Source organism: Variovorax sp. JS1663 (genome assembly GCF_002157355.1).
Classification (GTDB): Bacteria; Pseudomonadota; Gammaproteobacteria; order Burkholderiales; family Burkholderiaceae_C; genus Variovorax.
The window spans coordinates 1-56445 of the sequence record NZ_LYMK01000006.1; the positions used below are offsets into that span (position 1 = coordinate 1).

56 protein-coding genes (1 of these 56 only partly in view) are annotated in these 56445 nt (G+C 67.2%); 22 read left to right on the plus strand and 34 right to left on the minus strand.

From position 1 onward, the window contains the following. From A8M77_RS07120 to accD, 6 genes are all read left to right on the plus strand, one after another. On the plus strand, positions 1 to 1323 hold a 1323-nt coding region (locus A8M77_RS07120), incomplete at its 5' end, for a FimV/HubP family polar landmark protein (protein WP_337590009.1). Between the two features lie 25 nt (positions 1324 to 1348). Further along, positions 1349 to 2161, plus strand: coding sequence for a tRNA pseudouridine(38-40) synthase TruA (truA, locus tag A8M77_RS07125; protein WP_086920859.1), 813 nt, complete (start codon positions 1349 to 1351; stop codon positions 2159 to 2161). Next, positions 2158 to 2835, plus strand: coding sequence for a phosphoribosylanthranilate isomerase (locus tag A8M77_RS07130; RefSeq protein WP_086920860.1), 678 nt, complete (start codon positions 2158 to 2160; stop codon positions 2833 to 2835). The genes truA and A8M77_RS07130 overlap by 4 nt, the downstream gene beginning before the upstream one ends. A gap of 63 nt (positions 2836 to 2898) precedes the next feature. Beyond that, positions 2899 to 4176 (plus strand): tryptophan synthase subunit beta, encoded by a 1278-nt coding sequence (trpB, locus tag A8M77_RS07135; protein WP_086920861.1) that lies wholly within the window; start codon positions 2899 to 2901, stop codon positions 4174 to 4176. Then, positions 4173 to 5018 carry a tryptophan synthase subunit alpha gene (gene trpA / locus A8M77_RS07140; protein ID WP_086920862.1) on the plus strand — a complete coding sequence of 282 codons (846 nt, stop codon included), beginning with the start codon at positions 4173 to 4175 and terminating at the stop codon, positions 5016 to 5018. The genes trpB and trpA overlap by 4 nt, the downstream gene beginning before the upstream one ends. A 32-nt stretch (positions 5019 to 5050) precedes the next feature. Next, complete coding sequence (accD, locus tag A8M77_RS07145; RefSeq protein WP_086920863.1) at positions 5051 to 5923, plus strand: acetyl-CoA carboxylase, carboxyltransferase subunit beta; 873 nt, start codon at positions 5051 to 5053, stop codon at positions 5921 to 5923. A 9-nt stretch (positions 5924 to 5932) separates the two neighbouring features. On the opposite strand, the gene A8M77_RS07150 is transcribed toward accD, so the two are convergent. Beyond that, complete coding sequence (locus tag A8M77_RS07150; protein WP_086920864.1) at positions 5933 to 6493, minus strand: YggT family protein; 561 nt, start codon at positions 6491 to 6493, stop codon at positions 5933 to 5935. A 49-nt stretch (positions 6494 to 6542) separates the two neighbouring features. Between A8M77_RS07150 and A8M77_RS07155 the strand changes: the two genes are divergently transcribed. From A8M77_RS07155 to A8M77_RS07165, 3 genes are all read left to right on the plus strand, one after another. Further along, positions 6543 to 7190: an LON peptidase substrate-binding domain-containing protein gene (locus A8M77_RS07155; RefSeq protein WP_238136747.1), complete on the plus strand. Its 648-nt coding sequence runs from the start codon at positions 6543 to 6545 to the stop codon at positions 7188 to 7190. A gap of 77 nt (positions 7191 to 7267) precedes the next feature. Beyond that, positions 7268 to 8800, plus strand: a complete 1533-nt coding sequence (gene lysS, locus A8M77_RS07160; protein ID WP_086920866.1) for a lysine--tRNA ligase — start codon at positions 7268 to 7270, stop codon at positions 8798 to 8800. Then, positions 8794 to 10068 (plus strand): Hsp70 family protein, encoded by a 1275-nt coding sequence (locus tag A8M77_RS07165; RefSeq protein WP_443270598.1) that lies wholly within the window; start codon positions 8794 to 8796, stop codon positions 10066 to 10068. Before lysS ends, A8M77_RS07165 begins: the two co-directional genes overlap by 7 nt. Positions 10069 to 10094: 26 nt before the next feature. Here A8M77_RS07165 and nagZ read toward each other — a convergent pair whose 3' ends face one another. Genes nagZ through lepA form a run of 9 tightly spaced genes read right to left on the minus strand, consistent with a single transcriptional unit; the run spans position 10095 to position 17969 of the window. Continuing rightward, on the minus strand, positions 10095 to 11174 hold the full coding sequence (gene nagZ / locus A8M77_RS07170) for a beta-N-acetylhexosaminidase (protein WP_086920868.1): 1080 nt from the start codon (positions 11172 to 11174) through the stop codon (positions 10095 to 10097). After that, on the minus strand, positions 11171 to 11566 hold the full coding sequence (gene acpS, locus A8M77_RS07175) for a holo-ACP synthase (protein ID WP_086920869.1): 396 nt from the start codon (positions 11564 to 11566) through the stop codon (positions 11171 to 11173). The genes nagZ and acpS overlap by 4 nt, the downstream gene beginning before the upstream one ends. Then, on the minus strand, positions 11563 to 12312 hold the full coding sequence (locus A8M77_RS07180) for a pyridoxine 5'-phosphate synthase (protein ID WP_086920870.1): 750 nt from the start codon (positions 12310 to 12312) through the stop codon (positions 11563 to 11565). The genes acpS and A8M77_RS07180 overlap by 4 nt, the downstream gene beginning before the upstream one ends. Then, on the minus strand, positions 12309 to 13079 hold the full coding sequence (gene recO, locus A8M77_RS07185) for a DNA repair protein RecO (protein ID WP_086920871.1): 771 nt from the start codon (positions 13077 to 13079) through the stop codon (positions 12309 to 12311). Before recO ends, A8M77_RS07180 begins: the two co-directional genes overlap by 4 nt. Before the next feature lie 17 nt (positions 13080 to 13096). Further along, entirely contained in the window at positions 13097 to 14062 is a 966-nt protein-coding gene (gene era, locus A8M77_RS07190) for a GTPase Era (protein ID WP_086920872.1), read from the minus strand. Continuing rightward, positions 14059 to 14763 carry a ribonuclease III gene (rnc, locus tag A8M77_RS07195; RefSeq protein WP_086920873.1) on the minus strand — a complete coding sequence of 235 codons (705 nt, stop codon included), beginning with the start codon at positions 14761 to 14763 and terminating at the stop codon, positions 14059 to 14061. The genes era and rnc overlap by 4 nt, the downstream gene beginning before the upstream one ends. A 26-nt stretch (positions 14764 to 14789) precedes the next feature. Further along, on the minus strand, positions 14790 to 15146 hold the full coding sequence (locus tag A8M77_RS07200; RefSeq protein WP_086920874.1) for a DUF4845 domain-containing protein: 357 nt from the start codon (positions 15144 to 15146) through the stop codon (positions 14790 to 14792). Between the two features lie 25 nt (positions 15147 to 15171). Next, positions 15172 to 16143, minus strand: coding sequence for a signal peptidase I (gene lepB / locus A8M77_RS07205; protein ID WP_086920875.1), 972 nt, complete (start codon positions 16141 to 16143; stop codon positions 15172 to 15174). A 14-nt stretch (positions 16144 to 16157) separates the two neighbouring features. Continuing rightward, positions 16158 to 17969, minus strand: coding sequence for a translation elongation factor 4 (gene lepA, locus A8M77_RS07210; RefSeq protein ID WP_086920876.1), 1812 nt, complete (start codon positions 17967 to 17969; stop codon positions 16158 to 16160). Between the two features lie 180 nt (positions 17970 to 18149). On the opposite strand from lepA, the gene A8M77_RS35120 reads away from it, so the two are divergent. Continuing rightward, positions 18150 to 18437, plus strand: coding sequence for a hypothetical protein (locus A8M77_RS35120; RefSeq protein ID WP_143694561.1), 288 nt, complete (start codon positions 18150 to 18152; stop codon positions 18435 to 18437). Between the two features lie 54 nt (positions 18438 to 18491). Here the strand turns inward: A8M77_RS35120 and A8M77_RS07215 are convergent, their stop codons facing one another. The 13 genes from A8M77_RS07215 to A8M77_RS07275 all read right to left on the minus strand — a co-directional run bounded on the left by A8M77_RS07215 (position 18492) and on the right by A8M77_RS07275 (position 29432). After that, complete coding sequence (locus A8M77_RS07215) at positions 18492 to 19913, minus strand: DegQ family serine endoprotease (RefSeq protein ID WP_443270601.1); 1422 nt, start codon at positions 19911 to 19913, stop codon at positions 18492 to 18494. Positions 19914 to 20024: 111 nt separating this feature from the next. Next, entirely contained in the window at positions 20025 to 21092 is a 1068-nt protein-coding gene (locus A8M77_RS07220) for a MucB/RseB C-terminal domain-containing protein (protein ID WP_086920878.1), read from the minus strand. Between the two features lie 22 nt (positions 21093 to 21114). Then, on the minus strand, positions 21115 to 21768 hold the full coding sequence (locus A8M77_RS07225; RefSeq protein ID WP_086920879.1) for a sigma-E factor negative regulatory protein: 654 nt from the start codon (positions 21766 to 21768) through the stop codon (positions 21115 to 21117). 13 nt (positions 21769 to 21781) lie between these two features. Continuing rightward, entirely contained in the window at positions 21782 to 22456 is a 675-nt protein-coding gene (gene rpoE / locus A8M77_RS07230) for an RNA polymerase sigma factor RpoE (RefSeq protein ID WP_086920880.1), read from the minus strand. Beyond that, positions 22453 to 22941 (minus strand): hypothetical protein, encoded by a 489-nt coding sequence (locus tag A8M77_RS07235; RefSeq protein ID WP_192871563.1) that lies wholly within the window; start codon positions 22939 to 22941, stop codon positions 22453 to 22455. The genes rpoE and A8M77_RS07235 overlap by 4 nt, the downstream gene beginning before the upstream one ends. Positions 22942 to 22954: 13 nt before the next feature. Further along, complete coding sequence (gene fabF / locus A8M77_RS07240; RefSeq protein ID WP_086920881.1) at positions 22955 to 24199, minus strand: beta-ketoacyl-ACP synthase II; 1245 nt, start codon at positions 24197 to 24199, stop codon at positions 22955 to 22957. Positions 24200 to 24292: 93 nt separating this feature from the next. Further along, positions 24293 to 24532: an acyl carrier protein gene (acpP, locus tag A8M77_RS07245; RefSeq protein ID WP_007830471.1), complete on the minus strand. Its 240-nt coding sequence runs from the start codon at positions 24530 to 24532 to the stop codon at positions 24293 to 24295. Positions 24533 to 24631: 99 nt separating this feature from the next. Further along, positions 24632 to 25375 (minus strand): 3-oxoacyl-ACP reductase FabG, encoded by a 744-nt coding sequence (gene fabG / locus A8M77_RS07250; protein WP_086920882.1) that lies wholly within the window; start codon positions 25373 to 25375, stop codon positions 24632 to 24634. Between the two features lie 32 nt (positions 25376 to 25407). Then, positions 25408 to 26361, minus strand: a complete 954-nt coding sequence (gene fabD / locus A8M77_RS07255; protein ID WP_086920883.1) for an ACP S-malonyltransferase — start codon at positions 26359 to 26361, stop codon at positions 25408 to 25410. Positions 26362 to 26415: 54 nt separating this feature from the next. Then, complete coding sequence (locus A8M77_RS07260; RefSeq protein ID WP_086920884.1) at positions 26416 to 27393, minus strand: beta-ketoacyl-ACP synthase III; 978 nt, start codon at positions 27391 to 27393, stop codon at positions 26416 to 26418. Continuing rightward, on the minus strand, positions 27393 to 28481 hold the full coding sequence (gene plsX / locus A8M77_RS07265; RefSeq protein ID WP_086920885.1) for a phosphate acyltransferase PlsX: 1089 nt from the start codon (positions 28479 to 28481) through the stop codon (positions 27393 to 27395). The genes A8M77_RS07260 and plsX overlap by 1 nt, the downstream gene beginning before the upstream one ends. 61 nt (positions 28482 to 28542) lie before the next feature. After that, positions 28543 to 28725: a 50S ribosomal protein L32 gene (gene rpmF / locus A8M77_RS07270; protein ID WP_028248601.1), complete on the minus strand. Its 183-nt coding sequence runs from the start codon at positions 28723 to 28725 to the stop codon at positions 28543 to 28545. 158 nt (positions 28726 to 28883) lie between these two features. Next, positions 28884 to 29432: a YceD family protein gene (locus A8M77_RS07275; RefSeq protein WP_086920886.1), complete on the minus strand. Its 549-nt coding sequence runs from the start codon at positions 29430 to 29432 to the stop codon at positions 28884 to 28886. Positions 29433 to 29470: 38 nt separating this feature from the next. Between A8M77_RS07275 and A8M77_RS07280 the strand changes: the two genes are divergently transcribed. From A8M77_RS07280 to A8M77_RS07290, 3 genes are read left to right on the plus strand one after another with little or no spacing between them, the layout of a single operon-like run. Then, positions 29471 to 30052, plus strand: a complete 582-nt coding sequence (locus A8M77_RS07280; protein ID WP_086920887.1) for a Maf family protein — start codon at positions 29471 to 29473, stop codon at positions 30050 to 30052. Further along, positions 30049 to 30810 (plus strand): SAM-dependent methyltransferase, encoded by a 762-nt coding sequence (locus A8M77_RS07285; protein ID WP_086920888.1) that lies wholly within the window; start codon positions 30049 to 30051, stop codon positions 30808 to 30810. Before A8M77_RS07280 ends, A8M77_RS07285 begins: the two co-directional genes overlap by 4 nt. 2 nt (positions 30811 to 30812) lie before the next feature. Then, positions 30813 to 31964: an MFS transporter gene (locus A8M77_RS07290; protein WP_337590010.1), complete on the plus strand. Its 1152-nt coding sequence runs from the start codon at positions 30813 to 30815 to the stop codon at positions 31962 to 31964. Between the two features lie 8 nt (positions 31965 to 31972). Here the strand turns inward: A8M77_RS07290 and A8M77_RS07295 are convergent, their stop codons facing one another. The 4 genes from A8M77_RS07295 to A8M77_RS07310 are packed head-to-tail and all read right to left on the minus strand — an operon-like array spanning position 31973 to position 35080. Further along, positions 31973 to 32995, minus strand: coding sequence for a S49 family peptidase (locus A8M77_RS07295; protein WP_086920889.1), 1023 nt, complete (start codon positions 32993 to 32995; stop codon positions 31973 to 31975). A gap of 1 nt (position 32996) precedes the next feature. After that, entirely contained in the window at positions 32997 to 33362 is a 366-nt protein-coding gene (locus A8M77_RS07300; protein WP_086920890.1) for a Rieske (2Fe-2S) protein, read from the minus strand. Between the two features lie 10 nt (positions 33363 to 33372). Further along, positions 33373 to 34041: an HAD family hydrolase gene (locus tag A8M77_RS07305; RefSeq protein WP_086920891.1), complete on the minus strand. Its 669-nt coding sequence runs from the start codon at positions 34039 to 34041 to the stop codon at positions 33373 to 33375. Further along, the gene (locus tag A8M77_RS07310; protein WP_086920892.1) at positions 34034 to 35080 is read right to left on the minus strand and encodes an RluA family pseudouridine synthase; all 1047 of its coding nucleotides are present in this window, start codon (positions 35078 to 35080) and stop codon (positions 34034 to 34036) included. Before A8M77_RS07310 ends, A8M77_RS07305 begins: the two co-directional genes overlap by 8 nt. Positions 35081 to 35620: 540 nt before the next feature. Here A8M77_RS07310 and A8M77_RS07315 point away from each other — a divergent pair. From A8M77_RS07315 to A8M77_RS07355, 9 genes are all read left to right on the plus strand, one after another. Beyond that, positions 35621 to 38572 (plus strand): Rne/Rng family ribonuclease, encoded by a 2952-nt coding sequence (locus A8M77_RS07315; RefSeq protein ID WP_086920893.1) that lies wholly within the window; start codon positions 35621 to 35623, stop codon positions 38570 to 38572. A gap of 543 nt (positions 38573 to 39115) precedes the next feature. Next, positions 39116 to 39838 (plus strand): sugar transferase, encoded by a 723-nt coding sequence (locus A8M77_RS07320; RefSeq protein ID WP_086920894.1) that lies wholly within the window; start codon positions 39116 to 39118, stop codon positions 39836 to 39838. Beyond that, positions 39835 to 41274 carry a mannose-1-phosphate guanylyltransferase/mannose-6-phosphate isomerase gene (locus A8M77_RS07325; protein ID WP_086920895.1) on the plus strand — a complete coding sequence of 480 codons (1440 nt, stop codon included), beginning with the start codon at positions 39835 to 39837 and terminating at the stop codon, positions 41272 to 41274. The genes A8M77_RS07320 and A8M77_RS07325 overlap by 4 nt, the downstream gene beginning before the upstream one ends. Positions 41275 to 41333: 59 nt before the next feature. Next, complete coding sequence (gene fcl, locus A8M77_RS07330; RefSeq protein ID WP_086920896.1) at positions 41334 to 42302, plus strand: GDP-L-fucose synthase; 969 nt, start codon at positions 41334 to 41336, stop codon at positions 42300 to 42302. Positions 42303 to 42320: 18 nt separating this feature from the next. Then, on the plus strand, positions 42321 to 43295 hold the full coding sequence (locus A8M77_RS07335; protein WP_086920897.1) for a hypothetical protein: 975 nt from the start codon (positions 42321 to 42323) through the stop codon (positions 43293 to 43295). A 55-nt stretch (positions 43296 to 43350) separates the two neighbouring features. Further along, on the plus strand, positions 43351 to 44700 hold the full coding sequence (locus A8M77_RS07340; RefSeq protein WP_086920898.1) for a hypothetical protein: 1350 nt from the start codon (positions 43351 to 43353) through the stop codon (positions 44698 to 44700). After that, on the plus strand, positions 44697 to 45860 hold the full coding sequence (locus A8M77_RS07345) for a glycosyltransferase (protein ID WP_086920899.1): 1164 nt from the start codon (positions 44697 to 44699) through the stop codon (positions 45858 to 45860). Before A8M77_RS07340 ends, A8M77_RS07345 begins: the two co-directional genes overlap by 4 nt. A gap of 13 nt (positions 45861 to 45873) precedes the next feature. Continuing rightward, positions 45874 to 47121, plus strand: coding sequence for a glycosyltransferase WbuB (locus tag A8M77_RS07350; protein ID WP_086920900.1), 1248 nt, complete (start codon positions 45874 to 45876; stop codon positions 47119 to 47121). A gap of 58 nt (positions 47122 to 47179) precedes the next feature. Then, the gene (locus A8M77_RS07355; protein ID WP_086920901.1) at positions 47180 to 49003 is read left to right on the plus strand and encodes an AAA family ATPase; all 1824 of its coding nucleotides are present in this window, start codon (positions 47180 to 47182) and stop codon (positions 49001 to 49003) included. 121 nt (positions 49004 to 49124) lie between these two features. On the opposite strand, the gene A8M77_RS07360 is transcribed toward A8M77_RS07355, so the two are convergent. From A8M77_RS07360 to hemC, 7 genes are all read right to left on the minus strand, one after another. Further along, entirely contained in the window at positions 49125 to 51374 is a 2250-nt protein-coding gene (locus tag A8M77_RS07360; RefSeq protein ID WP_086920902.1) for a polysaccharide biosynthesis tyrosine autokinase, read from the minus strand. Continuing rightward, positions 51374 to 51811 carry a low molecular weight protein-tyrosine-phosphatase gene (locus A8M77_RS07365; RefSeq protein WP_086921043.1) on the minus strand — a complete coding sequence of 146 codons (438 nt, stop codon included), beginning with the start codon at positions 51809 to 51811 and terminating at the stop codon, positions 51374 to 51376. The genes A8M77_RS07360 and A8M77_RS07365 overlap by 1 nt, the downstream gene beginning before the upstream one ends. A gap of 5 nt (positions 51812 to 51816) precedes the next feature. Beyond that, the gene (locus A8M77_RS07370; protein ID WP_086920903.1) at positions 51817 to 52977 is read right to left on the minus strand and encodes a polysaccharide biosynthesis/export family protein; all 1161 of its coding nucleotides are present in this window, start codon (positions 52975 to 52977) and stop codon (positions 51817 to 51819) included. Positions 52978 to 53200: 223 nt separating this feature from the next. Beyond that, the gene (locus tag A8M77_RS07375) at positions 53201 to 54484 is read right to left on the minus strand and encodes a heme biosynthesis protein HemY (protein WP_086920904.1); all 1284 of its coding nucleotides are present in this window, start codon (positions 54482 to 54484) and stop codon (positions 53201 to 53203) included. A 19-nt stretch (positions 54485 to 54503) separates the two neighbouring features. Beyond that, entirely contained in the window at positions 54504 to 55580 is a 1077-nt protein-coding gene (locus tag A8M77_RS07380; RefSeq protein ID WP_086920905.1) for a uroporphyrinogen-III C-methyltransferase, read from the minus strand. Next, the gene (locus A8M77_RS07385) at positions 55577 to 56350 is read right to left on the minus strand and encodes a uroporphyrinogen-III synthase (protein ID WP_086921044.1); all 774 of its coding nucleotides are present in this window, start codon (positions 56348 to 56350) and stop codon (positions 55577 to 55579) included. Before A8M77_RS07385 ends, A8M77_RS07380 begins: the two co-directional genes overlap by 4 nt. A gap of 1 nt (position 56351) precedes the next feature. Then, positions 56352 to 56445: the 3' portion of a hydroxymethylbilane synthase gene (gene hemC, locus A8M77_RS07390; RefSeq protein WP_086920906.1), read on the minus strand. It continues 812 nt past the right edge of the window; the window shows 94 of its 906 coding nt (coding positions 813-906); its start codon lies beyond the right edge, outside the window; its stop codon occupies positions 56352 to 56354.

Sequence of the window (56445 nt, forward strand, 5' to 3'; positions counted from 1 at the left end):
GCTCCGGAGGCAGCCGCCCCCGCTGCAGCGCCGGCCCCCGCCGCAGCGGCCAAGCCGCCAGCTCCCGCGCCCACGCCTGCGCCGGCAGTTGCCGAGCGCGGCATGTTGGACGAACTGGCAGACAACCCGTTGGTCCTCGGTGCTGCCGCTCTGATCGCGTTGCTTATCGGCTTCCTGCTCTATCGCGTGCTGGGCCGCAAGCGCAACGAGGCGGGCGAGAGCGTCTTCCTCGAGAGCCGCATTCCCAAGGACTCCTTCTTCGGCGCCAGCGGCGGCGAATCGGTGGACACCAAGAACCGTGGCAACTCGGTCGTCTCTTCGCTGTCCTATTCGCCGAGCCAATTCGATGCCGGCGACGTCGACCCGGTCGCCGAGGCCGATGTCTACCTCGCCTATGGCCGTGACCTGCAGGCCGAGGAGATCCTGCGCGAGGCGCTGCGCGTCAATCCGGAGCGCACCGCCATCCATCTGAAGCTGCTCGAGATCCACGCCAAGCGGCGCGACCTGCGCGCCTACGAGGCGCTAGCCTCGGACGTCCACAAGCTGACCGGCGGAACTGGCGCCGATTGGACCCGCGTGATGGAAATGGGCAAAGAGCTCGATCCGGGCAACCCGCTGTACGAGTCGGGCAGCAAGGCCGGCGTCACGCCCGCGGAAGCCGCCGCCTTCGCCGGCACCCTGGCCGCTGCCACCGCGGCCCCGGCCGCCGCACCGCCGCCGTCGCCGCTTGCTCCCGAAGCCGCCGCGCCGCCGCCCGCCTTCGTGCCCTCCGTTGCGCCGCTGGATTTCGACCTGGACCTCGGCAAACCGCCCGCCCCTGCCGCCGTCAGCGCTACCCTGCCGCCGACACAGATCCAGTTGCCCCCCTTGTCGAGTAGCCCGCAGGCGCCGCGAGTGGCCCCCACCGCGAATGGCAGCCATGCCGGTCCCACGCAGGCGGCCAAGATCGATCTGCACAACGATTTCGATACCGCCCCTGGCGCTCTCGACGCGACCACCGTGCGCGCCCCGCTGTCCTCGAATGACGATATGACCCAGCCGGTCACCGTGCGCGCCGGCCTGCCGGGCGATTCCGGCTTCATCGAGTTCGACATGAGCTCGATGGCCGGCCTGCGGGCCCCCGCCGACACCGAGCGCGGCCGCCTGGAGCCCGTGCCGGAAGAGAGCGGCGAGAATCCGCATGCCATCAAGCTGTCGCTGGCGCGCGAGCTGAAGGCACTCGGCGACGTCGAAGGTGCCCGCTCGCTGGTCGAGGAAGTAGCCGCCGAAGGGTCGGGCGATGTGAAGGCGGAAGCCAAGCAACTGCTCGGCGAGTTGCGCTGAGCGACGCGTCGGCGCCGATGTCCCAGTGAGGCTGGCCCTCGGCGTCCGCTACAACGGCCAGGCTTATGACGGCTGGCAAAGCCAGCCCTCGGGCCGCACGGTCCAGGACAAGCTGGAGCATGCGCTCAGCCAGTTCGCCGCCCAGCCCATTTCCACTCTCTGTGCGGGCCGCACCGACGCCGGCGTCCACGCGCTGATGCAGGTGGTGCACTTCGACACCTCGGTCGACAGGGCGCCTTTCTCCTGGGTGCGCGGCACCAACCGCTTCCTGCCGGACGACATCGGGGTGCAGTGGGCGCAGCCCGTGCCCGTTGCGTTTCATTGCAGGGCCAGCGCTCTCACGCGCCGTTACCTCTACGTGCTGTCGCAGTCGCCGGTACGGCCCAGCCTGGACGCGGGCAGGGTGGGCTGGTCCATGCGCGAGCTCGACGGCGATGCCATGCGCGCGGCCGCGTCCCTGCTGCTCGGCCGGCACGATTTCAGCTCCTTCCGGGCCTCGGCCTGCCAGGCCCTGTCGCCGGTGAAGGAAGTGCGGCGCATCGAGATCACCCGCCGCGGCGAAACCGACCGCTGCCGCTGGCACTTCGAATTCGAGGCCGACGCCTTCCTGCACCACATGATCCGCAACATCATGGGCTGCCTGGTGCGCATCGGCCACGGCAAGGCGCCGCCCGAATGGATGGGCGAGGTGCTGGAAGCGCGCAGCCGCCTGGTCGCCGCGCCCACGTTCTCGCCCAACGGGCTTTATTTCCTGGGACCGCTCTACGACGCCTGCTGGGGTCTTCCGCCAGAGGCGACCATGCAGGCGGATGGCGCTGCGTATGATGGCCCGCCATGAGTTCCACCCCCCGCACACGCATCAAGATCTGCGGGCTCACGCGTGAGCAGGACGTGGACGCGGCCACCGAGGCCGGAGCCGATGCGGTGGGCTTCGTGCTCTATCCGCCCAGTCCGCGTGCCGTAAGCGCCGAACGCGCGCGCCAGCTGGCTGAGCGCCTCCCCCCCTTCGTCACACCCGTGCTGCTGTTCGTCAACGAGCCTGCGGCCGCCGTTCAGGCGGCCCTGAGCGGTGTGCCAGGCGCCATGGCCCAGTTCCACGGCGACGAATCACCCGACGATTGCTGGGAGGCCAGCGGACGCGGCGCTCACCGCTACGTGCGGGCCGCCCGCATTCCGCTGAACGCGACCGCAAGCCGCTTCGACCTCGTAAAATACGCCTCCGATTACTCCCGCGCCCAGGCCATCCTGCTCGACGCCCATGTCGAGGGCTATGGCGGTGGCGGCAAGGCATTCGATTGGTCACTTCTTCCAACCGCCGTCGACGCTCACCTCGTCTTGAGTGGTGGGCTCGCACCTGCAAACGTGGGCGATGGCATTCGCCGGTTGCGCACGGCCGCGAAGTCGCTGGCCGTTGACGTGAGCTCCGGCGTCGAGGCCTCCAGGGGCATCAAGGACGCCGTGAAGATCCGCGAATTCGTGGCCGCCGTGCGGGCGGCCGATGCACTGTCCTAGCGCCTTACCCGGCTCGATCGTCCGGTTCGATCGTCCGGCGTAACCCGCCCACCGATCGAGACCATGAATACCTACGACCAACCCGACGCCAGCGGCCATTTCGGCATCTACGGCGGCACCTTCGCCAGCGAGACGCTGACGCACGCGATCAACGAACTTCGCGAGGCCTACGCGAAATACAAGAACGACCCCGCGTTCCAGGCCGAATTCCGACATGAGCTCGCGCATTTCGTCGGCCGTCCCTCCCCGATCTACCATGCGGCCCGCATGAGCCGCGAGATGGGCGGCGCCCAGATCTACCTGAAGCGCGAAGACCTGAATCACACCGGCGCGCACAAGGTCAACAACACCATCGGCCAGGCCATGCTGGCCAAGCGCATGGGCAAGCCGCGCGTGATCGCCGAGACCGGTGCCGGCCAGCACGGCGTCGCAACGGCCACCATCTGCGCGCGCTATGGGCTCGAGTGCGTGGTCTACATGGGCAGCCAGGATGTGAAGCGCCAGAGCCCCAACGTCTATCGGATGAACCTGCTCGGCGCAACCGTGGTCCCCGTGGAGTCGGGCAGCAAGACCCTGAAGGACGCGCTCAACGAGGCCATGCGCGACTGGGTCACCAACGTCGAGAACACCTTCTACATCATCGGCACCGTGGCCGGCCCGCACCCGTATCCGACGATGGTGCGCGACTTCCAGAGCGTGATCGGCACCGAATGCATCGCTCAGATGCCCGCCATGCTGGCAGCGCAGGGCATCACCGGCGAGGCGGAAGGCCGACAGCCCGACGTGGTGGTGGCCTGCGTGGGCGGCGGCAGCAACGCGATCGGCATCTTCCATCCCTACATTCCGTTTGCGGGCACGCGCCTGGTGGGCGTCGAGGCGGCCGGCGAAGGGCTGGACAGCGGCAAACACGCGGCCTCGATCCTGCGCGGCAGCCCCGGCGTACTGCATGGCAACCGCACCTACCTGCTGCAGAACGATGACGGCCAGATTACCGAGACCCACAGCATCAGCGCCGGCCTCGACTACCCCGGCGTCGGTCCCGAGCACGCCTACCTGGCCGACATCGGCCGCGCCGAATACGTGGGCATCACCGACACGGAGGCGCTCGAAGCCTTCCACTACCTCTGCCGCACCGAAGGCATCATCCCCGCCCTCGAATCGAGCCACGCAGTGGCCTACGCCATGAAGCTCGCCAAGACCATGCGCCCCGACCAGTCGATTCTGGTGAACCTTTCAGGCCGCGGCGACAAGGACATCGGCACGGTGGCCGACCTGTCGGGCGTGGACTTCTATGACCGGCCGTCGATGCGCGGCCTGAGCGTGAAGGGAGGCCGGGCATGAGCCGCATCGCCGCCACCTTCGAGCGCCTGCGCGAGCATGGCCGCCGGGCGCTGATCCCCTACGTCACCGCTGGCTTCCCGTACGCCGACCTCACGCCCGAGCTGATGCACGGCATGGTCGAGGCCGGTGCCGACGTGATCGAGCTGGGCGTTCCCTTCTCCGATCCCATGGCCGACGGCCCGGTGATCCAGGCCGCCGGCGAGGCCGCGCTGGCACTGGGCATCGGCATGAAGCAGGTGCTGGCCATGGTGAGCACCTTCCGCCAGAAGGACGCCACCACGCCGGTGGTCCTGATGGGCTATGCCAACCCGGTCGAACGCTACGACGGCGTGCACGGCAAGGGCAGCTTCATCCGCGATGCGGCCGCGGCCGGCGTGGACGGCGTGCTGGTGGTCGACTACCCGCCCGAGGAATGCGAGGACTTCGCCGCCGCCCTGCAAGCGCACGGCATCGACCTGATCTTCCTGCTGGCGCCGACCAGCACCGCCGAGCGGATGGCGCAGGTGGGCCGCATCGCCGCAGGCTATGTCTACTACGTCTCGCTCAAGGGCGTGACCGGCGCCGGGCACCTCGATACCGAGGCCGTGGGCCGCATGATCCCCCGCATCCGCGAGCACGTGAAGCTGCCGGTGGGCGTGGGCTTCGGCATCCGCGACGCCCGCAGCGCGCAAGCCGTCGGCTCGACGACCGACGCGGTGGTGATCGGCACCCGCATCATCCAGTTGGTCGACAGCCAGCCGCGCGAACAGGTGGTGCCGCTGGTGCGCGAATTCCTGGCGGAGATCCGGCAGGCACTCGACGCGCTGCCCGCCGCCACGGCCAAGAACTTGGCCGGCCGGTAGAATCGATTGGTTTTGCCCCGGATGGAGAACCCATGAGCTGGCTTGAAAAACTGCTTCCGCCCAAGATTGCGCCCAGCGACCCCAGCGAGCGCCGCCAGATGCCCGAGGGCCTCTGGATCAAGTGCCCGAGCTGCGACACCGTGCTCTACAAGACGGACCTCGAACACAACCAGAACGTGTGCCCGAGCTGCGGCCACCACCACCGCATCGCCGCGCGCGCGCGACTCGACGCCTTCCTCGACGCCGAGGGCCGCTACGAAGTCGGCCAGGAAGTGCTGCCGGTCGACGCCCTCAAGTTCAAGGACAGCCGCAAGTACCCCGAGCGGCTCAAGGAAGCGCTTGAAAACACCGGCGAAACCGATGCGCTGGTGGTGATGGGCGGCTCGGTCCACAGTATCAACGTGGTGGTGGCCTGCTTCGAGTTCGACTTCATGGGCGGCAGCATGGGCAGCGTGGTCGGCGAGCGCTTCGTGCGCGGTGTCGAGACCGCGATCGAGCAGAAGGTGCCCTTCATCTGCTTTACCGCCACCGGCGGCGCGCGGATGCAGGAAGGCCTCCTGTCGCTGATGCAGATGGCCAAGACCAACGCGGCGCTCACGCGCCTGGCGAAGAAGGGCCTGCCCTACATCAGCGTGCTGACCGACCCCACCATGGGCGGCGTCAGCGCCGGCTTCGCCTTCGTGGGCGACGTGGTGATCGCCGAGCCCAAGGCGCTGATCGGCTTCGCCGGGCCGCGTGTGATCGAATCGACCGTGCGCGTGACCTTGCCCGAGGGCTTCCAGCGTGCCGAGTTCCTGCAGACCAAGGGCGCCATCGACTTCATCTGCGACCGCCGCGAGCTGCGCAAGACCGTCGCCAGCACGCTGGCGATGCTGCTGCGCCAACCGGCCGACGCGGTGATCTGAAAAGAGGCCCTATCGGCCCATGCCGAAGACCGTCGCCATCAGGCTGCCCAGCACGATGGCGCCGATCTGCAGCAGCACGATGGCGGCGAGCGGCGACAGGTCCACGCCGCCCACCAGGGGGATGAAGCGACGCAGCGGCCGCACCAGCGGCTCGGCCAGGCGCGCGATCAGGTCCTGCAGCATCGAGGACGCGCTCGGCACCCACGAGAGAACGGCGTAGACGATCAGCAACGCGGTCAGGCCCGAGACCGCCAGCTGCATCAGCCCGATCAGCGACACCAGCGGCAGGATCTCCCAGCGCTCGAGCGCACCCAGCAGCGACCACAGCAGCAGGAACTTGAGCATCACCAGCAACCAGGCCGCAACGGCGCTGGCCAGGTCCCAGCGCTTGACCGAGGGCACGATGCGCCGCAGCGGCAGCACGATCCAGTCGGTGATTGCGAACACGAAGCGCCCCAGCGGATTACCGAAAGGCACACGGTGATATTGCATGTACAGCCGCAGCAGGCAGGCGCCGCCGAGAAGGCCGACGATCACATCGAGAAGAAACGAGGGGATCTGGTAGAGCATGGCGCGCTGTCGTGAACGGAATGCGATGATAGCCACGCCAGGTTCCACGATGACGACTCAACCCCTCACGCAGCCGATGCCCTTGTTTCCGCTGGGCACGGTGCTCTTTCCCGGCGGATTCCTGCCCTTGCGCATCTTCGAGGTGCGCTACCTGGACCTGATCGGCAAGTGCCACAAGGTCGGAGCGCCTTTCGGCGTGGTCAGCCTCACCCAGGGCGAAGAGGTCCGTCGCGCGGGGGCGGACGCCGAGCGTTTCGCCTCGATCGGCACGATGGCCTCCATCCGCGCTTTCGACGCGCCGCAGGCCGGCCTGATACAGATCGAATGCGAGGGCACGCAGCGCTTCCGCATACACGGCAGCGAGGTGCAGAAGAACGGCCTGTGGATCGCAGACATCTCGCCACTGTCCGGCGACGTCGACCTCGCGGTGCCAGACGATCTGCGCTCCACGGCCGACGCGTTACGCCGCTTGGTCGAGACCCTCGAAGAGCGCCGGCTCCTGCCGGGCAACGAGCAGGTCCGCCTGCCCATCCAGGCTCCCTTCCGCTTCGACGACTGCGGCTGGGTCGCCAACCGCTGGTGCGAGCTACTGCCCGTGCCGGCCCCGCTCAAGCAGCGGCTGATGGAGCTCGACAGCCCCTTGATGCGCCTGGAACTGGTCAGCGACCTGCTGGCACGCACCGGCATCGCCCGGTAGCTCCGCCACCGGCCAGCCGAACGTGGCCGGCTAAAATGGCGGGTTGCGCGCGAGCGCCCGTGCTTCTTTTTCGCTCCATGTCCGACGCCCAGTCCTCCCCCACTCCCGCCACCGACGACAACCAGCTCATCGCCGAACGGCGCGACAAGCTGAAGGCGCTGCGCGCTGCGCAGGCCGAGGGCAAGGGCGTCGCCTTCCCGAACGATTTCAAGCCGGCCGACCGCGCGGCGGCGCTGCTCGCCGCGCACGGCGAAACGGGCGCCGAGGCGCTCGAAGCCTCGCCCATCGCAGTCGGCGTGGCCGGCCGCATGATGCTCAAGCGGGTAATGGGCAAGGCCAGCTTCGCCACCTTGCAGGACGCCACCGGCCGCATCCAGCTCTACGTTACGCGCGACGCCATCGGCGAGGAGGCCTACGCCGAATTCAAGCGCTGGGACCTGGGCGACATCCTCGGCGCCGAGGGCACGGCCTTCAAGACCAAGACCGGTGAGCTCTCGGTCAAGGTGACGAAGCTGCGCCTGCTCACCAAGAGCCTGCGTCCGCTGCCCGACAAGTTCCACGGGATGGCCGACCAGGAGCAGAAGTACCGTCAGCGCTACGTCGACCTGATCACCGACGAGACGGCGCGCGAGCGCTTCGTGGCGCGCAGCCGCGCCGTGAGCGCGCTGCGCGAGTTCATGGTGGGCAATGGCTTCCTCGAGGTCGAAACGCCCATGCTGCACCCGATCCCCGGCGGTGCCAACGCCAAGCCCTTCAAGACGCACCACAACGCGCTGGACCAGGAGATGTTCCTGCGCATCGCGCCCGAGCTTTACCTCAAGCGCCTGATCGTCGGCGGCTTCGAGCGTGTGTTCGAGATCAACCGGAGCTACCGTAACGAGGGCATCTCGGTACGGCACAACCCCGAGTTCACGATGATGGAGTTCTACGCGGCCTACTGGAACTACCGCGACCTGATGGACTTCACCGAGACGCTGATCCGCACCATCGCACAGAAGAGCGTGGGCAAGCTCCAGCTCGAGTACCAGGGTAAGCCGGTGGACCTGGGCCAGCCCTTCGAACGCCTCACCATCCGCGAGGCGATCGCCAGGCACACCGAGGCCGGCGCCAATGCAGACGATGCCGCCTGGCTGCGCGATGCCCTGCGCAAGCTCGGCCTGAACGAGGAGAAGGACAAGCTGTCGCAACGCAGCCTGGCCAGCCTGCAGGTCATGTACTTCGAGGAGACGGTGGAGGAAAAGCTCTGGCAGCCCACCTTCATCATGGAGCACCCGACCGAGATCTCGCCGCTGGCGCGCGCCAACGACGAACGCCCCGAGGTCACCGAGCGCTTCGAGCTCTACATCACCGGCCGCGAGTTCGGCAATGGCTTCAGCGAGCTCAACGATGCCGAGGACCAGGCCGCGCGCTTCAACGCGCAGGTCTCGGCCAAGGACAGCGGCGACGACGAGGCGATGTTCTTCGATCACGACTTCGTGCGCGCCCTCGAGTACGGCATGCCGCCCACCGGCGGCTGCGGTATCGGCATCGACCGGCTGATGATGCTGCTGACCGATTCGCCCAGCATCCGCGACGTGATCCTCTTCCCGGCCCTGCGGCGGGAATCTTGAGCGCACCCGCGCCCGTCATCGGCATCGACTTCGGCACCTCCAATTCCGCGGTCGCCAGCGTTGCGGGGCGCGAACTCGCGCAGATGGTGCCGCTGGAAGGCGCGGCGACGACGATCCCGACCGCGGTCTTCTTCGACACCGAGGACCACCGCACGCACTTCGGGCGCGAAGCGATCGCGCTGTACCTGGCAGGCACCGAGGGGCGGTTGATGCGCTCGCTCAAGAGCCTGCTTGGCAGCTCGCTCATGCAGGACCAGACGGAGATCGGGAACCAGCGGGTCAGCTTCGAGGACATCATCGCCCTCTTCCTGGCGGAGCTCGCGGCGCGCGTCGACCGGCAGCTGGGCGCGCGGCCTGCGCGAGTTGTCTTGGGACGGCCGGTGCATTTCGTCGACGACGATCCGGCGCGCGACCGCGAGGCCGAAGCCACGCTGCGCCGGGCCGCGCGGAGCGCCGGACTGGGCGAGGTCGGATTCCAGTACGAACCGATCGCCGCCGCCTTCGACTACGAACGCCGCATCACACGCGAATCGCTTGTACTCATCGTCGACATCGGCGGCGGCACCTCCGACTTCACGGTCGTGCGCCTCGGGCCCGAGCGCATGGCGAAGGCTGACCGCGCCGGCGACGTGCTGGCCACCACGGGCGTGCACATCGGCGGCACCGACTTCGACCAGCGCCTCAGCATCGAGTGCGTGATGCCGCACTTCGGCTTCCGGCACATCGGCCCCCAGGGGCGGGAAGTGCCGAGCAGGACCTTCTTCGACCTGTCCTCATGGCACCTGATCAACTGGCTCTATGCGCCCAGGGCGCTGCGGCAGGTGCAGGAGCTGCGCGTCAACTACCTGGACACGCGGCTGCACGACCGGCTGATGCGCGTGCTCGAAGACAGACAGGGGCATCGCATCGCCAGCGAGGTCGAGGACGCCAAGATCCGCACCTCGATGATGAAGGGCGACGAGGGGATCGACCTGTCGTTCGCGGAGCCGAGGCTGGACGCCCTGCTCACGGCCAGCGACATGGACAGGCACCTCGCGGCACCGCTCGACAGCGTGCTGGCCTGTGCCGGCGACTGCGTGTCGCGCGCTGGCCTGCGCGGCGACCAGCTGGATGCGATCTATCTGACGGGCGGCTCGTCGGCGCTGCGCCCCTTCCAGGGCGCACTGCGGCAGGCCTTTCCGGGCACGGACGTCATCGAAGGCGACCTCTTCGGGGGCGTGGCGGCCGGCTTGGCCTATACGGCCGCCGGCACATTGCCGCCAGGATGAAGTAGCTGGCCGCCCGCCGGGGCACGCTACGAGAGGTCCGGCAACAGCGCGGCCGCCTGGCAGTAGGCAGGCGAACGCTCGAGATCGTCCCAGGTCAGCGCTGGCGCGCGCGGGAGCAGGCTGCGCCGGCGTGCCTCGCTGCCGGCATCCGGCTTCCACCGCCCGTCGCGGCGCGCGGCTGCAAAACCGTCCAGCACGTCGTCGAGCACCGTGCTGTCACCAATGCTCTGGTTGCACAGCAGGGCCAGATCGCAGCCGGCGTCGAGGGCTGCGAGCGCGGCTTCGGTGTAGCTCAGTTGCTCGCCCTGGACGTGGCGCGCGGCTTCCATGCTCAGGTCGTCGCTGAACACCGCCCCCTCGAAGCCCAGCCGGCCGCGCAGGATCTCGTGGAGCCATTTGGCCGAGAAGCCGGCGGGGCGGGCATCGATCTTCGGGTAGATCACGTGCGCCGGCATGACCGCTGCCAGCGTGCCGCCCAGCCAGTCGTAGGGCCGCGCGTCGTCTGCCAGGATCGCCTTGAGGCTGCGGCGATCCACCGGAATCGCCACATGCGAATCGGCGCGCACGAAGCCATGCCCGGGGAAATGTTTGCCGCAGTTGGCCATGCCCGCCTGCAGCAGGCCATGCGCCAGGCTGCGCGCGAGCAACGCGACCACGCGCGGATCGCGATGGAAGCTGCGGTCACCGATCACGCTGCTTTCGCCGTAGTCCAGGTCCAGCACGGGGGTGAAGCTGAAGTCGACGCCGCAAGCCCGCAGTTCGGCGGCAAGCACGTGACCGCTGGCCACGGCGGCCTGGGTGGCGCGCATCGGGTCGCGCATCCAGAGCTCGCCAAGCGTCCGCATGGCGGGCAGGCGCGTGAAGCCGTCGGTACGGAAGCGCTGCACGCGGCCGCCTTCGTGATCCACGCAAATCAGGAGATCGGACCGCAGCGCCTTGATCTCGGCGTTGAGGGCGCTCATCTGCGCCCGGTCCTGCCAGTTGCGCGCGAAGTGGATCACGCCGCCCACCAGCGGGTCGGCCAGACGACGGCGGTCGGACGCGTTCAAAGCAGTGCCGCCGATGTCGATGATCAGCGGGGCGTGCAGTGCATTCGGGGCTGTCATGGCCTGCGTTCGACCACGACGAAGCTCGCTGCGTAGTCGGTCTCGTCGGTCACCGTCACGTGCGCGATCAAGCCCTCGGCATCGAACCATTGCTTCAGGACGCCATGGAGCACGATCACCGGCTTGCCGCTGCGCTCGTTCGCGATCTCGCACAGCCGCCAACTCATGGGCATGCGCATGCCCATTCCGACGGCCTTGCTGAAGGCCTCCTTGGCGGAGAAGCGGGTGGCCAGATAGCGCAGCCCGCGCTTCGGCCAGCGGGCGCTGCGGGCGCGCCAGACGGCGAGCTCGGCATCGCTCAGCACCTTCTGCGCGAAGCGCTCCCCCTGGCGCTCAAAGGTGGCGGCGATGCGGCGGATGTCGCAGATGTCGGTGCCGATGCCGTAGATCACCGGGCGCCCGCCTCCAGGATGCAGCGCAGGTAGTCCCGGGTGGCCGCGGCGTAGCCGAGCTCCAGCGCATCCGAGACGAAGGCATGGCCGATCGACACTTCTCGCACGTCGGGCACCGCGCGCAGGAAATCCGCGAGGTTGTCGCGGCTCAGGTCGTGCCCCGCGTTGACCTCGAGGCCGGCCGCCTGCGCCGCCCGGGCCGCCTCGGCATACAGGCCCAGAACGGCATCCGCCTTGGAGGTGCCGCGCGAGGCGGCATAACCCTCGGTGTAGAGCTCGATGCGGTCCGCGCCGACTGCCTTCGCGGCGGCCATCATGTCGGGCTCGGGGTCCATGAACAGGCTCACGCGCACGCCCAGCCCCTTCGCCTCGGCGATCAGCGGCCGCAGGCGGTCGGCATCGTCGGGGAAGGTCCAGCCGTGGTCGCTGGTCGACTGGGCCACATCGTCGGGAACGAAGGTGGCCTGGTGCGGCCGCAGCTCGCGCAAGAAGTCCATCAGGTTGTGGAAGGGGTTGCCCTCGATGTTGAACTCGGCCTGGGGCCAGTCCTTGGACAGCAGCTCGGACAGGTCCTGCACGTCTTGAGGGCGAATGTGGCGCTGGTCGGGCCGCGGGTGCACCGTGATGCCGTGGGCGCCGGCGTCCAGGCACAGGGCGGCGGCGAAACGCACGCTGGGGATGCCCAGCGCCCGCGTGTTGCGCACCAGCGCGACCTTGTTGAGGTTGATCGACAGTGAAGTGCTCATAGGGCTTGCAAGTCTCTCATCATCTGGCGTGTGCGCAGGGTGCTCACGCCGCAATGGTAGTGGAGCAGCACACGAAGCTGGTTGCGCAGGGCGCCGTTCGCGCCTGCATTCATCACCGCGACCCGGCGCAGCGCGGCAGCCAGGGGTGCGCGTTCCTCCAGGGTGCGCTGCAGCGCCTGCCACTCGGCGCCTTCGAGCGCGGCCTCATCATCGCCGGCCAGGCGCAGGCCCGCCTCCGGCACCAGGGCATAGCGCATCTGCGGGTCCAGCGGCGCGAGCGTCAGCGTCTCGGCGTCGAGGGACGGCAGCAAGCCGATCTCGCGCAGCAGCAGAAGCTCGAAGGCGCGCAGCGCGGCCGCCTGCGTGGCGGCCTGGGCGCCACCATGGTCGCCCGCCAGCACCTGCACCACCACGGCATAGCCGTCGAACAGCGCCGCGTGCGCGTCGTCGCGCGCCAGCAGGCGCAGCAGTAGCTCGTTGAGGTAGTAGCCGGACAGCAGGGCCTCGCCGGTGGGCATCACATGGCCGCCCATCCATTCGGCGGACTTGAGGCTGCGGATCTCGGCATCGCCGCCGTAGCTGAGCTGCAGCGGCTGCAGGGGCAGCAGGACCGGCCGAAAGTTGGAGCTGGGCCGCTTGGCCCCCTTGGCCACCAGGGCGACGCGGCCGTGGTGGCGGGTGAAGACCTCCAGGATCAGGCTCGACTCGCTCCAGTCGTAGTGATGGAGCACATAGGCCGGCTCATGCGAGATGCGCTGGGTCGCCATTCACCGACTGGGTGGGCTCATTCATAGCCGAAGGACCGCACCCGCGCCTCGTCGTCGGCCCAGCCGGAGCGGACCTTGACCCACAGCTCGATGAAGACCTTGGCATCGGTAAGCTTCTCGAGCTCTTGCCGCGTCTCGGTGCCAATGCGCTTGATGCGCTCGCCCTTGTCGCCGATCACCATCGCCTTGTGGCTGTCGCGCTCCACCACGATGGTGGCGGCAATGCGCAGCAGGCGCTTCTGGCCCTTGCGGGCAGGCGGCTCCTCCTGGTACTTGTCGATCACCACGGTCGAGGTGTAGGGCAGCTCGTCGCCGGTCAGGCGGAAGAGCTTTTCCCGGACCAGCTCGCTGGCGAGGAACTGCTCGCTGCGGTCGGTCAGCTCGTCCTCGGCGTACCACCAGGGCTGCTCCGGCAGGTATCTCTCGCAGATGCCGAACAGGCGCTCGGTGTCCTTGGGGTTCTTGGCCGACATCGGCACGAACTCCGCGAAGGCATGCCGGCCCTGCATCTGCTGCAACCAGGGCGCCAGCTCGCTGCGGCGATGCACGTGGTCGAGCTTGTTGGCGATCAGCACGGTCGGGATGCCGGTGCCCAGCAGCTTGAGCACGCGCTCGTCGGCGGCGGTGAAGCTGCCGGCCTCGACGACGAAAAGAATCAGGTCCACGTCCGAGACCGCTCCGACCACCGTCTTGTTGAGCGAACGGTTGAGCGCGTTGGCATGCAGGGTCTGGAAACCCGGCGTGTCGACGAAGACGAACTGCGTCGCGCCCCGCGTCCGCATGCCGGTGATGCGGTGCCGCGTGGTCTGCGCCTTGCGCGAGGTGATGCTGATCTTCTGCCCGACCAGGGCGTTGAGCAGCGTCGACTTGCCCACGTTGGGCTTGCCGACGATGGCCACGAGGCCGCAATGCTGCGGCAAGGATGCATCCGGCGCCGCCTCCTCGGAGGGAGGGAGCGGGCCGGACTCGATCGATTCGTTCATGGGGATGCCTTTGCCGCGCCGCCGCGCGCCTTGAGCCGGATCAACATGGCAGCCGCCGCGGCCTGCTCTCCGGCGCGGCGCGAGCCGCCGATGCCGCGTTCGCGGAAACCCAGGTCGGGCACCTCGCATTCGACATCGAAGGTCTGCTTGTGCGCCGCACCCAGCGTGCCGATCACGCGGTAGACCGGCAACTTCATTTTGTGGCCCTGCAGCCATTCCTGCAATTCGGTCTTCGGGTCCTTGGCCACCGCTTCCATGCGCGGCGTGATGGCGACCGACTCGTAGAGCCGCCGCACCAGCGCCTGCGCCGGGCCGTAGCCGGCATCGAGGTAGACGGCGCCGATCAGCGCCTCCAGCGCGTCGGCCAGGATCGAAGGCCGGTTCGGGCCGCCGGAACGCGCCTCCCCTTCGCCCAGCCGCAGTAGCGGGGACAGCGCCAACTTCAGCGCGAGCTGGTGCAGGGTGTCCTGCTTGACGAGGTTGGCCCGCACCCGGGACAGGTCGCCTTCGGGCAACTGCGAGAGCTGTTCGTACAGCAAATGGGCGACCGCGAGGTTGAGCACCGAGTCGCCCAGGAATTCCAGCCGTTCGTTGTGGTCGGCGGAAAAGCTGCGGTGCGTCAGCGCCCGCTGCAGCAGCCGCGGATCCGCAAAGGTGTGCTGGAGGCGCGCCTGCAGCGCGGCGAGATCAGCGCCCGTCACGGCGGCCCGCTGCGGTGAGCTTCATCCTAGCGCGACTGGCCTTCGTACTTGAGCGTGAGGAAGGCCGGACCGAACAGGTGGATCTCGCGCTGGTAGGCGAACGAGACCACGACCTTGTCGCCCACCTTCTTCACGTCCAGGTCCTTGCCGCTGACCGACTGGAAGTCGTCGATGGCCTGCGCCCGGTCGAAGATGGCCCGCACCTCAGGCACGGTCGCGCCTTCCTTGGCCTTGTTGGCGGCCTTGGTGATCGCCTGGTATTCGATCAGCGTAGGGATCACCTGCGCGACGACGACGCCCACACACGCAAGCACCACCGCGACGAACAGCAGTCCGATGAAGGAGATGCCACGCTGGCGCCGCCTGGATTGACTAGCTCTCATGCCCTCTTTCCCTCCAAAAACCTGTCTATTGGAATCCGCCGATGCGCTTGAGGTCGCCGAAATTCATCCAGATGAAGAAGGCCTTGCCGACGATGTTCTTGTCCGGCACGAATCCCCAGTAGCGCGAATCGAGCGAGTTGTCGCGGTTGTCGCCCATCATGAAATAGTGGCCCGGCGGGACCTTGCACACCACGCCCTCGACACTGTAGCGGCAATTTTCCTGGTTCGGGAACGCCATGACCTCGGCCTCCGACAGGCCGGCGCGGCGGCTGTCGTCGTTGAGCAGCATGTGCTGCTTGCCGCCCAGGTCTTCGGAGTACTGCTTGAGGTAGCGCATGGCTTCCTCGTCGAAGTACTCGGGCACCGCCTGCTTGTTGACCGGCTGGCCGTTGATGGTGAGCTTCTTGTTGAGGTAGGCCACTTCGTCGCCGGGCACGCCGATCACCCGCTTGATGTAGTCCATGCTGGGCTTGGGCGGGTAGCGGAACACCATCACGTCGCCCCGGGCCGGGGGTGTGCCGTCGGTGATCTTGGTGTTGATGACCGGCAGGCGCAGGCCGTAGGTGAACTTGTTGACCAGGATCAGGTCGCCGGTGAGCAGGGTCGGCATCATGGAGCCGGAGGGAATCTTGAAGGGCTCGACCAGGAAGGAGCGCAGCAGGAACACGGCCAGGATCACCGGGAACAGGCCGGCCGTCCAGTCCAGCCACCAGGGCTGCATGAGCAGGCGCTCGCGCGCCTTGGGGTCCACCGTGTCGACCTGCTGGATGCCCTGGCGCGAGAGCTCGTCGCGCCGCTGGGCCAGGGAGGTGTCCAGCGCCTCGGCCGCCTTGCGACGCCGGGGCAGAAAGTGAAAGCGCTCCGCCAGCCAGTACAGGCCCGTGACCACGGTGGCGAGGAACAGCAGCAGCGCGAAGTTGCCTTCGACCGCGCCGAAATACCAGGCACCGATATAGCCGGCGAAAGCCGCGAGGATCAGGGAGGTGAGGAATGCCATCGATGCCGTGGTTCTTAGTCTTCGACCTGCAGGATGGCGAGAAAGGCCTCTTGCGGGACCTCGACCGAGCCGATCTGCTTCATTCTTTTCTTGCCCGCTTTCTGCTTCTCGAGCAGCTTGCGCTTGCGGGTGATGTCGCCGCCGTAGCACTTGGCGAGCACGTTCTTGCGCAGGGCCTTGATTGTCTCACGCGCAATGATGTTGGCCCCGATGGCGGCCTGGATCGCGACGTCGAACATCTGGCGGCTGATGATCTCGCGCATCTTGCTCACCACCGCCCGGCCGCGGTACTGGCTCTGACTGCGGTGCACGATGATCGATAGAGCGTCCACCTTCTCGCCGTTGAGCAGGATGTCGACCTTCACGACGTCCGAGGCACGGTATTCCTTGAACTCGTAGTCCATCGAGGCGTAGCCGCGGCTGACGGACTTCAGCTTGTCGAAGAAGTCCAGCACGATCTCGCCCAGCGGCATCTCGTAGGTCAGCATGACCTGGCGGCCGTGGTAGGCCATGTTCATCTGCACGCCGCGCTTCTGGTTGGCCAGCGTCATCACGGCGCCGACGTATTCCTGCGGCATGTAGAGGTGGACGGTGACGATCGGCTCGCGGATCTCCGCCATGCGGCCCACGTCGGGCATCTTGGACGGGTTCTCGACCATGATCACTTCGCCGTCGCTCTTCACCACCTGATAGACCACGCTGGGCGCGGTCGTGATCAGGTCCTGGTCGAACTCGCGCTCGAGGCGCTCCTGCACGATCTCCATGTGCAGCAGGCCCAGGAAGCCGCAGCGGAAGCCGAAGCCGAGGGCCTGCGACACCTCGGGCTCGTAGTGCAACGAAGAGTCGTTGAGCTTGAGCTTCTCCAGTGCGTCGCGCAGCGAGTCGTACTCGCTCGCCTCGGTCGGGTAGAGGCCGGCGAACACCTGGGGCTGGATTTCCTTGAAGCCTGGCAGCGCCTCGGTGGCGGTGGCGGCCGCGCCGCCGGTGCCGGTCTTGATCTGGGTGACCGTGTCGCCCACCTTCGCGGCCTGCAGTTCCTTGATGCCTGCGATGATGTAGCCCACCTCGCCCGCTTCAAGCGATTCGCGCGGCTCGTTGGCGGGCGTGAACACGCCCAGGTTGTCGGCGTTGTAGCTCGCGCCCGAGGCCATCATCTTGATGCGGTCGCCCTTCGCCAGGCGGCCATCGACCACGCGCACCAGCATCACCACGCCCACGTAGGCATCGAACCAGCTGTCGACAATCATCGCGCGCAGCGCGGCATCGGGATTGCCGCGCGGCGGCGGCACCTTGGCCACGATCGCTTCGAGGATCTCGTCGATGCCCATGCCGGTCTTTGCCGAGCACGGAATCGCATCGCCCGCATCGATGCCGATCACGTCTTCGATCTCGGCCTTCGCGTTGTCGGGATCGGCCTGCGGCAGATCCATCTTGTTGAGCACCGGCAGCACTTCGACGCCGAGGTCGAGTGCGGTGTAGCAGTTCGCGACTGTCTGCGCTTCGACGCCCTGGCTCGCATCGACGACGAGCAATGCACCTTCGCATGCAGACAGCGAGCGACTCACTTCATAAGAGAAGTCGACATGGCCCGGCGTGTCGATCAGATTGAGGTTGTAGACGTGCCCGTCTCGCGCCTTGTACTGCAGCGCGGCGGTCTGCGCCTTGATGGTTATCCCACGCTCTTTCTCGATGTCCATCGAGTCGAGGACCTGCGCCTCCATCTCGCGCTCCGCGAGACCGCCGCAGCGTTGAATGAGGCGGTCTGCGAGCGTCGACTTGCCGTGATCGATGTGCGCGATGATGGAAAAGTTTCTGATGTGATTCATCAACGGGAACGCTTAAGTACTTGAATTCGCTTGTGCGCAGCAGGCAACCGGCAAGAAAAAAGGGCGCGTCCCCGAGAGACGCGCCCTGAACCAACAAGCAATGGCAACTGCAGTAGTTGGAACTTCATTGTAGGCAAAACGGGGGGCGCGTACAGCCGGGCCAGGGCCTTGGAGAGGTCGTTGCAGGTCAGCAACATGGAACTTGTGAACAGCTTATCAACAGGTCCGGTGGACCACTTCCTTAACAACTTGTGGGCGATCTGTGGAGCATCGGTGGACGGCACGCGTACATCTCGCATCGTGGAGAAGCCCCGCCAGCTTATGCACCTGCCACTGGCCGACGCGGCCGTATTCTACCGAAACGCGTCATTAGCCCTTCAAGAAGTTAGTGTGTGCCAACCAATTAAGGGCATCCGAAGGCTTGAAAAAATTTTTGTTCCAGGTTGCGCCGACACCAAAACCGGTTGAAAAAAAGCCCCAATCCCGACTGCCGGGTGGGGCCACTTGACGCGAGGCGCCGGTTCAGCGTGAGGGGCGGATCAGGGCGTACTGCGCCCATTCACCCCGCCGGAACAGCACGCTCACCGGCTTGCTCTTGTCCGCCTTTGCCAAGGCAGACTCGAATTCCTTGACATTCGCCACTTCCGCGTTGTTGACCGCCAGCACGATGTCACCCTCGCGCAGGCCGGCGCGCGTGGCGGCATCGGCAGCAGAGTCGATCTTCACGCCGCCCTTGAGCTTGAGCTCCTTCTTCTGCGCCTCGGTGAGCTCGCTGACTGCGAGCCCGAGGGACTTGGCGGCGGCTGATGCCGAAGACTTCGCGGCCGGCTCTTCGCGCTCGGCGATACGCGCGGGCTTGTCAGGTTCGATCTCGGCGATCGTCACGCTCAGGTCGCGCGAGTTGCCGCGGCGAAACACGGTGACCGTGCTCTTGGTGCCCGGCTTGGTGTTGCCGACCAGGCGCGGCAGGTCGCTGGGCTTCTCGATGGTCTTGCCGTCAAAGCGGGTGATGATGTCGCCCGGCTCGATGCCGGCCTTCTCGCCCGGCGAGCCGGACTCGACGCCGCGCACCAACGCGCCCTGCGCCTTGCCCAGCCCGATGGACTCGGCCACGTCCTTGGTGACCTGGTCGATCTGCACACCGATGCGCCCGCGCGAGACGCGGCCGTTCGCGCGCAGCTGGTCGCTCACACGAATCGCCTCGTCGATAGGGATCGAGAAGGAGATGCCCATGAAGCCGCCGGAGCGCGAGTAGATCTGGCTGTTGATGCCAACCACTTCGCCGCGCATGTTGATCAAAGGCCCCCCCGAGTTGCCCGGGTTGATGGCCACGTCGGTCTGGATGAAGGGCAGGTAGTCGCCGGTGTCGCGTTGCTTGGCGCTCACGATTCCGGCAGTCACGGTGTTCTCGAGACCGAAGGGCGAGCCGATGGCCATCACCCATTCACCGACGCGCAGTTTGGAGATGTCACCGACCTTCACCGCCGGCAGGCCGGTCGCGTCGATCTTCACGACCGCGACGTCGGTGCGCTTGTCGGCACCGATGATCTTGGCCTTGAACTCGCGCTTGTCGACCAGCGTCACCAGCACCTCGGACGCGCCATCGACCACGTGCGCGTTGGTCATCACGAAGCCGTCAGAGGTCAGGATGAAACCCGAGCCGACACCGCGCGGCCGCTCTCGCTCTTCTTCCTGCGGCTGGGGGCGATTGCGCGGCCCTTGGCGCGGGATGTTCGGGAACTGCTGGCCGAAGAAGCGACGCAGGAACTCCTGCATCTCCTCGTCCACCTCACCGCTGCCGCCCCGCTGCGTCACTTTTTCGACGGTCCGGATATTGACCACCGACGGACCGACTTGGTCGACCAGGTCGGTGAAGTCGGGCAACACGCGGCCCTGTGCATGGGCCGGCTCAGCCGACAGCAGCGACAGGCCGGAGGCGAGCATGAAAACGCCGGCCATGAGGAATGAGCGGATCCTGCTCCTCTCGGTTATGAACATCATCAGCTTCCTTCGTTGAGGGAGAGAAATGCAAAAAACAACGGTGAATATGGCGGCTCAACGCGCGCGCACAAGGCTTTGCGCAAAGGCGTCGAGCGTCTGGGGCGGGACCTCACCCACGGCGGTCAGCCACCAGTCGCCGTCCTTGTCCGTCAGCCTGCGGCTGAGCGTGTAGGTCGCACCGAGGGAGAGCAAGGCCTCCCGGGACTGGCGCTGCGCGTCGTAAGGCTCGACGAAGAGCGAAACCGTGGCAAGGCCATCGGAGAAGATCCACTGCATCGTGTGCCCGGGCTTGCCGTCCGCCGAACTGCCCATCGCCCGCCGATAGCAACTGACCGGCTTGAAACCGGCAATGGGTTTGCGCAGGGCCCAACCCTCTTTGCCTGGTGTGGTGCGCTCGAGTTCGGACTTCTCCACCCTGTAGCCCGCCGTGCTGCTCATCATCTGCGCGAGCACATGCGCCTTGACCGGTGGATCGAGCTGGAGTTCGGAGAAGGCGGACTGCTCGATCACCCGGCTCTCGCCATCGATGGTCTGCAGCTTCACCACCAGCCCGGAGCGCCGCTCGCTCCAGACGCGATAGCCGAATCGCAGGCCGTCGCGCGGCTCCAGTTGCACCACGTCGGCATCGAAACCGGCGACCCGATCCTTGCCGACAACGCGCGCGCTGTAGAACTCGCCGATGGCGGAGTCGGGCGCGCCGAGCAAGTTGGGGAAGAGCTCCAGGTTCTCGCGCTTCTCGCTCTTGACCACCTTGGCCTCGGGCAGGAAGGTCATCACGTGATCGTTGCGCCGGAAGGTCGAGCGCGGCGGGCCGGACAGCACCTCGATGCGCTCCAATTGAAGATCGCCTTCGCACACGTGCCAGATGCGGGCGCTCGACAGGTTGCCAGTGGCGGCTGAGACAACGAAAGTCCCCGCATACGAGCGCTGCCGCGATGCGGCGTGCATACGCTGCAGCCATTCGACCACATTCAGCGTCGGCGCCTCGCCGCCGGTGGCAGCGACCGGATGTTTCGCGGACGGCGAGGAGGCCCGGTTCTGGGCGACGGCCACCTGCGTCACGCAGAGGGCGGCAACAAGAAGAAAGGTACCGCGCGCGGAAATCGGCATCGACACAGTCATTGCAAAGGCAGCCGTCCCACCGTCAACGGGACGGGCCGTCGAAAGTCGCGTTGCGCAGGAATCCGGAGGGCATCTGGGAAGCGCCGCCGGCCTGCTGGTGCGCCTCGAGAAGCTGATCCAGCCGCGGATCGCGCAGCATGACCTGCGGATTTCCGTTGCCCACCACGACCCGCATCGGTGTCAGCGCCCTGGGCCCTTGCGACGACGAGTTCGAAGCCGCCAGGACCGAACCCGCATCCTGCACCTGTTGCGGCTGCTGTTGAGCCAGTTGCGCCGCGGCCGGCTGGGAGCTGAGGCCTCCCACCCAGTTCCAACCGATCGCCGCTGCCGCGGCCAGCGATGCGACACCGGCCACAAGCTTCCAGCGGAATACAGGCTCGTTGGCCGCCTCTGAACGGTGCGCTACCGAGGGTGCGATCTCCGGCGCAAGGGCCGCAGGCCTGGATGGCTCGGCCGCCATCCGCTGCTGGAGCCGCGACAGGAACTGCGAAGTGTCGCTGCAGGCAGAGTGGACACCGGAACGCAGAACATCCCCGACCAGATGGTAGGCGTGCCAGGTCGCCCGCAAGTCGTCGTCGCGGCAGATCGTTTCAATCACCTGGGCGACGTCTTCTGCCCGCAGATGCCCATCGGCCAACGCGGAAACCTGCTCACGAACTGTGCTCGTATTCTTCATCTCGTTCACCTGCTTACCAACGCTTTCCGGACTGGTTGTCCAGCAGCGGTTTGACCTTTGCCGAAATGGCTTCGCGCGCCCGGAAAATCCGCGACCGTACCGTGCCGATGGGGCAGTTCATGACCTCGGCGATCTCTTCGTAGCTCATGCCTTCGATCTCGCGCAGCGTGACCGCCTGCCGCAACTCGGCAGGCAGCGCTTCCATCGCTGCTTCGACGGCGGCCGCGATTTCATTGGCGGCCATCACGGATTCGGGCGTCTCGTCGCTGGTTGGTTCGTTTCCCGGGCGGTAAGTTTCATCGTCGTCGTCGGAAGACGAACGCAGCGCGCTTTCTGTCACGGTCGGATCGCGCTTCATGTCCACCAGGGCCTTCTTGGCGGTATTGACGGCAATCCGGTAAAGCCAGGTGTAGAACTGGGCTTCGCCCCTGAATTGGTGCAGTGCGCGGTAGGCGCGGATGAAGGTCTCCTGTGCGATGTCCTCGATCAGGTTGACGTCGCGCACCATGCGCCCGATGAGCCGCTCGATCCGGCGCTGGTACTTGATGACCAGCAGCTCGAAGGCCCTCTGGTCGCCCGCGACCGTGCGCTGGACCAATTGATAGTCGACCTCGCCGGCCCGGGCCACGCCGGCAGGAGCGTCGGTCAGGCCGGTGTCGGGCGGCACGGGCGGTGGAGAGGCGGTCATGGGAAAAGAGGGGGCGAGCCGGCCGCTGTCGCCGATCGATCGACAGCCAAGGAATGGCCCGCAGGAGCGGGGCGCGAATATACCGCACGGCGCAAGGCCTGCCAGCGCTCCGGCGCGGCATGACGGTCCAGCCAGACCCAGCGGCGTGCCCCACCTGGCGAGGCCAGGCGCACAAGCAGAGAAGACTGAGCATCCAGAGCAACCTTCGCCGCAAAGGCCTGCTGCCCGGCCGTTCCGGGGATCGACCAGCACAGCCCGTCGAAGTGCAGCGTCGCGGCCGGGGTGTGCCGCAGGGTGCTCACCCGTGCCGCCACGCCCGCCCCGACAACGACCATCAGCAGCAGTCCGCTGCGCCAGTCGACCGCATGGAAGTGCAAGCCCGCCGCGATTGCACAACAGACGCCGCCAGCCCACAGACCAAGAAGAAGTCGGCCGGCGATCCGCGAGCGCCCCACCGGATAGCTCACCGATGGGGCGCTTTGCATGGGTCCAGGAAATTCAAGCGCGCTTGAACACCAGCGTGCCGTTGGTGCCGCCGAAGCCGAAGTTGTTCTTGACCGCGACGTCGATCTTCAGATCGCGCGCCTCATTGGCGCAGTAATCAAGATCACACTCCGGGTCCTGATTGAAGATATTGATCGTCGGCGGACTTTTCTGATGATGAAGCGCCAGCACGGTGAACACCGACTCGATGCCGCCGGCGCCGCCTAGCAGATGCCCGGTCATCGACTTGGTCGAGTTCACGACCAGCTTCTTGGCCTGTTCCCCAAAAGCCTTCTTGATGGCGTTGGTTTCGTTGAGGTCACCGAGGGGCGTCGACGTGCCGTGCGCATTCAGGTACTGCACCTCGTCGGCATTGATACCCGCATTGCTCAATGCCGCCTGCATCGAGCGGCGAGGCCCATCGACGTCGGGCGCGGTCATGTGGAAAGCATCCGCACTCATGCCGAAGCCGGAGACTTCAGCGTAGATCTTTGCGCCACGCGCCTTGGCGCGCTCGTATTCCTCGAGCACCAGCACGCCGGCACCCTCGCCGAGCACGAAGCCGTCGCGGTCGCGGTCCCACGGACGCGAGGCAGTGGCCGGGTCGTCGTTGCGGGTGGACAGCGCACGCGCCGCTGCAAAGCCGCCGATGCCCAATGGAGAGACGGTGGATTCCGCTCCGCCGGCGATCATGACGTCGGCATCGCCGTACTCGATCATGCGGGCCGAGGTCCCGATCGCATGCAGACCGGTCGTGCAAGCAGTAACGATCGCGATGTTCGGCCCCTTGAAGCCGTACTTGATCGACACGTGGCCAGAGATCATGTTGATGATCGATGCCGGCACGAAGAAGGGAGAGACGCGGCGCGGGCCGCGGTTGCTCAGCTCGGCATGGGTGGCTTCGATCATCGGTAGTCCCCCGATGCCCGAGCCGATGTTGCAACCGATGCGAACGGCGTCCTCTTCGGACAACGCATCGCCGGTCGGCAGCCCGCTGTCCTGCACCGCCTGGATCGCGGCGGCGAGGCCGAGATGGATGAAGCGGTCCATGTGACGCGCTTCCTTCTCGGCGATGTATTGGGTGATGTCGAAGCCCTTCACCTCACCCGCGAACTTGCAGGCGAAGGCACTTGCATCGAAGCTGGTGACAGTATCGATGCCCGATTTTCCGGCGAGCAGATTGGCCCAGGACTCGGCGACGGTATTTCCGACCGGGGCAATGCAACCGAGTCCGGTCACAACGACGCGGCGTTTGGTCATGCCGGCATACCTTTCTGGAAGCACTGAGACCGCCGGGCGGCTGGCGCCATCATGGCAGCCGCAAGCCGGTACGGGAGCCCAGCGAGGCCGATATCAGGCCTTTTGATTCTTGGTGGCGTAGTCGACGGCGTTCTGGACGGTCGTGATCTTCTCGGCGTCTTCGTCCGGGATCTCGATGCCGAATTCGTCCTCGAGGGCCATCACCAGTTCGACCGTGTCGAGAGAGTCCGCGCCGAGGTCCGCCACGAAAGCCTTTTCGTTGGTGACCTGGGACTCTTCAACGCCGAGTTGCTCGGCAATGATTTTCTTGACACGTGCTTCGATATCGCTCATTTGCTTCCCTCTGAGGGTTGTAGGTAATCGATGATTTTAGCCGGCCGGATTGTGGCATCGACCTCCGGACCGGCGGGCAAAAAGAATGTGCCCCTGGGCTTACATGTGCATTCCGCCGTTGACGTGCAGTTCCTGCCCCGTCACATAGGAGGCCTGCGGCGATGCGAGATAGGCAACCGCATGGGCGATGTCGGCCGGTTTGCCTAGGTGTCCCAGCGGGATCTGGGCCAGCAGCGCCTGCTGCTGGGCCTGCGGCAGACTGGCCGTCATGTCGGTCTCGATGAAGCCGGGCGCCACGCAATTGACGGTGATATTGCGGCTGCCCAGTTCACGGGCGAGCGCGCGGGTCATGCCGGCAACACCCGCCTTGGCCGCCGCGTAATTGGCCTGGCCCGCGTTGCCCGATGCCCCGACCACGCTCGTGATGCTGATGATGCGGCCATAGCGCTGCTTCATCATCGGCCGGATCGCGGCGCGCGACAGCCGGAAGACCGCCTTGAGGTTGGTGTCGAGCACGGCGTCCCAGTCCTCGTCCTTCAGGCGCATGGCCAGCATGTCACGGGTGATGCCGGCGTTGTTGACGAGCACGTGGATCGCGCCATAGGCCTTGACGATCTGATCGATCAGCGCATCGACCGCCGCCCCGTCGTTCACGTCGAGCGCCATGCCTCGCCCGCCGTGAGCGCCCAGCGCAGCCGTGATCCGGTTTGCACCCTCTTCAGTGGTGCCGGTGCCGACCACCTGCAGCCCGCGCTGGGCCAGTTCGAGCGCAATGGCAGCTCCGATACCGCGCGAAGCGCCGGTGACCAGGGCGACCTGGCCTTCGAATTTAGGAATGCTCATAGAGAGAGGGGGAGGTATTCGAGGCCCGCCGCTCAAGCGCCGAGCAATTGCTGGGTTTCCGCGAGCGTGGCCGGGTCGTAGACAGCGCCCACGGCGAGCTCGGGGGCAATGCGCTTGGCCATCCCGGCCAGCACCTTGCCAGGTCCGCATTCGATGACGGCCTGGACGCCGCGCTCCTTCAAGGCCTGCACACTCTCAACCCAGCGCACGGGACCGGCCGCCTGGCGCACCAGCGCATCACGGATGCGCCATGCATCGGTCTCCACCGCGACGTCGATGTTGTTGAGGACTGGAATCTGCGGATCTCCGAGGCTCAGCGACGCCAGCCGTTCCCTCAGCGCCTCGGCGGCAGGCCTCATCAGGCTCGAATGGAAAGGCGCAGACACCGGTAGCGGCAACGCCCGCTTGGCGCCCTGCGCCTTCAGCACCTCGCAGGCCTTGTCAACCGCCGCCTTGCTGCCGGCAATCACCGTCTGCATCGGGTCGTTGAAGTTCACCGCCTCGACGACTTCGGTGCTGCCGGCGCCAAAACTCGCCGTCACTTCGGCGCAACCGGCCTTGACCTTCTCCGCCCCCATGCCCAGAACCGCCGCCATCGCGCCTGCGCCCACCGGCACCGCGTGCTGCATCGCTTGCGCGCGAAAGCGCACGAGGGGCGCTGCCTGTGCCAAGGTCAACACACCCGAAGCCACCAGCGCGGAGTACTCACCCAGCGAGTGGCCTGCGACCATCGCCGGTCTGGCGCCGCCTTCAGCCAGCCAGGCCCTCCAAGCGGCCACCCCGGCGACCAGCATCACCGGCTGCGTGTTGGTGGTAAGCGCCAGCGCTTCCTTGGGGCCCTCGCGGATCAGGCGCGCAACGTCCTCGTCCAGCGCGTCGGAGGCTTCGCGCAGCGTCTCTGCCACGGCCGGGTGACCGCCCCACGCGTCGAGCATGCCGACCGCCTGCGAGCCCTGGCCCGGAAATACGAAAGCGAAGGATTTCATGATTGCGTCTCCGTTGGTCTCCGCCCGCCGCTGGCCGGGCAGCGACACGCAGGACTACATATTCAATAGCACCGCGCCCCAGGTGAAGCCCCCGCCCACGCCTTCCAGCATGAGCATGTCACCCTTCTTCACCTTCCCTCCGCGCACCGCCTCGTCCAGTGCCAGCGGGATAGAGGCGGCCGAGGTGTTGCCGTGTTCGTTGACGGTCACGACCAGCTTGTCGAGCGGCAGTTTCAGCTTGCGCGCCGTACCTTCCATGATGCGGATGTTGGCCTGATGCGGAATCAGCCAGTCGATCTCGGTGTCCACCTTGCCGGCCTTCTGCAGGCAGGTGCGCGCGGCCTCTTCCAGCACGCGAACCGCGAGCTTGAAGACGGCCTGTCCATCCATGTGGAGCAACGGCGTACCGAGCACCTGCCCGCCCGATACATGCCCGGGCACGCAGAGAATGCCCACGTGCTTGCCGTCGGCATGCAGATCGCTGGCGAGGATGCCTGGCTCGGCACTGGCCTCGAGCACGACCGCGCCGGCACCATCGCCGAAGAGCACGCAGGTGGTGCGGTCGTTGAAATCGAGGATGCGCGAGAACACTTCCGCGCCCACGACCAGCGCGCACTTGGCGCTGCCGGTGCGGATCATCGCGTCCGCCACCGTCAACGCATAGACGAAGCCGCTGCACACGGCCTGCACGTCGAACGCAGGGCAGCCGGCAATGCCTAGCTTGTTCTGAAGAATGGCCGCCGACGAGGGAAACACCATGTCGGGTGTCGAGGTCGCGACGATGATCAGATCGACGTCACCAGCGCTGCGGCCAGCGGCTTCCAGCGCCCTCTTCGCGGCCTCCAGCCCGAGATCACTGCTCGTCACCTCTGGATCCGCGAAATGCCGGGCCCGGATGCCGGTGCGCTCAATGATCCACTGATCGGATGTTTCGATACCGCGCTGCGCCAAGTCGCGCGCCAGGTCGTCGTTGGTCACTCGACGCGGCGGCAGGAAGCTGCCGGTGCCGGTGATGCGGGAAAAAGGAGTCATCAAACGTGAAGTGCCGCCGTGTCGACCGGCGTCGCCTGCTCTTGCCGCGCTAGCAGTGGCGCGGCGTGGGCGATGCGGGCCCGCACGCGATCGAGCAGGTTGTTGCGAGCGGCATCATAAGCGCGATCGAGCGCGTGACCGAAGGCCACCTCGTCGGCCGAGCCATGGCTCTTGAAGACCAGCCCACGCAGGCCGAGCAACGCCGCGCCGTTGTAGCGCCGGTGGTCAAGTCGCCGTTTGAGCGCTTTTAAAACAGGATAAGACACGATTGCGGCTAATTTGCTCCAGATACCGCTGGAATATTCGACCCTGAGGAAGTCGACAATCATCGAAGCGACCCCTTCGGTTGCCTTCAGGGTAACGTTGCCGACGAATCCGTCGCAGACCACGATATCCGTCGTGCCCTTAAAGATGTCGTTGCCTTCGACATTTCCATAAAAGTTCAAATCGCCGGAGTTGGCCGCCTTTCGAAGCAATTGGCTCGCTTTCTTGATGGTTTCACTGCCCTTGATAGCCTCCTCACCCACATTGAGCAGACCCACGGTCGGCGACTCGTTGCCGGTGAGCGCAGACACCAGCGCAGAACCCAGAACCGCGAACTGCAACAAGTCCTCGGCGTCGCAATCCACGTTGGCCCCGAGGTCCAGCACCGTCGTTGCACCGCCCTTCCGGTTGGGCAGTTGCGGCGCGATGGCCGGCCGGTCGATGCCGTCCAGGGTCTTGAGCAGGTAGCGCGCAATGGCCATCAACGCCCCGGTGTTGCCCGCCGAGACTGCAGCCTGAGCTGCACCATCCTTCACCTGCTGGATGGCGACCCGCATCGAGGAGTCCTTCTTCTTGCGCAGCGCGACTTCCACCGGGTCGTCCATGCCGACCACTTCGCTTGCCGGAACGACCCGGGCACGGGGATGAGAAAAGCCGGCCAAAGCGGCCGGCGCGCCAACCAGCAGCAGCGACGCCTCAGCATGCCGCTCCAGAAAGGCTTCGCAGGCCGCCAGCGTGACGCGCGGCCCATGATCTCCACCCATGCAATCGACGGCCAGCGTGATCGCGGAGGGTGCGGAAACGGATTCGGAAGGCGTGACCATCAAAACAAAGGCCCGACGCTACAGGGAAAGTAGCTCGGGCCTTCAGCCTTGAAATCGGGAATCAGGCTTCTGACTTGGTCTTGAGCACCTTGCGGCCACGGTAGAAGCCGTTGGGGCTGATGTGGTGCCGCAGATGCGTCTCGCCGGTGGTCGGCTCGACCGCGATGCCGGGGACGCCCAGCGCGTTGTGGGAACGATGCATGCCGCGCTTGGACGGCGACTTCTTGTTTTGCTGGACAGCCATGGTGGCTCCTGAAAGTGTTCGGGTGAGTGGGTGGGCATGCGCCGGGCCACGATGGCTGACGATTCCTATCGTCGATGAACATCATCACATGCGGCACGCGCGAAGCCCATGATTATAGCCCAAGAGCGGTACGTGGCGCCAGCCAGCAGTTCCCCGGTCTACTTCGGTTTGTTGGACCGCAGCTTCTCCAATGCAGCAAAGGGATTGGGGCGCGCTGCCTCGGCGGCATCGAAATCCGGGTCCACCGCCGACAGCTGGACCGGATCGGGGCAGCGGTCGTGACGCGGAGTCACCGGTATCTCCATCAGCAGTTCGTCCTCGATCAAGGCATGCAGGTCGAAGTCGCGGCTTGCAACCAGCACGTCCTCCTCGGATTCCTCGTCCTCGGCAGCGGCGGTGTCCTCATCCGCCGCAAAGCGGAACCAGCGGTCGACCCGCAATGGCACGTCGACCGGCGCCAGGCAGCGCTGACAGACGAGCGGCACGGTGACACCCGCCGTCAGGTGAAGCCATGGGACCACATGACCGGCGGGATCCTCGCGACAGGCGCCCGACGCTTCCCAGCGCACGCGCGCGTCGTCGGCCGGCGTGGCCAGCTCGACGCTCAGGCGCGCGTAAGCCTGAAGGGGCTCCTCGCCCGACAGCGTCGCCGCCGTTTCGGCAAGACGGCGCACATCGAGCCGACCGGGAGTGAATTCTCTGCTCATCGACACCAGTCTAAACCGCTCACGCACAATCAAGCCCCATGCAACGCACCGTGATCCTCGCCTCGACTTCGCGCTATCGCCGCGAGCTCCTTAGTCGGCTCCGCCTGGCCTTCGACGTCCAGCCGCCGGAGGTCGATGAAACGCCGCTGGCGGGCGAGTCGCCGCGCGCCCTGGCTGAACGGCTGGCCCTCGAAAAGGCCTTGGCCGTCGCCCGCCGCTTCCCGGACGCGGTCGTGATCGGGTCCGATCAGGTGGCCGACCTGGACGGCGAGCCGCTGGGCAAGCCAGGCAACCACGCGCGCGCAACCGCGCAATTGCAACGCATGCGCGGCCAGGCCCTGGTGTTCCAGACCGCGGTTGCGGTGGTCTGCCAAGCCACAGGGTTCACGCAGCGCGACCTCGCGCCCGTGCGCGTGGCGTTCCGTCGATTCGGTGACGAAGCGATCGAAACCTACCTTCGCGCCGAAGCCCCCTATGACTGCGCCGGAAGCGCCAAGAGCGAAGGCCTGGGCATCGCGCTGCTGGACGCCATCGACAGCGACGATCCCACGGCCCTGGTAGGCCTGCCGCTGATTCGCACTGCCCGCATGCTGCGCGCCGCGGGGATCGATCTGCTGTGAGCCGGGGCAAGCTTTACCTGGTGCCGGCGCCGCTGGATTTCGGCTGCGATCCGGGCGCTGCGCTGCAGGACGTGCTGCCGCTCGGCACCCTGCAGGCCGCGGCGGGCATCACCCACTGGATCTGCGAGAACGCGAAATCGGCCCGCGCCTACCTCAAGCGCATCGATGGCGTGGTGCCGCTTGCCGCCCCCCTGCAGGCGCAGCAGCTCCAGGAGCTGCCGCGCGAGGTCCATAAGAAGGGCGACCACCAGGCGGGCCAGTTCGACGCCCGCCCGCTGCTGGCCGCGGCGCTTGAAGGCGCGGACATCGGCCTGCTCAGTGAGGCCGGCATGCCGGCGGTTGCCGACCCCGGCGCCTCGGTGGTGCGCGCCGCGCACGAACTGGGCATCGCTGTCATGCCCCTTACCGGCCCGGTGTCGCTGCTGCTCGCACTCGCAGCCAGCGGGCTCAACGGCCAGAATTTTGCCTTTGTCGGCTACCTGCCGCAGGACGCCGCGGCCCGCGCGCAGCGCATTCGCGAGCTCGAATCGCTCGCGCTGCGCGCCGGCCAGACCCAGCTTTTCATCGAAACCCCTTATCGCAATGCAGCTCTGCTGCAAGCCTTGATGCAGACCCTCCAGCACAACACGCGCCTTGCCGTGGCCCGCGGCCTGACGCTGGCGAACGTGGACATCCGCAGCCAGACGGTCAAGGCCTGGCGCGCGAATCCGCCCGCCGCCGACGAACGCTCGCCCGCCGTGTTCGCGATCGGACGCTGACCGTGTCCGCCACGCTGACGCAGCCGTCCGCACGCATGCGCTGGGCCTCGCGCACGCAGTTCTTCGCCTCGGGCTTCATCTTCGCGACCTGGGGCGTCCATATCCCGACGGTCAAGGCGCACTACGGCGTGACGGAAGCCGAACTCGGCCTGGCCATGCTCGCTGCGGGCGTCGGCGCCCTGCTGGGCCTCACGCAGGCCAGCCGCTGGATCGGGCGCCACGGGGCGCGCGGGGCCGCCGGCCTGAGCGGTGCCATCTACGCACTACTGCTGGCAGGCCTGCTTGCCATGCCAAGCTACCTCACCCTGCTGGGCCTGCTGGCGGCTTTCGGCGTCGTCACGAGCGTGTTCGACGTGTCGATCAACACCGAAGCCGCGCAGCTCGAACTTCGCAACGGCCAGCCATTGATGAGCGGCATGCACGGCATGTTCAGCCTGGGCGGCATGGCCGGCGCAGTGACCGGCAGCGCCGTCCTCGCCGCAGGGATGGCACCGTCGTCGCACCTGTTGCTGGTGGCGGCGGCACTGGCCTGTGCCATCGCACTTTCCGCGCAGTGGATGCTGCCCAAGGAAGTCACCGCCTTCGCCGCAGGGGCGGAAGGCTTCCGCCTGCCCCGCGGCACTCTGGTCATCCTCGGTGTGCTGGCGGCGCTCGGGCTGATCGCCGAAGGCGCGATCTACGACTGGAGCGTGCTGTACCTCAAGCAGGAACTGGGCAGTCCGCAACAGCAGGCCGCCCTCGCCTACGCCAGCTTCTCGGCCGCAATGGCGGCGACGCGCTTCACCGGCGACGCGATGCGCGCCCGCTTCACGCCGGCCATCCTGCTGCGTGGCAGCGCCTGCCTGGCCGCAGCCTCCATGACGCTGGTCCTGCTGACCGATGCCCCCTGGCTGGCCCTGATCGGGTTCGCCGGCGTGGGCGTGGGTTTCGCCAACGTGGTGCCGATCCTGTTCGCGGCATCGGCACGCGTGCCGGGCGTCGAGCCGGCGCGCGGCATCGCGGCGGTCTCGGCGGCGGCTTATCTGGGCTTCATGGCCGGTCCGCCGGTGATCGGCTTCCTGGCCGAGCTCAGCTCGCTGACCTCGGCGCTCTATCTGGTGGTGGTCTTCGCCGTCGCGCTGGCGGCCTCGGCACGCTCGGCCGGCAGCGCCTGAGCGTCACGTCAACGCAGCGCCGGCGCGCTGCGCATCGCCCGCACGGAGGCATCGCCGAGGGCGGCTCCGAACTTTTTCGCCAGCTTCTCGGCCACGTTGTCGCGGCGCGTGTAGTCGATGACTTCCTCGGCCTTGATGACCTCGCGCGCCACGAAATCGACGTTGCCGAACTGGTCCGCCAGGCCGAGCTCCACCGCCTGCTGCCCGCTCCAGAACAGGCCGCTGAACAAGCCGGGCGTACCCGTCTTCAGGCGATCGCCCCGCCCTTTCTTGACGACGTCGATGAACTGCGTGTGGATCTGCTCGAGCATCTGCTGCGCATGCGCGCGCTGGGCATCGCTCATCGGGCTGAAGGGGTCCAGGAAGCCCTTGTTCTCGCCGGCTGTCAGCAGCCTGCGCTCGACGCCCACCTTCTCCATGAGCCCGGTGAAGCCGAAGCCGTCCATCAGCACGCCGATGCTGCCGACGATGCTGGCCTTGTCGACGAAAACCTTGTCGGTGGCCGCGGCGATGTAATAGGCGGCCGAGGCGCAGGTCTCCTCGACCACCGCGTAGACCGGCTTGTTGTGCTTGGCGCGCAGGCGGCGGATCTCGTCGTTGATGATGCCCGCCTGTACCGGGCTTCCGCCAGGCGAATTGATCAGCAGCACGACGCCCTTGGCGCCCTCGTCCTCGAAGGCCGTCTTCATGGCCGCGACCACGAATTCCGCGCTGGCATCGGCGCCGTTGGCGATCTCGCCCTTGATCTCCACCACGGCAGTATGGGCGGTGGTCTTGGCGGTGGTCGGCGTGCCGCGCGAGACGGCCAGCCAGACCAGGAAGATGAAGAAGGCCAGCCAGCTCAGCCGGACGAAGGTCTTCCAGCGGCGCGCAGCCTGCTGCTCCCGCAGGCTGGCGAAGGCGAGCTTCTCGAGCGTGGAGCGCTCCCAGCCGGGCTGTTGCGTGGGATCGTTCTTGGCGCTGCTGCGCGGGAGTGTGGCGCGCTCGAAAGGCTCGAAACCCTGCGGTTCCGTGCGGGTCGGTTCGGTCATGTCAGAAAGCCAGGGGTTGGAGGTTCCAGGCAGTATGCCAGTGCACCACGCCGTCCCGTTCGCTGAGCTCGATCTTCACCAGCCCTCCGCGGCAGGGGCCGCCGGCGCATTCGCCAGAGTCGGGCTTGTAGACCGCACCATGGGTCGCGCACAGCAGCCATTGGCCGCTGTCGTCGAAGAAGCGGTCCGGCTGGAAGTCCATCTCCATCGCCACGTGGCTGCATCGGTTCAGGTACGCATGCGGCCGACCTTCGAAGCGGATCGCGAAGGCCCGGCAGGTCTGGCCGCCGTGCATGACGTCGAAGGGCACGGCCCGGCCGCCGTCGACCAGGTCGACCGCATTGCACAGGGGGATACATTCGCTCATCGCGGAATTTTCACGCGTTCTCGAGCAACCATTGCGTCAGGCCGGACACCGAATGCGCCACGTGCAGGGGCTGCAGCGCATCGAAGGTATCGGGCTCGTGGGCGCCGTAGCTCACACCCACGCTGGCGCAGCCGGCATTGAGCGCCAGCTGCAGGTCATGGGTGGTGTCGCCGATCATCAGGGTGCGCTCCGCCGGCACCTCCAGTTCTTCCATCAGTTCCAGCAGCATGCGCGGGTGCGGCTTGCCGAAGGTCTCGTCGGCCGTGCGCGAGGCGTCGAAGCGGTCGCGCAGGGCGACGGTCGCCAGCGCCTCGTTGAGCCCGCGCCGCGACTTGCCGGTGGCCACGGCCAGTTTATGGCCGCGGGCATGGAGGGCGTCGAGCATCTCCAGGACACCATCGAACAACACGATGTCATCCTGGTGCTGAAGGTAGTGATAGCGATAGCGGTTGCCGAGCTCGGCGTACTTCTCCCGGGGCACGTCCGGTGCGGCGCGGGCCAGCGCTTCGGCCAGGCCCAGGCCGATCACCCAAGCGGCGTCGTTCTCGCTGGGCCTGGCACCGCCGACATCGACCACAGCAGCCTGGATGCAGCGGACGATGAGGCGGGTGGAGTCGTACAGGGTACCGTCCCAATCGAAGGCGATCAGGTCGAAGCGGCAGGGACGCATGTCAGTCATTGGAAGAAGAAACAGGAACAGCGAGGGCTTCGAGCACCGGCTGCGGCATCAGCGCCTGCAACTCGGGCGGCAGCTCGGCCTGCAGGGCCATGCGCTCGCCGCTCGCGGGGTGGGTGAACTGGAGGCGCCAGGCATGCAGGAACATGCGCTTGAGGCCGAGCTTCTGCAGCGCACGATTGCGCTCGAAATCACCGTACTTGTCGTCGCCGGCGATCGGGTGGCCGCCGGAGGCCAGGTGAACGCGGATCTGGTGGGTGCGCCCGGTCTTGATGGTGACGGCGAGCAGCGAGAACTCACCCGGCTCGGGCGGCAGCGACACGCGCGCGAGCACCTTCACCAGCGTCACGGCGCGCATGGCATCCGGATGGTCCTTGGCGACTACCCGCACGCGGCGCTCGCCGGGCTCCGGCGAGCCGGGCTTGCCCGGCAGCAGATAGCGCGCCAGCGGTGCGTCCAGCACCTTCTTGTTGGCAGGCCAATGGCCCTCGACCAGCGCGAGGTAGGTCTTGCCGGTCTCGCGTTCCCGGAACTGGTCCTGCAGGGCGGTCAATGCGCTGCGCTTCTTGGCCACCAGCAGGATGCCGGAGGTCTCCCGGTCCAGCCGATGCACCAGTTCCAGGAACCGCGCCGCCGGCCGCGCGGTGCGCAACTGCTCGATCACGCCGAAGCTCATGCCGCTGCCACCGTGGACCGCCACGCCGGCCGGCTTGTCGATCGCCAGCAGCGCATCGTCCTCATGGAGAAGAGGAAACTCGCGCGCCGGCGCGGCTGCCGCGCTGTCCGCCGGCCGCTCTGTCACCCGCAGCGGCGGCAGGCGCAGCACATCGCCCGCCTCCAGGCGGGTCTCGGCCTGGGCGCGCCCCTTGTTGATGCGCACTTCGCCCGAACGGATGATGCGGTAGACATGCGTCTTCGGAACGCCCTTGAGCGTCCGGAACAGGAAGTTGTCGAGCCTTTGGCCTGCGAATTCCCCCTCGACCGTCAGGAAGCGAACTTCTGCTGCCGCGGGGCGTGGCTTCGCACCTATAATATTTTTCACCAGCGCGGTCTTGTAAGTGCTTGATTAATCAGAAGTTTAGAGCACTGCCGGTCGCGCTGCGAGGTCGATGCCGCTGGGGCGTTGCACCTGCAAGCCACGCGCAAACGTGCAAGGCGGCAGGGGTGGCACCCTAGTCAAGCCGACGCCCACGAAACACCGATACGGAATACCAGCCGGCAGGCGACAAGCTGCCGGCGGATCGAAGCGAGTCCCTTGTGCTGATGCTGCTGATTCGACTGTGCCTGCGCTGGCTGATGCCAGCGGTCCCTGGCATTGAGTCGTCGGCTATCCCCGTCGGCAGAGTGCCAGTTGCTATGGAAATTATAGCAACTCAACACCACATCGGCCTTGCGCCCATCCACGCGCCCCCCACACCCTCGCTGATAACGGGCTGATGCCCGAGAAAGGTTGCGCGCGCGAGCGCGGCAACCGACAGCCGGGGTTGCAGCGGCAATTCCTCCTTCGTTTCGCAAGGCGTCGTCCGTGCATCGTGGGTCCGTCATGGACCGGTGAGACGACAGAAACAGAAGGAAACGCATCATGAAGCGGATGCTGATCAATGCCACGCAGGCCGAAGAACGCCGCCTGGCCATCGTCGACGGGCAGAAGCTCCTCGACTACGAGATCGAGATTGAAGGGCGCGAACAGCGCAAGGGCAACATCTACAAGGCCGTGGTGACGCGCGTCGAGCCGTCGCTGGAAGCCTGCTTCGTCGACTACGGCGAAGACCGGCACGGCTTCCTGCCGTTCAAGGAAATCTCCAAGCAGTACTTCGCCGAAGGCGTGTCGGCCAGCCAGGCCCGCATCCAGGACGCGATCAAGGAAGGCCAGGAGCTGGTGGTCCAGGTCGAGAAGGAAGAGCGTGGCAACAAGGGCGCGGCGCTCACCACCTTCATCTCGCTGGCCGGCCGCTACGTAGTGCTGATGCCCAACAACCCGCGCGGCGGCGGCGTCAGCCGGCGCATCGAGGGCGACGACCGCGCCGAGCTGAAGGAGGCGATGGACCAGCTCGAATACCCGAAGGGCATGAGCATCATCGCGCGCACCGCCGGCATCGGCCGCTCGGCGCCCGAACTCCAATGGGACCTGAACTACCTCCTCAAGCTGTGGGCCGCGATCGACGGCGCCGCCAAGGGCGGCAAGGGCGCCTTCCTGATCTACCAGGAGTCGTCGCTGGTGATCCGCGCGATCCGCGACTACTTCAACCACGACATCGGCGACATCCTGATCGACACGGACGACATCTACGATCAGGCGCAGCAGTTCATGGCACACGTGATGCCGGAGCACGCGTCGCGCGTGAAACGCTACCGCGACGATGCCGCCCTGTTCAGCCGCTTCCAGATCGAGCACCAGATCGAATCGGCCTACGCCCGCACGGTGCAACTGCCCAGCGGCGGTGCGATCGTGATCGACCACACCGAGGCACTGGTCTCGGTGGACGTGAACTCGGCGCGCGCCATCAAGGGCGGCGACATCGAGGAGACCGCCACCCGCACCAACCTCGAGGCCGCGGACGAAGTGGCGCGCCAGATGCGCCTGCGCGACCTGGGCGGCCTGATCGTCATCGATTTCATCGACATGGACGAGTCGAAGAACCGCCGCGAGGTCGAAAGCCGCCTGCGCGACGCGCTGCGCCAGGACCGCGCGCGCGTGCAGTTCGGCTCGATCAGCAAGTTCGGCCTGATGGAGATGAGCCGCCAGCGCCTCAAGCCGGCCCTTTCCGAAGGCTCTTCCATCCCCTGCCCGCGCTGCGGCGGCTCTGGCCACATCCGCGACACCGAATCGAGCGCGCTGCAGATCCTGCGCATCATTCAGGAAGAGTCGATGAAGGACAACACCGCCGCCGTGCACGTGCAGGTGCCGGTGGAAGTTGCCTCCTTCCTGCTCAACGAGAAGCGCACCGAGATCGCCAAGATCGAGCTCAAGCAGCGTGTGAGCGTGCTGATGGTGCCCAACAAGACGCTCGAAACGCCCAACTACAAGCTGGAGCGCCTGAAGCACGACGATCCGCGCCTCGATCACATCGAGGCCAGCTACAAGATGGCCGACGAGATCGAGGATCCGACCTCCGTCACGCGGCGGTCGCAGGAACCCACCAACAGGCAGACGCCGGTCATCAAAGGCGTGCTGCCCGATGCGCCAGCCCCGGTGGTGGCGCCCAAGACCGAAGCGGTGCGTCCGGTTGCCGCGGCACCCGCACCCGTCGCGCCGGCGCCAGCCGTCCCGGAACCGGCCGATGCCGGCTTCTTCGGCTGGATCAAGCGCCTGTTCGGCGCCGCACCCGCTGCGCCGGCGCCGGCGCCCGCGACCATCCCCGTCGAAGCGCCTAAGCCGCGCCGCGAAGGACGCGGCGGCCGCGACGGCGAAGCGCGCACCGCGCGCGAGGGCGAGCAGCGCCGCGGCGGACGCGGCGAAGGCCGTGGCGGCCGTGACGGTGAACGCCGCGGTGGCCGCCCCGGCGAGCGCCGCGAAGGAGAACGCCGCGAGGGCGAGCGCCGCGACACCCGCGGCGAGGCGCGCACCAACGAGGCACCTGTGCGCGAGCCACGCGCACCGCGCGAAGGCGAACGCCGCGGCCGCGGCGAGCGCCGCGATGGCGAGTTGCGCCAAGCACCGGCCGACTCGGCCGAAATCCTGCTCGACGGGCAGGCAACAACTGCGCCGAATGGCATGGCTGTCGACGAAGCCGCGACGCCGGCCGAGCGCGCCCCGCGCGGGCGCGGTGACCGCCGCGAACGTGGCGAGCGCCCCGCCGATGCAGCCCGTGACGCTGACAGCGCCCAGTCCGATGCCGAACGCAGCCCGCGCGGTGGTCGCGAGGAGCGTGCACCCCGTGGCGAACGCGGTGACGGCCGGCGTGAGCGCCGCGGTGAAGGTGCCCCGCGCACGCCGGAAACCGCACCCGTCGCCGAGGCGCAAGCCCTGGCCGGCGACATGGCCGCAGAGCCCGCTGACGCCGAAGCCGCACCGCGCCGCGATGGCGAGGAGCGCCGCGGCCGTTCGCGTGACCGCTACGGCCGCGACCGCCGCGAGCGCAGCCCGCGCGAGGAAGTCGACGCCAATGCGTCGTCAGCACTGCCGCTCGAGCCGGCCGCCGCCCATGGCGCTGCCAAGGCCGAGGCCGAGGCACTCCCGGCAAGCCGGCCCGAGCGCGCCGCGCCCCCGTCCGCAGCCCCCATCGTGGTCGAAGCACCGGCGGCGCGCTCGCGCGCCCTGCCCAAGGTGCTGCCCTATGCGCTGCCGCTGGATGAACTCGCCCAGATCGCCGCGGGCTCCGGCCTGCAATGGGTGAACTCCGACGCCGAGCGCGTGGCCGAGGTGCGCGCGGCCATCGCCGCGGAGCCCCGGCCGGTCCACGTGCCCCGCGAGCGCCCGCCGGCCATCGTCATCGACGAAGGGCCGCTGGTGCTGGTGGAAACACGGCGCGATCTCGGCAACCTCGTGCTGCCCTTCGAGGAGACCGGACGCGACGCCGGCATGCGCCAGTAAGTCCTGAAAGGAGGCGGCCTGCCGCCGTCTCATACCTCGACTCGCTGCCGAGTCCAGCAAAAGGCCGCGCCAGTACTGACGCGGCCTTTTTGTTTTCTCTCGTCCGGCGGCTTGTCACTTGCCCAGGCAGGCGGGCTCTCGTCAGGTTGATCGTTGCAGGATCCGTCCTACGCGAGCTTGTGTAATTCTTTCCGGTTCATCCCGGCATACTCCATGCATGCTGCACCGCAGCAGCGGGTACACCGGTAACTAAGTCACGGAAGTCCATCCGGCGTGTGTAAACAACAAGCAAACGTCAATGGACGTTAACATGTTGTCATACAAAAGAACTACACTCTCACTGAGGATGCCGCGTCATGACGAGGTGTCAGCGAGGCCTCTCTACAGAGGACAGAGCTTACACCGTTTGGCTTGCGATGTACGTCTTTTGTTCACAAGACAAATTGCTCGACTTGTGTTCAAATTCTTGCCAATAGTAGTAAAGCGTTACACTGCCACGCGATGAGCCTTGAGGCAGCACACCCGTCACCGGGGGAGTATTAAATGTTTCGTTCCGACTCAACCGCCCATGGCAACGTGGTTCGACGCTTCACCCCCGGGAGCGGTGGCTCCTCCGCGTCCCCCACGTTCGCGCAACCGCGCAAGCTCAGCATCGTGGAGCGAGCCACCAAGCGCACCATCGACATCGTGGGCGCGCTGACCTTCTTCATTCTCTTCGGCCCGCTCTACCTGCTCGTTGCGCTCGGCGTGGGCATCAGCATGGGGCGTCCGGTCCATTTCTGGCAGCACCGTCTCGGTGAGAGCGGACAGCGCTTCCGCTTCTACAAGTTCCGCTCGATGGTGCGCAACTCCGACGTCGTGCTCGACGAGTTCCTCAGCCGCAACGACATGGCGCGCACCGAATGGGACACCTTCCAGAAGCTCGAGAAGGACCCGCGCATCACGCCGATCGGCCAGTTCATCCGCAAGCTCAGCCTCGACGAGCTGCCGCAGTTCTGGAACGTGCTCAAGGGCGACATGAGCCTGGTCGGCCCGCGCCCCTGCATGGAGCGTCAGCGCAGCCTCTACGGCAAGGGCTGGGAACACTACTGCGCGATGCGCCCCGGCATCACCGGCCTGTGGCAGGTCAGCGGCCGCAACCGTCTGTCCTATGCCCGGCGCGTCGAGCTCGACGTGGAATACGTCAGCAACTGGTCCCTTTGGCTGGACATCAAGATCCTGCTGAAGACGGTGCGCGCCGTGGTCACCGGTGAAGGTTCACGGTGAGCAGCACGATCCGTCCCATCGTCCTGTGCGGCGGCAGCGGCACGCGGCTGTGGCCGCTGTCGCGCAAGACGCTGCCCAAACAGTTCGTCCCGCTGATCAACAACAAGAACCTGCTGGTGCTGACGCTGGAGCGCCTGCGTCACCTGAACACCCAGGTGACTTGCGTCGCGGCGGAAGAACACCGCTTCCTGGTGCAGGAGAGCATCGAAGCGGCCGATGTCAGCGGCACGCAGCTGCTCGAGCCGGTGGCGCGCAACACGGCCGCGGCCATGGCTGCGATCGCCTTGCTCGCCGAGCCCGACCAGTTGCTGCTGTTTGCCCCGGCCGATCACCACATTCCCGACGCCGAGCGCTTCGTCGCGACGATCCGCAAGGGCGTGCCGGCCGCACTGGCCGGCCATCTCGTTACCTTCGGCGTGGAGCCGACCTTCCCGAGCACCGCCTACGGCTACATCCGTCAAGGCGCGGCGCTGGATTCCACGCTCGGTGAGGAGGCCGGCCACATGGTGGCGGCCTTCGTCGAGAAGCCCGCCGCAGCGCATGCAGAGCAGTTGCTGCTGTCCGGTGGCCATCTGTGGAACGCCGGGATCCTGCTGGTCCAGGCCCGCGTGCTGATCACGGCACTGCAGGAGTATGCGCCAGACATCCTGCAGAGCTGCCGCCAAGCCACCGCCGCCGTCGAGACCGATGGCGACTTCCTCCGAATGGATGCCACGGCCTTCAGCCGCTGCCGAAGCCAGAGCATCGACTACGCGGTGCTCGAGAAATGCGAAAAGGTCGCCGTCGTCCCCTTCCAGGGCCGCTGGAGCGACGTGGGCAGCTGGAATGCGGTCGCCGAGCTGCACGGTGCGGACGACCACGGCAACCGGATCAGCGGCCAGGGCTTCGCCATGGGCGCGACCAACACCTTCGTCTACGCGCCCAACCGGCCTGTCGTGGCGCTGGGCACCAAGGACCTGCTGGTGGTGGACACGCCGGACGCGCTGCTGGTCGCACACGCAGACTGCGCCGAGCAGGTCAAGGACGTCGTGGCGCTGCTGACGACGCAGGGCCACAGCCAGGCCACGCGCCATCGCCGCATCCCGCGCCCCTGGGGCGCCTACGACAGCGTGGACGACGGCGAGCGCTTCGCGGTCAAGCGACTGACGGTGAAGCCCGGCGCGCACCTCGCGCTGCGCATGCACCACCATCGCGCCGAGCACTGGGTGGTCGTCAAGGGCACGGCACGGGTGCTGTGCGACGGCCAGACCTGCCTGGTGCGCGAGGACGAGTCCATCTACATCCCCATGGGTGCGACCTACCGGCTCGAGAACGCCGGCAAGACGGTGCTCGAGGTGATCGAAGTGCAGACCGGCAGCTACCTCGGCGAGGACGACATCGTCCGCTTCGAGGACACACCGCCCGAGTTGCCGAACAAAGACAGAAAACTGGCCTGAGCGGTCCCGCCGCGGGGCATCCGGGTTAACCTCCCATCTGGCGTCGAGGTCCGCATCCAATGAACCAGCTCAACAAACGCATCTTCGTGGCGGGTCACCGCGGCATGGTCGGCGGCGCGATCGTGCGCTGCCTGAATGCGCAGGGCTACCACAACATCGTCACGCGCACGCATGCCGAGCTGGACCTGACGGACCAGGCCGGGGTCCGCGCCTTCTTCGCCGAGGAGAAGCCGCAGGAGGTGTACGTGGCCGCGGCCAAGGTGGGCGGCATCCATGCCAACAACACCTACCCCGCCGAGTTCATCTACTCGAACCTGATGGTCGAAGCCAACGTGATCCACGAAGCCTGGCGCACCGGCGTCGCCAAGTTGCTGTTCCTGGGCTCGAGCTGCATCTACCCGCGGCTCGCCGCCCAGCCCATGGCCGAGGACGCACTGCTCACCGGCAAGCTGGAGCCGACCAACGAGCCCTACGCGATCGCCAAGATCGCCGGCATCAAGCTCTGCGAGAGCTACAACCGGCAGTACGGCTGCGACTTCCGCAGCGTGATGCCGACCAACCTCTACGGCCCGGGCGACAACTACCACCCCGAGAACAGCCACGTGCTGCCCGCCATGATCCGACGCTTTCACGAGGCCAAGCTGTCCGATGCGCCTTCGGTGGTGATCTGGGGCACCGGTTCGCCCAAGCGCGAGTTCCTCTACGTCGACGACATGGCCCGCGCCTGCGTGCACGTGATGGACCTGTCGCGAGAGGCCTATGCGGCCCATACCGACGTCGCGGTCAGCCACATCAACGTCGGCACTGGCGAGGACCTGTCGATCGCCGAGCTCGCCAGCCTCGTGAGCGAGGTGGTGGGCTACCAGGGCGAGATCCGCTACGACACCAGCAAGCCCGACGGCGCGCCGCGCAAGCTGCTCGACGTTTCGCGCATGCGCGCGCTCGGCTGGCGGCCGCAGACCGGCCTGCGCGAAGGCGTCGAACGCGCCTACGAGGATTTCCGCAGCGAAGAGCTCGTGGCTTCCTGAGGAGCCGCGCGCAAGCCCATGACTGCCACTGCGTTCTCCCTCATTCCGCCCGGCACGGGGGGTGTGCGAGACTATGCGTCCGCCGTGGGCCATCCGCTCCACGCGCCGCTGATGGAGTTGAAACACGATACCGACACCGCCTCGCTCTCCGGCGAATTCGTGCTGCTGCACTTCAGCGGCTACGGCTTCCAGAAGCGCGGCGTTCCCCTCTGGCTGGTGCGGCGCATCCGCAGTCTGCGCTCGCAGTTCAGGGCAGTCGGCGTGGTCTTCCACGAGCTTTTCGCCTCCGGCCCGGTATGGGGCTCGGCCTTCTGGCTCAGCGGAGTGCAGCAGCGCATCGCGCGCGAACTGCTGCTGCAGTCGGACTTCTGGCTCACCAACCGCGAGGACTCGGCAAACTGGCTGCTGTCGCAGTCGAAGGCCGCGCCGCATCGCGTGCTGCCCGTGTTCTCGAACGTCGGCGAGCTCGACGCGATCGAGACCGAGCGCCAGCGCCGGGTCGTCGTGTTCGGCAGCGCCGGCATCCGGGCCCAGGTCTACGAGTGGGCTGACGGCGAGATCTTCCGCAGCGCCAAGCGCAACGGTCTGGCGATCCATGACATCGGCCCCGCGATGCCCGAAGGCACGCTGGCGGAGCGCATGGTGCACGAAGGCGTGGTGGCACACGGCAAGTTGCCCGCCGAGCAGGTGAGCGCGGCGCTGGCCGAAGCGGACTACGGCGCCCTCGCCTATCCGCCCGACTACGTGTCGAAGAGCAGCATCTTCGCGGCCTACTGCGCGCACGGCGTGTGCCCCGTTCTCCTGGCCAAGGACTACGGTCAGCACGACGGCCTGACGGCCAACGTGCACTACCTGCGCGGCTTCGGCGCGCTCGACGCAGAAAGCGTCGATGCGCGCACAATCGGCCGCGAGGCCCACCGCTGGTACGAGCCACACCGCGTCGACGCCCACGTGGCGGCGTTGCGCGACCTGGCGAGCGGGGTGCGCCGATGAGCCGCCGGGCCGCTCCCAAGGCGAGGACCGCAGCGCGCAGCGCGGAGGTTATCTTGTGAGCGCCATCGCATCCACCGCCATTCCGAAGACGGTGAGCCGACCCGCCACGCTGAGCCGCGCGGGCAAGCTTTTCCTCGCCGTCTTCCTGATCATCGTGTTCGAAGGCGCGGTGCGTAAATGGGTGTCGTCCGCCTCCACGCTGCCGCTGATCGGGCTGCGCGACCTGCTGGCGCTCGTCCTGGTGTTCTATGCCTGGCGCCATGGGCATTTGCGGCGGCACAAGAAGATCACCGCCGTCATGCTCGCCTGGACCTGCCTGGTCACCGGTTGGGGGTTGCTGCAGCTGGTGGGCGGGGAGAGCACGCCGATCGTGTTCGTGATCGGCCTGCGCTTCTGGCTGCTCTACATCTGGTTCGCGGTGGCCGCGGCCGCGTCGATGAACGAGGCGGACTACCGCGCGGCGATCATGGCCGCCGCCCTCGTGATGCTGCTCCTGGCGCCACTCGCGATCGTGCAGCACTATTCGCCGCCGGGCGCAAAGATCAACACGCAGCTCGACGGCGACGAGGACACCGTGTTCGTCGCCGTGGTGGGCGTGGTCCGCACCACCGGCACCTTCAGTTTCACCTCGGGCTACGCGACCTACCTGACCATGGTGGCGCCGCTGGTGTTCGGCATCCTGGGCGCGCGCAAGCGCACCAAGATCCAGTGGCTGTTCGGGCTCGCCGTGTTCGGCGCCTTCGCCGCCGGCGCTCTGGTGAGCGGCTCCAGAACCGCAGCGATCACTTCGGCCGGGCTGCTGGCAGCCTTCCTCTTCGGCCGCCTGCTCTTCTCGAAGGCGCGCAACAAGATGGGCGCCGCCGCTGCCGTCGTGGTGATCGGCCTGCTGACCGCCATCTTCGCCTACGTGTTCCGCGACGCGATCGGCGTCACGCAGACGCGTTTCGAGCAGGCCTCGGCCGCGGAGAACTTCGGCGAACGGGTGCTGACCGTGCTGTTCGGCGAGCCCTGGGTGCTCGACCTCATCTCCTGGCTGGGCTATGGCGTGGGCTTCGGCTCCAACCTCGCCACCTACGTGCGCACCGGCTCGGCCGACGTCTTCGCGCTTGCCGAGGCCGAGGGCGGCCGCATCCTGATGGAGGGCGGGCTGCTCGGCTTCGCCTACATCGCGCTCAAGTACGTGGTGCTGGCGCTGGGCGTGACCCGCAGCCTGAAGATCTCGATCGGCACCAACTCCCCCTATCCCCTGCTGGTGTGGCTGACGACCGCGCTGGCGGTGGTCAGCTGGCCTGCGCTGGGGCAGTTGACCGCCAACGCCCTGCTCGGGCTCATGCTCGCCTACGCTCTCCTGCTGTTCCGGTTCCCGAGGCTCGAGATCTTCCCGCCGCGCGCCTCGCGATCGTGAGACTGCTTCACCTGGTCCCCTCCGTCGATCCCCAGGGCGGAGGCGTCATCGAGGGAGTGCGGCGCGTCCAGGAGGCGCTGGCCGCCCAGGGACACACCGGCGACCTCGTCAGCCTGGATGATCCCCAGCACCCCTGCGTCGCCGCCCATCCGGGACCGGTGGTTGCGACCGGCCCGTCCTCCGTCGGCAGCTACATGTACAACGAGCGCCTGCTGCCCTGGCTGAAGGCGCATGCCGGCGGCTACGACGCCGTCATCGTCAACGGCCTCTGGCAGTACATCGGCTTCGCCGCCTGGCGCGCCCTGCATGCTTCGCGCACGCCCTACTTCGTCTACAGCCACGGCATGCTGGACCCGTGGTTCAAGCGCCGCTACCCCCTCAAGCACCTGAAGAAGTGGCTCTACTGGCCCTGGGGCGAATACCGCGTGCTGCGCGACGCCGCCGCGGTGGTCTTCACCTGCGAGGAGGAGCGCCTGCTTGCCCGGCAATCGTTCTGGCTCTACCGCGCCCGCGAGGTGGTGGGCTCCTACGGAACCAGCGCGCCGCCGGACGAAGGGCCGCGCCAGGCGGAGGTGTTCTTCTCCGCCCTTCCTGCGCTGCGGAACAAGCGCGTGCTGCTCTTCCTCGGCCGCATCCACGAAAAGAAGGGCTGCGACCTGCTGATCGAGGCCTTCGCCCGCGTGGCGGCCCAGGCGCCCGACGTGCACCTGGTGATGGCCGGCCCCGGCGACGAGGGCCTGACGCGCCAGCTTCAATCCCGCGCCCAGAGCCTGGGCCTGGCCGATCGCATCAGCTGGCCGGGCATGCTGTCTGGCGACCTCAAGTGGGGCGCCTTCCATGCGTGCGAGGTCTTCTGTCTGCCCTCCCACCAGGAAAACTTCGGCATCGCCGTGGTGGAGGCGATGGCCTGCGGCCGCCCGGTGCTGATCAGCGACAAGGTCAACATCTGGCGCGAGATCGCCGAGGACCAGGCCGGCTTCGTCGAGCCCGACACGCTCGAAGGCACCACGGCGCTGCTCCAGCGCTGGCTGGCCGCGACGCCAGAAGCCCTCGATGCCATGCGCGGGGCCGCGAAGCGCTCCTTCGCGCAGCGCTTCCGCATGGAGCAGGTGGCCTCGAAGCTCGTGGACATCATCCGCACCCACGCCCCGCCCCACTGAGGCCTGCCGACACATGAAACTCCTCGTCTACGGCATCAATTTCGCGCCGGAGCTCACCGGCATCGGCAAGTACACGGGGGAGATGGTCGCCTGGCTCGCCGCCCGCGGGCACGAGGTGCGCGTGGTGACGGCGCCGCCCTACTACCCCGACTGGAAGGTCTGGCCCGGCTACCACGCAGGACGCTACGTCCAGCACGAATGGCAGGGCGCCCAGGTGGTGCGCACGCCGCTGTGGGTGCCTCGCAAGGTGACCGGCACCAAGCGGCTGCTGCACCTGGCGAGCTTCGCGCTCTCCAGCATCCCGGCCCTGCTGGCCCAATGGCACTGGAAGCCCGACGTGGTGTGGGTGACGGAGCCGCCGCTGTTCTGCACGCCCGGCGCGCTGGCCTTCGCGCGCCTGCGCTCGGCCAAGGCCTGGCTGCACATCCAGGACTACGAGGTGGATGCCGCCTTCGAGCTGGGCCTGCTCAAGGGCACCCGCACGCGTGCCTTCGTCGCAGCGGCAGAGCGCTGGCTGATGGCCCGCTTCGACCGCGTCTCCACGATCTCCCAGCGCATGCTCGAGCGCGCCCGGAGCAAGGGTACCGAGGACGCGCGGCTGGTCTCCTTGCCCAACTGGGCCGACGTCTCCGCCATCCAGCCGCTGCAGGGCCCGAGCCCGTACCGCGCCGAGCTCGGCATTCGTCCCGATGCGGTGGTGGCGCTCTATTCCGGCAACATGGGCGCCAAGCAGGGCCTGGAGCTGCTGGCCGAGATGGCCCTGATGCTGCGCGACCAGCCGGACCTGCAATTCGTGTTCTGCGGAAACGGCGCCGGTCGCGCCGACCTCATGAAGCGCTGCGAGGGGTTGCCCAACGTCCGCTTCCTCGACCTGCAGCCCGTCGAGCGCCTGGGCGACTTCCTGGGCCTGGCCGACATCCACCTGCTGCCCCAGCGCGCCGACGCGGCAGACCTGGTCATGCCCTCCAAGCTGACCGGCATGCTCAGCAGCGGCCGGCCGGTGGTGGCCGGCGCGCGCCCGGAGACCGAGCTCGGCAAGGTAACGGCCGAATGCGGCATCGCCGTGCCGCCGGACGATACCCGCGCCTTCGCGGACGCCGTGCTGGCGCTGGCCTCCCAGCCCGAGCGCCGGCGCGCGCTAGGCGTGCAGGCGCGCGCGGTGGCCGAGGCGCGCTTCGACCGCGACGCGGTGCTGGCCCAGTTCGAGCGCGACCTGCTGGCCTGCGTGGCCCGCGCCGAACCGGCGCTCAGCCGGCGCTGAAGCCATTCACGTTCGCCTTTTCGCGGACCGGCGTGCGTCGGCGGTTAAGCTTCTGGCCATGCGTCTGCTGCACTACCTCGAGATCCAGAACTTCAAGCGCTTCGGCCAGCGCCAGCGGATCGTGCTGGACCATCCAGCCGTGCTCATAGGACCCAACAACTGCGGCAAGACCAGTGCCATTCAGGCGCTGGCGCTGTGGTCGCAGGCGGTGCAGACCTGGTACGACGCCCGCAAGACTTCGTCCGCCAAGGAGCGCACGGCCACCTCGATGAACCGGCTGAATATCGTGTCGGTACCTGTGCAACGCACGCGCTTCTTCTGGCATAACACGCAGGTCCGAACAGGTAACAAGGACATCGCCTTAGTCATCACGGTGGGGCTCGAATTCAAGGGCGCAGTGCGGCCTCTGCCCATGCGATTCCGTAATCAAGGCGACGAATTGATCTATTGCACGCCGGACACGGCGGAGGCAATGGCCGATCTGGAGTTGATTGCGCATGCAGCCGCCCTGAATGTGGAGTTGCTCTACCCGATGTCCGGGTTGGACACGGAGGAGCCAATTCTCCAGCCCGGGCGAGTCGACGTACTGCTGGGAGAAGGGCGTACCGCCAACGTACTGCGCAATCTCTGCTTGGCTGTTGTCAAATCGTCCCAGGAAGATTGGATGCGGGTCGTGGGTTTGATGAAACGCCTGTTCAACGTCGAGCTCGAGGCGCCACAGGAAACCGCACGCGGCACCATTGCCTTGCAGTATCGACAGCCTGGCGCAAAGGAAGCACTGGAAATCTCTTCGGCTGGCCGTGGATTTCTGCAGATGCTGCTGGTGTTCGCCTACCTTTACTCGCACAAGGGAAGCGTCTTGCTGGTGGACGAACCCGATGCTCATCTGGAAATCCTGCGCCAAAAGCAGGTGTACGTGCTGCTGCGCGACATCGCATCCGAAAACGGCTCACAGGTGGTGTTGGTGACGCACTCCGAAGTCATCCTCGACGAGGCGCTGGACAACAACCTGACGCTGCTTCTGGACGGCCAGGCTGACGACCTAGCTGGCCGAAAGGCCATCCGCAACAGTCTCAAGCATTTTGGCGCGGACCACTATGTCAAGGCCCGTGAACGTGGCTACGTGTTGTACGTGGAGGGAGGCACGGACATCGACATGCTTCGCGCGCTTGCAGAGCGGTTGAATCATCCAGTCGCTCAAACGTGGGATGAGCGAATCAATTCCTTCTACGTGCAGAACAACTACCCAAGCCAAGGCACCAATGCCGAATTGGAGCGGGTAGAAGGCGGCTTCGGAATCACGCCTCGCGAACACTTCAATGGCTTGCGCAACCTGCTGCCAAAGCTGAAAGGCTTAGGTATCTTGGACAACGATGGGCGGGATCGCAGCGGGAGCGATGATGGTGCGCTGACCATCAGTTATTGGAAGCGCTACGAAGCAGAGAACTACTTCGTGACGCCGAGTCTTTTGCGCGACTATGCCCGAATCCAGTACGCGGACATGGATCTATTCGGTGGGCATCAAGCGGAAATCGACGAAGTGCTGGATTCGCTGGTTCTGGAACAAGCCTTCGATGGAGCCACGGCCGACTTCGACACGTGGCGCAAGCTGCCGGAGGATGCGGCCCAATTGGTGTGGGTGAGCAAGACCGAACGGCGCAAGCTCAGTATTTTTGCCGAGGAGTTTTTCCGGCGCCTGGCACAACGACTCGGCGGTCCAATGCTGCTGAAAAAAGGCGAGTTGCATCGACTCGTCGCCCATTGCTCAGTCGCCTCCATGACACCGGAGGTTGGCGAGAAGCTGGACATGTTGGCGGCGCTCTTCTCCCGCGCTGTGCCGCCTGAAGCTGTTGAAGAGGAAGACAAATCGCCGACACAATAAGGCACGGCACCGCCTGGCTTGTCCTCAAGTCACGTGCCACGGCGTCAGTGAACGGAACCAACAAAAAAAGCCGGGTCGCCCCGGCTTTTTTTTCTTGCTTTTGTTCGTATCGACGTCGAGATCACTGCTCTTCCGGCAGGATGCTCTCGTAGTTGTAGCTGGTGTAGCGGTAGCGCCCGTACTTGTACGGCGAGAAGCTGCGGCGGCCCAGATCCATCGCGTTCAGCAGCACGCCGGTTGCGGCCTTGCCGCCCATCGCGAGCCGGCGCGTGCTTTCGCGCAGCTCACCCATGGTGGACTGATCGGCCCGCGCCACCAGCAGCACCGTGCCGGCATGGGCCGCCACCGTGGACGTGTCGGCTGCCACCAGCACCGGCGGCGTGTCGATGACGACCAGGTCGTACTGTTCGGACAGGCGCTCCAGCGTGGTCTTGAACGAATCCGACACCAGCAGTTCCGCCGGGTTCGGCGGCAGTTGCCCGGTGGCCAGGAAGTCGAGGTTGGGCACCACCTGGCGGTGCACCGTCTGCTGCACCGTCAAGCTGCCCGCGATCAGCTCCGACAGGCCGCCATGCCGCTGCAGGCCGAAGTATTGGTGCGTGTGGCCGCGCCGCAGGTCGGCGTCGATCAGCAGCGTGCGCTTGCCGGCAGCCGCCATCAGCGCAGCGAAGTTGGCCGTCACGAAGCTCTTGCCGACGCCCGGCGTGGGGCCGCTGATCAACACGCGGTTGTTGGGCGATTCCAGCATCGCGAACTGCATCGCCGTGCGCAGGCTGCGCAGGCTCTCCACGGCCGGGTCGTCCGGGTTCTCGATGGCCAGCAGGCGCACGCCGGTCGCGCCGCTCAGGCGCCGCTTGGCGATCGCGGCCTGCGAGGGGCTCAGTGGAATGCTGGAGAACACCGGCAGGCCGGTGTCGGCCTCCACTTCGTGCGGATCGCGCAGGCGCTGCTCGACGAAGGAGTTGCGGATGAAGGCCGCGACGATGCCGAGGAACAGGCCCAGCGCGAGCGCCGCGGCAATGATGACCTTCCTGTTCGGCTTCACCGGCGTGGTGGGCACGACCGCCTCGTCGAGCACCCGCACGTTGCCCACCTTGCCCTCTTTCACCAGGCGCAACTGCAGCGAGTTGTTCAGCAGTGATTGGTAGAGCTCGGTGTTGACCTTGACGTCGCGCTCCATGCGCACCGCTTCCTGCTGGATCGCCGGCAGGCCCTTGATGCGCTCCTGGATGGCGCCCATGTCGGACTTCAGCGCGGCGATCTGGTTGTCGAGCGTCTGCACCGCCGGGTGCGCCGAGGTGAAGCGCGCCTCCAGCTCGCGCCGGCGTTGCTGGGCATCCAGCAGTTTGGTCTGGCGATCGACCGACTGCCCCAGGATCAGCGCGGCTTCCTCGCCGAAGGCCACGGTGCCCTTCTGGTTGCGGTAGCGGTTGTAGACCTCTTCCGAGGCCTCCAGCTGCTTCTTGAAGAGCGGCAGCTGCACGTCGAGGAAGGCCAGGGTCTTCTGTGCCTCGGCCGCCTTGCGCTCGATGTTCTGCAGGACGTACTGCTCACCCACGGCATTGAGCACGCGCGTGAGCTTGAAGGGGTCGGTGTCCTGCAGCGAGACGTTGATGATCCCGGAGTTCTTGCCCCGCTCGGTCAGGACCAGGCTGGACTGAAGGCCGACGGTGGTCGGCAGCTTGGCGTAGCGATAGAGGTTGAACAGGGCGCCCGGCTTGCCCGCCAGCTGGTCGATCTTCAGCGTGATCGGGCCCTCGGGCGTGTCGGCCTTCAGCACCGTGCCTACCGTGCCGGTGAGCTGCTGCATGCCGGGAAAGTCCAGCGTGTACTGGTTGTCGGCCTTCGCGGTCACGGTGAACAGGCCGCCCTCCATCCGCGTGGGCACTTCGAACTGCGACACCGCAATGCGCTCGGTGCCCGACACGTAGCCGTCCAACCAGAGGAAGCCCGGATCCGACAGTCCGTTGGCGCGCCGGGCCAGCCAGCCGCCGATGTAAGGCACGTAGCGCGGACCGGAGACGATGTACAGCTTGGTCGCTTCCACCGCCTGGCCGGCGATCATGCGCGAGCGGATGATCTCGATCTCGGCCGTCGCCGGCGTCTTCACGTCCACCAGGCCGCCGGCCTCGCTGAGGATGCCCTTGCCGCCGGTCTCGGTGTCCTCGACCTGGACCACCATGTTCGATTCGTAGACCGGACGCTCCAGGAAGGCGTAGGTCGCGCCGATCAGGAAGACCACCAGCGCGATCGCCAGGATCAGCCACTTGTTCGAGAGCAGGACGTCGATGTAACGCCCGATGTCGAGGTCTTCCTCGTCCGCCGCGCTCGTCGTGGAGGGGGTTGTTTTGGGAAGGATTGTGGAAGTCATCAACTGGATACTCTAGAAATGCGTTGGGCCCACTGGCTCGCACCACCCTCGATGAGCGCGAGCGAGCGCTCGAAGACGCTGCGCTCCTCGCGGTAGGGATCGGGCACGTCCGCGTCGCTGAATTCACAGAGGCGGAACACCTTGCCGGCGGCGAAGAGGTACCGGTCCTGGACCGCGCGGCGCTGCTCGCGGTCCATCACCAGGATCAGGTCGGCGCGCTGGCACAGATCGCGGTCCAGCTGCTGCGCCCGGTGCTGGTCGATGCGGATCCCGCGCGCCCGCAGCAATTCGCAGGCCGTCGGGTCGGCCGGCTGGCCCACCAGCGCTTGCAGCCCGGCCGAAGCCACCTGCACGCCCGGCAGCGCGGCCGACATCAGGCCCTGTGCCATCGGGCTGCGGCAGATGTTGCCGATGCACACGACAAGGACATTGCGAATGGCCACTATCTGCCGCTCCCGGTGCTGCGCGAACCCAGGTCGCGGTAAATGGTCGCGGTCGTGGCAGTGGGAAGGATCAGGCTGAGCACGCGGTTCCACTGCACCAGCGGCACCGGGTCAACGTAGACCACGTCCTTCGGCCGGAGGTCGAAGCCGTTCGCCATCGCGATCGCCGTCGGCGTGCGGGCGTCCAGATGGAAGATCGACAGGCCGTTGCGCTCGCTGCGGATCACGTAGATCTGCCGCGGATTGGCGGTGCCGAGGTTGACGCCGCCGACCTCGGTCAGCGCGTCGTTCAGGCTGAGCCGGCCGTTGCGCATCAGCACGCCCGTCTGCACGTTCACTTCGCCCATCACCGTGACCTTGGCCTCGTCGCGGTTGCGAACCATCACCAGGTCGCCGGATTTCAGCGGAATGCGGGTCGGATCGATCCCGGCCTCCGCCATGCTCATCAGGTCGAGCATATGGGTCTTGCCGTCACGCGTGAGCATCACGGCGGAGCGGTCCCCGGTGGGCGCGAAGCCGCCGGCACGGTTGATCGCCTCGGCCAGCGTCATCGGGATGTCGGTGAAGACCTGCAGGCCCGGCGCCCGGACGTCGCCTTCGATGTAGGCGCGCTTGCTGCGGAAGGCCACGACGCGGACGCTGAGCTGCGGATCCTTGAACACCCGCGCGAGGCGCCGCACCAGGGTGGTCTCCAGTTCCTGGATCGTCATGCCGTCGACCTTGAGCTGGCCGACATAGGGGAAGCTCAGGTGCCCCGTGTTCGACACGATGAAACCCGGCGCCGGCGAGACGCTCGCCGGGTCTGCCACCGTGGTGGCGGGGATGCCGCTGAACACGATCTCGGGATGGTCGTAGACCACAATGCCCACCACATCGCCTGGACCGATCTGATAGACCGGCGCTTCGCCCACCAGCGCACGCACTTCGGGCGACACGTTGTTGCCGACGGCGGCGCGCTGCTTGCGGATCAGCTCGGGCGTGATCTCGGTGATGGCACCTGGCGGCGGCGCGTCGGCCTCCGACGTGGAGAAACCGGAGGGCGACACCGTGATGTCGGCATCGTTGCTCGCCGAACGAAAGCCCGGCGCCAGCGGGGCACATGCTTGTAACAGCAGCCCCACCGAAGCGAGCAAAGTGGCATGTAATAGAAAACGTTTCAAACCCGACTCCGCGTCAATACCCTGAATGAATACTTTTGCAAACAGTTACGACTGTACATCACCTGAAGCCCTGGGCCAAATTCTTTCTTGGCCTAGAGCGTTGGGCAGAGTAAACGGGTGTGGCGTCATCCAGGGTAAGCATGCTCCTACACGCCGCAGGCCGCACGCCTGCGGCATGATCAGCTATCAAAAAGATAGCATCCACCAACCGGACTAGGACTCTTCAGGGGTTTTCGGTCTGCGCGGCGCGCTTCCAGGCCGCCGAGGCCTGATCCGCGTCGTCGCGGGCTTCCGCCAGCTGCGCCAGGGCCTGCCAGGCACGGCGGTGGAGGGCGGGGTCTTGTAACGCCAACCCCGCATGCGTGAGAAGTTGTTGCGCTTTGCCCCAGAGCTGGCGCTTCATGCATGCCATGCCGGCGAGGTACTGGAGGTTGGCGTCGCGCGGGTTGTTGCGCTGCGCCGATTCGATTCGCGCCAGCCAGTCGGCATCGACCGAATCGAGCCCCGCCTCGAGGGCCCGGACCAGCTTCACCCGCAGCGATTCGCCCAGGCTGCGCGGCTGCTCGATCATCCGCTCCCAGACGGGCAGCAGCCAGGCACGCGCCAGCGCCAGGTCGCCGCGCAGCGCCACCATGCGCTGCGCCGCGTGGATGGCGACCTCGGGCATCTCACGCTCGACCGTCTCGAGCTCGTCCCAGGCCCGCAGCAGCTGGGCCGGGTCATGCGCGCCCGAGACCAGTTCGGTGGCCAGGCCGCGCACGATGCTCTGCGCGGCAGCATCGGAAAAAGCGCGGTGCTTGGCCAGGAGCCGGGCCGTCTCCAGGGCCTCCAGCGTGCGCCGGTCCTGGCGCGCCGCCTTGAGCCGCAATCGCAGCGCCAGCGTGCGCCGCTGCGCGCCCTGCGGCAGCTCTTCCAGCCGCGCCAGCGCGGCCGGCGCGTCGCGGTCATCGAGCGCCCAGCGGGCGGCCCGCAGTTGAACGCCCTCGCGCGTCTCGGGGCTGGCGAGCACGGGCCGCTCCGCACTCTCGCCGAGCGCCTGCTGCAGGTGCGCGTCGCGGGCCGGACGGTCCTGCAGGGACTGGGCGCTCTCCGCGGCCAGCAGGTGCGCCAGCACGCGGATCTGCTGGGCCTGCGGCAGTTGCGCATCGAGCGCGGCCAGGGCCCGCTCCTGCGCCAGCGCTGCCAGCGCCGCCTTCCGGGAGCGCGAGAAGCGCCCGGCCAGCAGTTGGGCCACCGCGTCGAGCAGGGCGGCGTGCACGGAGCGCTCCTTCTGCTGCAGGCGCCACTGGCGCGCCTGCCTGGGCAGCGAAAACAGGGCCGACAGCGCGCGCAAGGCCACGTGCAGCAGGACGAAGGCCGCCAGCAGGATCAGCAGCGTGAGGTTGAGCGAGAGATCGACCCGCCAGGGCGGCCAGAAGACGGTGATCGTGCCCTGGTTGTTGCCGGCGAACAGCGCCACCGCCGCCGCAATGGCGAACAGAGCCAGGAACCAGAGTGCCGCGCGCATGCCGCTGCCGTTCCTCTGCCTATCGCCCCGCCGCCGCCGTGGTGAGCGCGGCCAGCGTCTCCTCGATGCGCGGCGGCTCGCTGGTCTTGATCTGCGCCTGCAGCTGCTGCAGCAGGGTGGCCGCGGCCTGGACGCGACGCGAGGCCGGGTCGAAATAGCGGTTGAGCGAGGCCGAGACGGTGGCCAGCTCGTTGCGGGTGGTATCCACCTGCCTCGACAGCAGGGCCAGGCGCGCATTGAGCAGCTGCAGCTTCAGGTTCTCGCGCAGGAAGAAGGTCTGGTCGGGCGACAGCAGCACGGCCTCGGGGCGGTCGATGCGGCCCACGCGCAGCAGCGAGCGCGCCTCGTTGCGCACCATCAGCAACGCGCGCTCCCACCAGGGCGCGTCCACCGGGACCGGCTCCGCCTGCCACGGGTTGAGGCCGGCTCCGCGGGTGGCGACGGCATTGAGCGGTGGCAGGTCGTCCACCATGCGCACCAGGTCGTCGAGCTTCTGCAGGGCTTCGCCGGTATCGGCGCTGGTGCCCGCACGCAGGCGGTCGGCGTCGCGCTGCAAGGCCCTCTGCAGGGGTGCGAGCCGCGGCTGGGCGGCCCGGGAGACGCGCAGCTCGCCAGCCTTGAGCGCGGCCAGCAGCGGCTGCACGTTGCCGGTGACCTGCGCCTGCTGGAGCGCCAGGCGCACCGCGGCCTCGATGTCGACCACCAGGTTCTCGTCGCGCGAGCGCGAGAGGCTCTGCATCAGCTCCTCGAGTTGGGAGCGCTGCAGGGCCACCTCCGCCACGCGGGTCTCGTTGAGGGCGAGCCGCGCCGCCGTATCGCGCACCGTTTCCTGCGCCTGGCGCGCGAGGGTGCGGGCCTCCATCGATTGCGCCATCGCGTCGGCGCTCTGCCGGGCAAGCTGCTCCTGCATGCCATCGACTTTCTGCCAGAGCACCAGCGCGACCAGCAGCGCCAGCAACGCGGCCCCGGCCAGCAGGCCGAGCAGGATCTTGGAGAGCAGGGCCCCCTGGGGTGGCGCCACCTGCAGGGGGGCCGGTACGGGCGGACGCGCCGACGGCTCCTGCACGGTTTCACTCAAGACGGAGGCGTCGCTCATGCGAAGGATTCTATCGACGCGATCAGCGCGTCCGGCTCGGGCGAAGCGACGCGCACCATGCCGAAACCCGCGTCCCGCGCGGCTTCGGCGATGCGGGGATGGGTGGCGATCGCGCGTGCCGCGGCCCAGCGCCGGCCGGGCAGCGCATCGCGCAGATGCGCGATCGCTTCGGAGCTGCTGAACAGCCAGATGGCCTCGCCGCGCACGCCCAGTTCCGCGAGCGCGCGCCGGGGCGCATCCATCGGCGCGGCGAGGCGCCGATAGGCGACCACCGTGTCGCAGACGCCACCAGCCGCAGCAATCTCGTGTGCCAGCCAGGCGCGGCCAGCCGGCTGCCCCGCCGCATCGCCGCCGCGCACGATCAGTACGCGCACACCGGCGTAGACCTGCGTGTGGACCCGCGCCCAGAGCGCCTCGGAATCGAACTGCTCCGCCTCCACGCCAGGCGCGTCGATGCGCGACGCGGCCACGCCGGACTGCTGCAATGCGCGCACGGTGCCGGGGCCGGTGGCCCAGCAGCGCGGCTGCGGGCCGGTCGCCGGGGCATCGGCGCCATCGAAGAAATGCGTCGCGGCCGCGGCGCTCACGAACATCAGGGCGGCATAGCTGCCGGCGTTGCGCCGCGCCGCGTCCAGCGCCGTGTGATCCGTCACCGGCGCGATCTCGATCAGCGGCAAGCCCTGGGCGTCCAATCCGGCATTGCGCAGCAGCTCGATCCATCGCGCCGCCTCGCGCACGGGGCGCGTGACGATCACCCGGGGCGCCGGCATCTCAGTGCGCGCCGGCTGCGCGCAGGAGCCGCGCGGCATGCTCGCCGAGCGCGGCGGCCTGCGCCGGGTCGGCCACCTCGGCCAGCGCGTGCACG

Excerpts from the sequence above, each read along its gene's own strand:
- A8M77_RS07130 (WP_086920860.1), top strand. The coding sequence starts at position 2,158 with ATGAGTTCCACCCCCCGCACACGCATCAAGATCTGCGGGCTCACGCGT.
- trpB (WP_086920861.1), top strand. The coding sequence starts at position 2,899 with ATGAATACCTACGACCAACCCGACGCCAGCGGCCATTTCGGCATCTAC.
- trpA (WP_086920862.1), top strand. The coding sequence starts at position 4,173 with ATGAGCCGCATCGCCGCCACCTTCGAGCGCCTGCGCGAGCATGGCCGC.
- accD (WP_086920863.1), top strand. The coding sequence starts at position 5,051 with ATGAGCTGGCTTGAAAAACTGCTTCCGCCCAAGATTGCGCCCAGCGAC.
- A8M77_RS07150 (WP_086920864.1), bottom strand. The coding sequence starts at position 6,493 with ATGCTCTACCAGATCCCCTCGTTTCTTCTCGATGTGATCGTCGGCCTT.
- A8M77_RS07155 (WP_238136747.1), top strand. The coding sequence starts at position 6,543 with ATGACGACTCAACCCCTCACGCAGCCGATGCCCTTGTTTCCGCTGGGC.
- lysS (WP_086920866.1), top strand. The coding sequence starts at position 7,268 with ATGTCCGACGCCCAGTCCTCCCCCACTCCCGCCACCGACGACAACCAG.
- nagZ (WP_086920868.1), bottom strand. The coding sequence starts at position 11,174 with ATGACAGCCCCGAATGCACTGCACGCCCCGCTGATCATCGACATCGGC.
- A8M77_RS07180 (WP_086920870.1), bottom strand. The coding sequence starts at position 12,312 with ATGAGCACTTCACTGTCGATCAACCTCAACAAGGTCGCGCTGGTGCGC.
- recO (WP_086920871.1), bottom strand. The coding sequence starts at position 13,079 with ATGGCGACCCAGCGCATCTCGCATGAGCCGGCCTATGTGCTCCATCAC.
- era (WP_086920872.1), bottom strand. The coding sequence starts at position 14,062 with ATGAACGAATCGATCGAGTCCGGCCCGCTCCCTCCCTCCGAGGAGGCG.
- A8M77_RS07200 (WP_086920874.1), bottom strand. The coding sequence starts at position 15,146 with ATGAGAGCTAGTCAATCCAGGCGGCGCCAGCGTGGCATCTCCTTCATC.
- lepB (WP_086920875.1), bottom strand. The coding sequence starts at position 16,143 with ATGGCATTCCTCACCTCCCTGATCCTCGCGGCTTTCGCCGGCTATATC.
- lepA (WP_086920876.1), bottom strand. The coding sequence starts at position 17,969 with ATGAATCACATCAGAAACTTTTCCATCATCGCGCACATCGATCACGGC.
- A8M77_RS07215 (WP_443270601.1), bottom strand. The coding sequence starts at position 19,913 with ATGCTCGCCTCCGGCCTGTCGCTGCTGTCGGCTGAGCCGGCCCATGCA.
- A8M77_RS07220 (WP_086920878.1), bottom strand. The coding sequence starts at position 21,092 with ATGACTGTGTCGATGCCGATTTCCGCGCGCGGTACCTTTCTTCTTGTT.
- A8M77_RS07225 (WP_086920879.1), bottom strand. The coding sequence starts at position 21,768 with ATGAAGAATACGAGCACAGTTCGTGAGCAGGTTTCCGCGTTGGCCGAT.
- rpoE (WP_086920880.1), bottom strand. The coding sequence starts at position 22,456 with ATGACCGCCTCTCCACCGCCCGTGCCGCCCGACACCGGCCTGACCGAC.
- A8M77_RS07235 (WP_192871563.1), bottom strand. The coding sequence starts at position 22,941 with ATGCAAAGCGCCCCATCGGTGAGCTATCCGGTGGGGCGCTCGCGGATC.
- fabF (WP_086920881.1), bottom strand. The coding sequence starts at position 24,199 with ATGACCAAACGCCGCGTCGTTGTGACCGGACTCGGTTGCATTGCCCCG.
- acpP (WP_007830471.1), bottom strand. The coding sequence starts at position 24,532 with ATGAGCGATATCGAAGCACGTGTCAAGAAAATCATTGCCGAGCAACTC.
- fabG (WP_086920882.1), bottom strand. The coding sequence starts at position 25,375 with ATGAGCATTCCTAAATTCGAAGGCCAGGTCGCCCTGGTCACCGGCGCT.
- fabD (WP_086920883.1), bottom strand. The coding sequence starts at position 26,361 with ATGAAATCCTTCGCTTTCGTATTTCCGGGCCAGGGCTCGCAGGCGGTC.
- A8M77_RS07260 (WP_086920884.1), bottom strand. The coding sequence starts at position 27,393 with ATGACTCCTTTTTCCCGCATCACCGGCACCGGCAGCTTCCTGCCGCCG.
- plsX (WP_086920885.1), bottom strand. The coding sequence starts at position 28,481 with ATGGTCACGCCTTCCGAATCCGTTTCCGCACCCTCCGCGATCACGCTG.
- rpmF (WP_028248601.1), bottom strand. The coding sequence starts at position 28,725 with ATGGCTGTCCAGCAAAACAAGAAGTCGCCGTCCAAGCGCGGCATGCAT.
- A8M77_RS07275 (WP_086920886.1), bottom strand. The coding sequence starts at position 29,432 with ATGAGCAGAGAATTCACTCCCGGTCGGCTCGATGTGCGCCGTCTTGCC.
- A8M77_RS07280 (WP_086920887.1), top strand. The coding sequence starts at position 29,471 with ATGCAACGCACCGTGATCCTCGCCTCGACTTCGCGCTATCGCCGCGAG.
- A8M77_RS07295 (WP_086920889.1), bottom strand. The coding sequence starts at position 32,995 with ATGACCGAACCGACCCGCACGGAACCGCAGGGTTTCGAGCCTTTCGAG.
- A8M77_RS07300 (WP_086920890.1), bottom strand. The coding sequence starts at position 33,362 with ATGAGCGAATGTATCCCCCTGTGCAATGCGGTCGACCTGGTCGACGGC.
- A8M77_RS07305 (WP_086920891.1), bottom strand. The coding sequence starts at position 34,041 with ATGACTGACATGCGTCCCTGCCGCTTCGACCTGATCGCCTTCGATTGG.
- A8M77_RS07315 (WP_086920893.1), top strand. The coding sequence starts at position 35,621 with ATGAAGCGGATGCTGATCAATGCCACGCAGGCCGAAGAACGCCGCCTG.
- A8M77_RS07320 (WP_086920894.1), top strand. The coding sequence starts at position 39,116 with ATGTTTCGTTCCGACTCAACCGCCCATGGCAACGTGGTTCGACGCTTC.
- fcl (WP_086920896.1), top strand. The coding sequence starts at position 41,334 with ATGAACCAGCTCAACAAACGCATCTTCGTGGCGGGTCACCGCGGCATG.
- A8M77_RS07335 (WP_086920897.1), top strand. The coding sequence starts at position 42,321 with ATGACTGCCACTGCGTTCTCCCTCATTCCGCCCGGCACGGGGGGTGTG.
- A8M77_RS07350 (WP_086920900.1), top strand. The coding sequence starts at position 45,874 with ATGAAACTCCTCGTCTACGGCATCAATTTCGCGCCGGAGCTCACCGGC.
- A8M77_RS07355 (WP_086920901.1), top strand. The coding sequence starts at position 47,180 with ATGCGTCTGCTGCACTACCTCGAGATCCAGAACTTCAAGCGCTTCGGC.
- A8M77_RS07360 (WP_086920902.1), bottom strand. The coding sequence starts at position 51,374 with ATGACTTCCACAATCCTTCCCAAAACAACCCCCTCCACGACGAGCGCG.
- A8M77_RS07375 (WP_086920904.1), bottom strand. The coding sequence starts at position 54,484 with ATGCGCGCGGCACTCTGGTTCCTGGCTCTGTTCGCCATTGCGGCGGCG.
- A8M77_RS07380 (WP_086920905.1), bottom strand. The coding sequence starts at position 55,580 with ATGAGCGACGCCTCCGTCTTGAGTGAAACCGTGCAGGAGCCGTCGGCG.
- A8M77_RS07385 (WP_086921044.1), bottom strand. The coding sequence starts at position 56,350 with ATGCCGGCGCCCCGGGTGATCGTCACGCGCCCCGTGCGCGAGGCGGCG.